This window comes from Burkholderia sp. AW49-1 (assembly GCF_053427845.1).
In genome coordinates this window covers 167,724-225,394 of sequence record NZ_JBSAXF010000009.1, presented here as the reverse complement: position 1 = coordinate 225,394, position 57,671 = coordinate 167,724, and the positions used below count along the sequence as shown (strand labels likewise).

Sequence of the window (57,671 nt, the reverse complement as noted above, 5' to 3'; positions counted from 1 at the left end):
GACGCGCTCCTCGGCCGTATGCTCGCCGAGCGCGCGGCGCTCGAGCGCGATCAGCGCGCCGTACCAGCGGTAGATGCGCGAACGCACGCGCCAGCCGTACAGCGACGGCACCAGCCGCAGCCCGGGGATCAGCACGACGATCAGCGGCACCACGACGACCAGCAGCCGGTCGACGAGACTCGCGACCCAGAACGGCAGCCGCCGGTACAGGAAGGTCTTGCCCGACTTGTAATAGCGCGCCGCGTCGTCGGACAGCGGGAAGCCGCGCGTGACGGCCGACGGGAATTCTCCCGCGTGCTGCAGGATCGTCGCGTGGCCGTGCACTTCGCGCGCGGCCTCGATCAGCAGGTCGGACAACGCGGGGTGCAGCGAATCGCGCGCGACCAGCTCGATCGTCGGCGCGACCGTATGGATGTCGGCGGGCGGCAGGTTGCGGCCGAGATCGTAGACGCCCATCGGCAGCGTGATCGCGGTCAGGTACGGAAAGCGCCGTGCGTACGCCTCGGCCTGCGTGAACGAGTACACGTGCACGCCGGGCGCGCGGAACAGCTTCGCCATGACCGGGATCTGCGTCGAGTCGCCGGACAGGAAGGCGGCGTCGATCCGGCCGTCGAGCAGCGCGGTCGCGGCGTCCTCGCCGGCCGTCGGCAGCAGCTCGGTCGAGCCGCCCGGCACGATGCCGTTCATCTTCAGCAGCGCCAGGCTCAATTCGCGCGCGCCGCTGCCTTCCGCGCCGAGCGCGAGCCGCTTGCCCTTGAAGTCGGACAGCCGCGCGACCACCGGGCCGCGGTACATGATCGCGAGCGGCACGTAGCCGATGCTGCCGAGCGATACCAGGTGCTCGTCGCGCTCCTTCGGGCCGATGCCGCTCTGCACGAAGCCGACGTCGACCGGCGCGTTCGGGTTCGACAGTCGCGCGAGGTTCTGCGCGGATCCTTCGGACGACTGGACGTCGAGCGTGACGCCGTTCTTCGCGAGGATCGCCTTGTATTTCTGCGCGGCGTTCCAGTAGGTGCTGCCCGGCGGGCCGGACGAAATCACGAGCGTGGACGGCGGCGCCGGCTGGATCAGCTTGACCGCGAGCCAGACCGCCGCGACCGCGAGCAGCACGGTGGGGCCGATCGACAGCGCGAGGTCGCGCCACGACACCGCGACGAAGCGGGCGAGGATGCGGCGGGGCGGGCGAGGGCGGGCTGGCTTCATGGAGTGGGCGGATGACACGGGCATGACGCGCTGATGACGGGCGTCACGGACGATGTACGCGATGCAGGTTCTGGCGGCGATGGTACCCGGTTTCGCCCGGCATGCGCGAGTCCGGCGCCGTGGCGCGGCGGCGGACGCGGGCGTGCGAGCCGCCCGCCGCCCGCCGCCCGCCGCAGGGCGGTCGCGCTCAAAAGCTTTGCGCTTCGGCGGGCGCTGGATTACATTGTGCGTCGCAGCCGCGACCGATTCGCGCGCGACCCGGCACGCAATAGACCGGGCGCGTCCGGCCGGCGGCTGTCCGGCCCGGCCGGCCCGCATTCGCGTGCGCCGGTCGCCGGCCCGTGTCGCCTCTCTCGCATCGCCGTGGAAATCATCGGCCGTCCCGCCCGTTCGCGCGCGGGCCGGCTGCCTTTGGGGGTATCCGGCCGTACTGTGCACGGCCGTTCCGAAGTCATAAGGAGATAGCATGAAGTCGATCGTGTTGAGAGCGTTGGGTGTTGCGGCCGTGGCGGCCTGTCTGTCGGGCAGCGTATATGCGCAGTCGAGCGATGCGGCGGCAACCGAGGCGCCGGCTGCGGCAGCGAGCTCGCCGAAGGCCGCGGCCAAGACTGCGAAGAAGGCGAACCGCAAGCTCGGCTACGCGGTGCGCAAGGCAATTACGAAGGCTGGCGGCATCGACGTGGCCAACCTCGTCGTGCGCTCGAAGGGCGGCGCGATCTCGCTGGAGGGCACGGTGCCCGACCAGGCACAGATCGACAAGGCGGAAGAGGCAGCGAAGAGCGTGAAGGGCGTGACGTCGGTCACGAACAAGCTGACGGTCCAGCAGCAATGATGCCGGGCGGCGGCGCGCCAGCGCCGCGCGCCTGCTCGCGGCGGGCCCCGGTGTACCGGGGCCCGTTTGCGCTTTAGAATGCCTCGGGCCTGCCGCTTTGCGCCAGGCCCCCCCGAACGGGCACGCGCAACGGGCTTTCTTCGGGACGGAAAGTGCTGGACGGCCCGGTGTTTTCTTCAGAGGCCGTGAGCCGCGCACGACGCAGCGGCGAACCGATAACGATATCGAGAGGGCGGCTATGACGACGCACGGGTGGGGCAGTCGGATTCTCTTGGGCGCGGCGCTCGTCGCGGTCGCGATGCTCGGCGCCTGCAACGGCGACGATTCGGGCGAGCGCAACCGGCTGCCCGGTTTCGTGTCCGGCAGCGTGCGCACGACCGCCTATGACGGCACGAGCGACGATCTGTTGACGGCCGGCCTCGGCAAGACCGGGCTCGCCACCGCCACCGCACCCGCGTTTGCGAATCCGTCCAGGCCGACGAGCGCCGAGTTGCGCCGGGTCGCGATCTGGTCGAACTACCGCGCGCTCGTCGACATGAGCGTCAATGGCGGCTACGGCCGCTTCTGGGGGCCGAACGTCGACCTCGACGGCAACGACACGCTCGGCGAGGGCAAGATCCCCGGCACCGAATATCTCGCGTATTCCGACGACGGCAGCGGCCGCAAGAACGTGACGCTGCTCGTGCAGGTGCCCGCGAGCTTCGATCCCACGCAGCCATGCATCGTCACCGCGACGTCGTCCGGTTCGCGCGGCGTGTACGGCGCGATTTCGGCGGCCGGCGAGTGGGGCCTCAAGCGCGGCTGCGCGGTCGCATACAACGACAAGGGCGGCGGCAACGGTGCGCACGAGCTCGGCACCGACACGATCACGCTGATCGACGGCACGCTCGCCGACGCCGTGCTCGCCGGCAACGCCAGTCTTTTTACCGCCAACGTCACGAGCGGCGACCTGGCCGCGTTCAACAGCCGCTTCCCGAACCGCTACGCGTTCAAGCACGCGCATTCGCAGCAGAACCCCGAGCAGGACTGGGGGCATGTGACGCTGCAGTCGATCGAATTCGCATACTGGGCGCTCAACGAGCAGTTCGGGCCGCTGCTCGACGGCTCGCATCACGGCGTGCGGTACCGTCCGGGCGACATCACCACGATCGCCGCGTCCGTCAGCAACGGCGGCGGCGCGGCGCTCGCGGCGGCCGAGCAGGACACGCGTCGCTGGATCACCGCGGTCGTGGTCGGCGAGCCGCAGGTCAACGTGCGGATGGCGCCGAACGCGGTCGTGCGCGAGGGTGGCCAGCCGGTACCGTCGTTCGGCCGGCCGCTGGCCGACTACGCGACGATCGCGAACCTGCTGGAGCCCTGCGCGGCCGCATCGGCGTCGCTGGCGGGGGCGCCGTACCTGAGCGCGCTGCCCGCCGCCACCACGCAGTCGATCCGCACGCAGCGCTGCGCGACGCTCGCCGCGGCGGGGCTCGTGTCGGGCGCCGATACGCAAAGCCAGGCCGCCGACGCGCTCGCGCAACTGCATGCGGCCGGCTATCTCGCCGATTCGGACCTGCTGCAGGCGCCGATGTGGGATTCGCAGGCGATTCCGGCGATCGCGGTCACCTATGCGAATGCGTATACGCGTTCGCGCGTGACCGACAATCTGTGCAATTTCAGCTTCGCGACCACCAGTGCGGCGACGGGCACGGTCGCGCCGCCCGCCACGTCGCCGATGCCGGCTGTATTCGGTCTCGGCAACGGCGTCCCGCCGACCGCCGGCGTCAGTCTCGTGTTCAACACCGGCGCGGGTGTCGACCACAGGCTCGCGACGCCCGACGCGAGTTTCGCGGGCGCGCTGTGCCTGCGGCAGCTGTGGACCAACGGGATGCTCGACATGCCGGCGAACGTCGACGCGGTGCGCGTGAACGCGAACCTGCAGGGCAAACCCGCGATCATCGTGCAGGGCCGCAGCGACGCGCTCGTGCCCGTCAATCACGCGTCGCGCGCATACGTCGCGCAGAACGGCATCAGCGAAGGCGGCCGCAGCCAGCTCGTGTTCTACGAGGTGACGAACGGACAGCACTTCGATGCGTTCCTGCCCGTCGCGGGCTTCGACACGCGCTTCGTGCCGGTTCACTACTACAACCTGCAGGCGCTGAACCTGATGTGGCGGCACCTGAAGAGCGGTGCCGCGCTGCCGCCGTCGCAGGTGGTCCGCACGGTGCCGCGCGGCGGCACGCCGGGCGCCGCGCCGGCGTTGACGAGCGCGAACCTGCCGCCGATCTCGGCGTCCCCCGGCGCGAACACGATCACGACCGGTGCTGGCGCGATCGACGTGCCGCTCTGACGGCGCCCGCCACGCCGCAATACGAAAGCCGGACAGTCGTCCGGCTTTTTTCTTTTCAGCGCCTGGAATCCGTCCCCGCACTGGCCTTTATCGGAATGGCACGCGCTGTAACAAATTATTACTTTACGACGGAAAACCCGGAATCTATTATGCGCCGATATTTTAACTTAATTTAATAAATTCCCGTAAAGACAATATTCCTTTCCGTATAGTTAATCGATCCTTTCGATTTTATTAAATCGGCTCGAACTGCGATTGGTCGGCGTTTGGCGATTGATCGGCATTTCGCCGAGGGGGATTGTTCGTCTGTTGGAAGCGAAGGCGCCTTGTCTGGCGGGCTTCGCGGGGAATGCTTTTGCTTGCTGGTTCTCGCGCATGCGGATGATGGGCCTGAATTCGCATTGCCGCGCATTAGTGCTCCATTGTTTGCAATGGAATTGATTCCATTGTGCGGTCGCGGAATATGGGTGGGGTAAATCGTGCCGATCGGTATTTGCCGATCCGGTAAAAAACTCGGAGTGCATCGCAAAACGAATGCGCTCCCGGTGCGGAGCGCCGGCGCAAATGATCCTTTGCGATCGGCGGTATTTATCGTTCTGTTCGAGAGGCAATAATGACGACACTGAAGTCCTTGAAAGACGGTTTCGCGCTATTTGGAACGACACTGAGGGTGCCGCTCGCCGCAGCCGCGGCCGCGGCGCTGCTCGTCACGGGGTGCGGCGGCGACGACGGGTCCGGCCCGACCGCTGCCACCGCGGCGGCAGCGACGACGTCGAACGGCAGCACGGCGGCCACCACCAATGCCACGGCCGCCGTCCCGGCCGACCAGCCGTACGTCGACAACGACGTGTACGGCACCGGGCCGAACGACGCGGTCACGGATTCGACCGAAGGAGCCGCGGTCGTGCACCGCCAGGTCACGATCGGCGGCAAGACCGTCCAGTACACGGCCACCACGGGCCACCTGACCACCATCGATCCGATCACGTCGGCGCCGAACGCGAAGATGTTCTACGTCGCGTACACGCAGGACAACCCGGACCCGTCGAAGCCGCGCCCGGTCACGTTCTTCTACAACGGCGGCCCCGGCTCGTCGTCGGTCTACCTGCTGCTCGGCTCGTACGGGCCGAAGCGCCTGCAGTCGTCGTTCCCGAATTTCACGCCGCCGGCCCCGTACAAGCTGCTCGACAATCCGGACAGCCTGCTCGACCGCACCGACCTCGTGTTCATCAACCCGGTCGGCACCGGCTACTCGGCGGCGATCGCCCCGGCGAAGAACAAGGACTTCTGGGGCACCGACCAGGACGCGCGCTCGATCGATCGCTTCATCCAGCGCTACCTGACCAAGTACTCGCGCTGGAATTCGCCGAAGTTCCTGTATGGCGAGTCGTACGGCACGGCGCGTAGCGCGGTCGTGTCGTGGGTGCTGCACGAGGACGGCATCGACCTGAACGGGATCACGCTGCAATCGTCGATTCTCGACTATGCGAACGCGCTGTCAGCGCCGGGCACCTTCCCGACGCTCGCGGCCGACGCGTTCTACTGGAAGAAGACGACGCTCAACCCGACGCCGACCGATCTCGACGCGTACATGGTGCAGGCCCGCAACTACGCGGACAACACGCTCGCGCCGCTCGCGCAGAAGCCGAATCCGCAGGATGGCGGCTTCGTGAACGTGCGGCTGAACCTGAACCTGCAGACCGCGCAGCAGATGGGCTCGTACATCGGCACGGATCCGACGTCGCTGATCCAGACGTTCGGCAACCCGGCGGCGCTTGGCAACGTGCCGTCGTCGGACGACAACCCGCCGTACACGTTCTTCCTGACGCTCGTGCCGGGCACGCAGATCGGCCAGTACGACGGTCGCGCGAACTTCACGGGCAAGGGCATCGCGCCGTACATCCTGCCGAACTCGGGCAGCAACGATCCGTCGATCACGAACGTCGGCGGCGCGTACACGGTGCTGTGGAACAGCTACATCAACACCGACCTCAAGTACACGTCGACGTCGTCGTTCGTGGACCTGAACGACCAGGTCTTCAACAACTGGGACTTCAGCCATACGGACCCGACCGGCGCGAACAAGGGCGGCGGCAATACGCTGTACACGGCCGGCGACCTGGCGGCGACGATGAGCGTGAACCCGGACCTGAAGGTGCTGTCGGCGAACGGCTATTTCGATGCGGTCACGCCGTTCCACCAGACCGAGCTGACGCTTGCGCAGATGGCGCTCGATCCGACGCTCAAGGCGCAGAACCTGACGATCAAGAACTACCCGTCGGGCCACATGATCTATCTGAACGACGCGTCGCGGACCGCGCTGAAGGGCGACCTCGGCAACTTCTACGACGGGATCCTCGCGAACCGTACCGCGCTGCAGCGCGTGCTGAAGCTGCAGGCGCGCACGCAGCAGCTCAAGCAGCAACAATTGAAGCAGCAGGGGCAGTAAGCATCGCGTTGCGGCCCGCCGGTCCGGCCTTGCGCCGGGCGGTGCGGGTTCGCGAGGCCCCGGATGGACGACAGCCCGATCGGCGCAGGCCGATCGGGCTGTTTTTTTCGAAAGGCGGCGGTGCCGGCAGCCGACGGGCGGGGCGCCCGGCGCAGCCGCTTACGCGAGCACGAGCCGCACGCCGACCGCGACGAGCGTCGCGGCGAGCAGGTTGCGCAGCAGCCGCTCGGGCGCGCGCGCGGACAGCAGGCTGCCGAGCACGATGCCGGGCAGCGAGCCGAGCAGCAGCGACAGCAGCATCGACCAGTCGACCGAGCCGAGCAGCCAGTGACCCATGCCCGCGACGAGCGTGAGCGGCACCGCGTGCGCGATGTCGGAGCCGACGATGCGGGTGGTCGCGAGCGTCGGGTACAGCAGCAGCAGCACGGTGACGCCGATCGCGCCGGCGCCGACCGACGTCATCGACACGAGCACGCCGAGCACGGCGCCCGTCAGCACGGTCGACCACAGCGTGCGCGCGGGGCTCGGTGCGAGCGGGTTGCGTGCGGCGAGCGCGGTCAATTGCGGACGGAAGATCAGCGCGAGCGACGTGAGCAGCAGTGCGACGCCGAGCACCAGCTGGATCAGCCGCGCGGTGCCGGGCGAATTCATCCCGTGCGTGTGCAGCACCCATAGCGTGACGGCCGCGGCCGGGACGCTGCCGGCCGCGAGCCGGCCAGTGATGCGCCAGTCGATCGACCCCTTCAGCCCGTGGACGAGCGTGCCGGTGGCCTTGGTCGCGGCCGCGTACAGCAGGTCGGTGCCGACTGCCGTCGCGGGGTGGACGCCGAACAGCAGCACGAGGATCGGCGTCATCAGCGAACCGCCGCCGACGCCCGTCAGGCCGACGAGAATGCCGACGAACAGGCCGGACAGGGAGTACAGCAGATCGATATGGGGAAGCGACATCGGAAGCAGGCGGTTATGCGGCGTTCGGCGGCGGCGCGCGGCCGCGGCGCGCGCATCAAAGTCCGCCATTGTCGCAAAAGTGGCGCGTCGGTGTACGACTACGTTAAAAATCGGCCGGGAAGGCTCGCTGGACGGGCCGTCGGTGGCGGGTGAAACGGTCGTTTGAATGGAGGCCGGGCCTGACGCGCCCGTGCGCCGGCGGCGGGTGTTTCGTCGATGGTTTGCCATCGGGCATGACGGGGGCGACGCGCGCCCCGGTTCAGGCACGGACGGCCGTCAATGCATTGCGGAGCCGACGCCGGCAACGGCGTCCTGGCGGCGGATGCGCAGCGCGAGGCCGAGCAGCCCGGCCGCGGCCGCAAAAGCCGCGCCGACCGCGAACGCGGCGTGGTAGCCGCCGTTCAGCGCGTCGAGCGGCGTGGCGTGCGCCGCCGCGAGCGCATCGGTGCGCGCGGCCGCGAGGCTCGCCAGCACGGCGAGGCCGAGTGCGCCGCCCATCATGAAAGCGGTGTTGACGATGCCCGACGCGAGCCCCGAATCGGCCGGGTCGACGTCGCTCATCGCGGCGAGCAGCACCGGATTGAACGCGACACCGGCGCCGATGCCGAGCAGCGTCATGCCCGGCAGCACGTGCCAGATGAAGCTGCCGTCCGCCGGCGCGCGCGAGAACAGCGCAAGGCCGCACCCCGCGATCAGCAGGCCGGCCGCGATCGGGCCGCGGATGCCGAAGCGCATCACGATCCGCGCCGACAGCCCGAGCGAGAACGCGGCCATGATCAGATTCGCCGGCAGGAACGCGAGCCCGACCTGCAGCGGCCCGTAGCCGAGCACGCGCTGCATGTACAGCGCGGACAGGAAGAACCACGCGAACATGGCCGCCGCCCACAGCACGCCGATCACGTTCGCGAGTGCGACGTTGCGCGCGGCGAACAGCGTGAGCGGCATCAGCGGATGCGCGACGCGCGCCTCGATCGCGATGAACAGCGCGAGCAGCACGACGGCCGCGCCGATCAGCGAGACGGTCTGCGTCGACAGCCAGCCGGCCTCGTTGCCGCCGACGATCCCGTAGACGGCGAGCATCAGCGATGCGGTCACGGTGATCGCGCCCGCGACGTCGAGCCGCGCGGCGCCGGCCGGCGCGCGCATGCGCGGCAGCAGCGCGACGCACATCGCATAGACCGCGATGCCGATCGGCAGGTTGACGAGGAAGATCCAGTGCCACGACAGCGTGCTCGTCAAGAGCCCGCCGAGCAGCACGCCGATGCTGCCGCCGCCCGCGCAGACGAAGCCGTAGACGCCCATCGCGCGCGCCCGTTCACCCGGTTCGGTGAAGAGATTCATGATCAGCGACAGCGACACGGCCGACACGATCGCGCCGCCGAAACCCTGCACCGCGCGCGCGGCGATCAGCATCGTCTGCGATTGCGCGAGGCCGCAGGCGAGCGATGCGAGCGTGAACACGACGAGGCCGGCGAGGAACATGCGCCGCTGGCCGTACAGGTCGCCGAGCCGGCCGCCGAGCAGCAGGCAGCCGCCGAACGTCAACAGGTATGCGTTGACGACCCACACGAGGGCCGTCTCGGTGAAATGGAGGTCGGTGCTGATCGACGGCAGCGCAACGTTCACGATCGTGCTGTCGAGCACGATCATCAGCACGCCGAGGCAGAGGACGATCAGCGCGTACCAGCGCTTCTCGCCGTGGATCCCGTGGGTCATGGGCTGGCCGCCTTCTCTCTGATAGTTATTTGAAAGGCTGCATTGTAGACGTCATTCGCGCGCGCTTCCTGCCGGTTTATGGCAGGAGCGACGCGTAGCGGCGGCGCGCGTCGCGCGGCGCCGGAGGTTATCCGCGCGGCGGCAGTTCGCAGCCGTCGGGGCCGCACGCGGCGGCGCCGTCGCCGGCGAATTCGACGATGGCGCCGTCGCGCCACGCCTGCTCGAGCGCCTGCGCGAACACGTCGGCCGGCTGGGCGCCCGATACCGCGTAGCGGCCGCCGAACACGAACAGCGGCACGCCGCGCCCGCCGATCTGCGCCGCGCGCGCGATGTCGGCCTCGACTTCGTCACGGTACGCGTCGCTGCGCAGCACGGCTTCGACGGCCGAGCGCTCGAGCCCCGCTTCGACCGCGAAGTCGATCAGCGGCGCGTGGTCGAACAGCGAGCCGTGCTCGCAGAAATACGCGCGGTACAGCCGCTCGGTCAGCGCATGCGCACGGCCGGTGGCCTCCGCGAGCTTCACGAGCCGATGACCGTCGAGCGTGTCGCCGACGAACGTGCCGGGCAGGTCGTAGCGGAGCCCGACGCTCGCGGCCGCATCGGTCACCTGGCGCAGCATCTGGTCGACCTGCGCGGGCGACATCCGGTACTTGCCCGCGAGCATCGCCTCGACCGGTTCGACCGGCTGGCCCGGCATCAGCCGGTACGCGCGCAGCGCGACGTCGACGTGCTCGGCGTGCGCGAACGCGGCGAGCGCCTCGTCGAAGCGGCGCTTGCCGATCCAGCACCATGGGCAGATCAGGTCGGACCAGATTTCGACGGTCAGGATCGGGCGGGCAGTCGGGGCAGGGGTGGTCGTCATGAGCGGTCCGGGGCGGCAAATAAATGTAACCGGGACTATATCATTTTATGCTTCGGTGCTTCGTTGGGGTCTCGCCCGGGCGGAACGGGGCGGCCCGGATGCTTCACGAAGCATAGACACGGACGGTGTGTACCGGCAGCGATTGTCGATGCCGATGGCGGTGACAGTTGTGGCGCCGCCCGCTGCGCGCGCCGCTTACACGTCGCCCTGCGTTTCCTTCAGATGCTTCAGGTGCTTGTAGACGGTCGCGCGTCCCATCCCGAGCACGTTCGCCACGTAGTTCGCGGCGCTCTTGCCGCGGAACGCGCCTTCCGCGTACAGCGCCTCGACGAGCTCGCGCCGGTGCTCGCGCGTGAGCCCGTTCAAGCCGACCTGCCGCTCGCGCAGCCAGCCGTGCAGGAACGTGTTGATGCGCTCCTGCCAGTCGTCGCGGAACAGCTCGTCCGGTTGCGCGACGATGCCCGCGCCCTTGATGAACACGTCGAGCGTCGCGCGGACGTCGTCGAACACCGCGATGTTGAAGTTGATGCACATCATCCCGGCCGGGCGGCCTTCGTCGTCGAACAGCACGTTGCTCACGCAACGCATCCGCCGGCCGTCCCAGTTCAGCTTTTCGTACGGACCGATCACGCGCTCGCGCGCCGAATGATCGATTTCCTCGAGTGCGGAGTCGTCGCCGACCTCGCGCTTCGACAGGTTGTTCGCGAGATACAGCACGGTCTGGTCGTGCAGGTCGTGGATCACGACTTCCGCATACGGGAAGAACAGCGCCGCGATGCCGTCGGCGATCGGTGCATAGCGGGTGAGCAGCAGGTCTTTGACGGGGGATTGCTTCTTGCGCATCGGAATCGCCATCTCGGGTGAGCGGGTGCCGGGCGGTATGTCGGCGCGGCGCGCCGGCGTGCCGTCGACCGGCTGCTCCGTGCGCCCGCGCGCCGCCGCCGCGGCGGTTGCACCATTGTATCGGCCCCGCGTGCGCGCGCCGCTCATGCGCGCGTCAGATGCGTGTACAGCGCATGGGCGATCGCGATGTCCTCGAGCCCGAGGCCGATCGAGCGGAAGAATGCATGACGCGTGCGCGACGGCGCCGCGCAGGTGCCGGCGACGAGCGCGGGCAGGTCGCCGACGATCCGCTCGGGTGTCCAGCCGTGCCCGGCCGCCGCGATCTGCATCTCGCCCGCGCTCGCGGGCGTCGTGTGCCGGTAGTCGCAATACACGTCCATGTCGGGCAGCCACGCGGGCGGGATCTCGTGCGCGCGCGCGACGTTGGTGCTGATCGACGTGACGAGCGCGGGGCGCGTGAGCATGCCGTCGCCGAGCACCGGCGTGCCCGATGACGTGCACAGCATCACGACGTCCGCGTCGCGCACGCACGCCTCGATGCTGGCGGCCGCACGGGCCCGCGGATCGATCCGCGTGAGCGTCGCCTGCAGCGCCGGGTCGCCGGCGAGCGCGGGCGAATGAACGCTGATCGATGCCCAGTCGCGCAATGCCGCCGTGTGGCGCAGATGGGCGAGGCCGACCGCGCCCGTGCCGATCACGGCGAGCCGGCGCGCGTCGCCCGGCGCGAGGCAGTCGACAGCGAGCGCCGTCGTGCCGGCCGTGCGCTCGACCGTCAGCAGCCCCGCGTCGCACCACATCAGCGGCTGGCCGGTGCGCATCGACATCAGCGCGGTCCATGCGGTGACGATGGGTTTGCCGCCGGTCACGACGTACGGCGACAGCTTCGCGCCGAACACCTGTTCGTCGGCGAGCGCGCCGAGATACGTGATGAAATCGCCGGCCTGCTCGGGGAACGGCGTGAGGGTCTGCGGCGGCTGCACCGCGCGGGCCGACGCGAGCGACGCGAACATGCGGCGCAGCGTGCCGAGCACGTCGAGCGACGGCAGCGCCGCGCGCACCGCGGCCTCGTCGACGGTCAGCGGCAGGGTCGGGGCGGGTTGCGTCATGGGACTTCTCCGGTCGGGGCCGGACAGGACAGTCTCGACATGACGCGTCCGGCGGTGTTCATGGTGGACTAAAAGTCTAATATAGACAAGGTAAGTTGAGTGAATTTTTCTTTTAAGAAACGGGGGGAGTCGATTTAGCCGGAAAAAACATCGATAAATCAACGATGTTTAGCATGGGCGACGGCATCTCGCGGGACTACGTGAGCGTTGGATTATCGTATCCCCTATAGTCTATAGTAGACTAACAGTCTATATTTTCGCGTGCAGACCGGTGTGCCGTCGCACGACGACCGGTCTTCATCGCCTCAATCCGGAATCGAAGGACATCCGTCATGAACTGGAAGCTTTCCCTCTGCGCCGTCGCGGCGCTTGCGTGCGCGGCCGTCACGGCCCACGCGGAACAGACCACGCTGCGCTTCGGGATCGAAGCCGCTTATCCGCCGTTCGAGAGCAAGACGCCGGCCGGCCAGCTGCAGGGGTTCGATGTCGACATCGGCAACGCGGTGTGCGCGAAGCTGAACATGAAGTGCGTGTGGGTCGAGAATGCGTTCGACGGGCTGATCCCGGCGCTGCAGGCGCGCAAGTTCGACGCGATCAATTCGGCAATGAACATCACGGCGAAGCGCAAGCAGAGCATCGACTTCACGCCGGCGGTCTACGTGGTGCCGATCGTGATGGTCGCGCACCGCGGCTCGCCACTGCGGCCCGATGCCGCGAGCCTGCGCGGCAAGCACGTCGGCGTGCTGCAGGGCTCGTCACAGGAGGACTTCCTGAAGGCGCACTGGGCGAATGCGGGCGTGACCGTCGTGTCGTATCAGGATCAGGACCAGATCTATGCCGATCTCGTCGCCGGGCGTCTCGATGCGGCCGTGCAGGAGGCGCAGACCGCGCAGGACGGTTTCCTCGACAAGCCGGCCGGCCGCGACTACCAGATCGTCGGCGATGCGCTGAAGGATCCCGCGACGCTCGGCGAAGGCACCGGCTTCGGGATGCGCAAGGGTGACAAGGCGCTGCAGGCGAAGATCGTCGGCGCGCTCGACGCGCTGAAGAAGGACGGCACGCTGAGCGCGCTGTCGCAGAAGTACTTCAAGCGCGACATCGTCGCGAAGTAAGCCTGGCCGCGCGCCGGCCGCGGTGCCGGTGCGCGTCGCACCGAATCTCGACGCAGTACGGGGAAGCATGGATTTCGACGTCATCGTTCTGGGGGCCGGCATCGTCGGCGTGTCGTCGGCGCTGCATCTGCAGGATCGCGGGCTGCGCGTTGCGCTCGTCGACCGGCGCGCGCCCGGCGAGGAAACGAGCCACGGCAATGCCGGGCTGATCGAGCGCTCGTCGGTCGTGCCGTACGCGTTCCCGCGCCGTCTCGGCACGCTGCTGCGCTACGCGCGCAACCGCTCGGTCGATCTCTACTGGGATTACAAGGCGTTGCCCGCGTATGCGGGCTGGCTTGCGCGCTTCTGGCGCGAATCGTCGCCGCAGCGGCTCGCGGCCGCCGCGCGCGACATGCTGCCGCTCGTCGCGGCGAGCGTCGTCGAGCACGACGCGCTGCTCGCGCGCACCGACGCGCAACCGCTCGTGCATGACGGCGGCTGGATCGAGGCGTTCCGTTCGCCCGCGCTGTTCGACGCGGAAACGCGCGCGCAGCAGCGGGTGGCCGACGCGCACGGGTTGCGGATGAGCGTCCTCGACGCGCGCGCGCTGCGCGAACGCGAGCCCGGCATCGGCGACGCATTCTGCGGCGCATTCCACTGGCAGGACCCGAAGACCGTGTCGAACCCCGGGGGCCTCACGAAGGCGTACGCACGGCTGTTCGAGCGCGACGGCGGCACCTTCGTGCACGGCGACGCGACGACGCTCGCGCAGGTAAGCGCCGGCTGGCAGGTCAATACCGAGCATGGGCCGATCGCGGCCCGCTCGGCCGTGGTCGCGCTCGGGCCGTGGTCCGATCACGTGTTCGCGCCGCTCGGCTACCGGATTCCGCTGCGCGCGAAGCGCGGCTATCACATGCATTACCGGCCGACCCGCGCGCCGCTGAACGTGCCCGTGTGCGATACCGAGGCGGGTTTCGTCGTCGCGCCGATGGAGGGCGGTCGCCTGCGGCTCACGACCGGTGTCGAGATTGCGTTGCGCGGCGCGCCGCCGACCGGCGTGCAACTCGCGCGCGCCGAGCCGCTGGCGCGCGACGCGTTCGGCATCGGCGAGCGGCTCGATCCGGCGCCGTGGCTCGGGATGCGGCCGTGCACGCCCGACATGCGTCCGGTGATCGGGCCTGCACCGCGCCATCGTCATTTGTGGTTCGCGTTCGGCCATTGTCACCACGGGCTCACGCTCGGCCCCGCGACCGGGCGTCTGCTCGCCGAGATGATGACGGGCGAGCAGACCTACATCGATCCTCGCCCATACCGACCCGCGCGCTTCGGCTGAGCGCGTTTCGATGCGACGGCCGCCGCGGGTGCGGCCGTCACATTTTTTCATTTTGTTATCCGTATTATCCGCGGTCGCGAAACGGGAATTGTCTGCGTAATTGCCCGGAAAGAAATCGCGAAATAAGAAAATCGGTAAACAAGCGATTTATTGATGCATTTTCATGAAAATGAAATGCGAATCAGGCGATCCGTCCGGGCAATCCGGCGGTGGTTTCGTAACGGACGTTCCGATGTGGCATGGAATGTACCGGAACACGTTACCTCGGGCCTCGCAAACGTTACGTTACATCCCCGCGCCGGGCGTCTTATTCGTCGGATGATTGTGGCTTGTGCGATCCATTTATTTGCCCTGAAATCCATATAAAACCGTTATTGGCTTGCAATAGGCCGACGAATCAATTCGTTTTATCCGGGTGGCACGCTTCATGCAATCCGTCCCCATGCTTTATCAACGTAGTGCCAACCGAGATGGGGTAAAGATGGGACAAAAGCATAAATTGACGGGTGTGGCGCTGTCGGTCGCGACGGTGTTCGGGGTACTGGCTTCCGGTTCGGCTATCGCGGGGACGCTCGATGCGCTGCCGCTTCCGCAGGTAATCGTGAATCCGCCGACGAACAGCGTCTCGGTCGGGCTGGCCGCGACCGGCACGTCGCCGCTGGGTTCGGTCACCGTGGCGGCGGGCGGATCGGGCGCGATCCAGACGTCGCTGGGTAATCCGGCGCAGGCATTGTCTGGCGCGGTCAACACGCTGCAAGGCGCGCTCGGCGGCGCCGGCGGCACGGTGACGCCGCTGGCGCCGGTGCAAGGCGTGGTGAACCAGGTGACGGGGGCGCTTGGTGGTGGGAATCCGGCCGGTGCGTTGACCGGCGCGCTGGGCACGGCGACGGGGACGTTGAGCAATGCGCTCGGCACGGTCACGGGCGCACTGGGCAACGTTGGCGGCGGCACGAATCCGCTGGCGCCGGTTCAAGGCGCCGTCAACCAAGTGACGGGCGCGCTCGGCGGCGGCAATCCGGCGGGTGCGTTGACCGGTGCGCTGGGCACGGTCGTGGGTGCACTGGGTAACGTCGGCGGTGGGGCGAATCCGCTGGCGCCGGTTCAAGGCGCCGTGAATCAAGTGACGGGCGCGCTCGGCAGTGGCAACCCGGCGGGTGCGTTGACTGGCGCGCTGGGCACGGTCACGGGTGCACTGGGTAACGTCGGCGGCGGTGCAAACCCGCTGGCGCCGGTTCAAGGCGCCGTGAATCAAGTGACGGGCGCGCTCGGCGGCGGCAACCCGGCAGGTGCGTTGACCGGCGCGTTGGGCACGGTCACGGGCGCACTGGGTAGCGTTGGCGGCGGCACGAATCCGCTGGCGCCGGTGCAGGGCGTGGTGAATCAAGTGACGGGCGCGCTCGGCGGTGGCAATCCGGCAAGTGCGTTGACCGGTGCTCTCGGCACGGTCACGGGCGCACTCGGCAACGTCGGCGGCACGAACCCGCTGACACCGATCCAGAACGTCGTCGACCAGGTCACGGGCACGGTGGGCAGCGGCAATCCTGCCGGTGCGCTGAGCAACGCGGTCAATACGATCACGGGGACGCTCGGCAACATCGGTGGCGCGTCGAGCCCGCTGGCACCGGTGCAAGGCGCCGTCACGCAACTCGCCGACACGCTTGGCAACGGCAACCCGGCCAGTGCACTGACGGACGCCGTGAACTCGATGACGGGCGCGCTCGGCAACCTCGGCGGCACGAACCCGTTGGCGCCGGTGCAGGGCGTCGTGAACCAGGTCGTCGGCACGTTGTCGGGCGCCGGCGGCAGCCCGATCGCGCCGATCACGAACCTCGTCAGCGGCCTGCAGAATGCACTGCCGACGGGTGGCAATGCGGCTGGCGCACTGACCGGCGCGCTCGGTTCGGTCACGAGCGCGCTCGGCAATCTCGGTGGCACGAACCCGCTGGCTCCGGTTCAAGGTGTCGTGAACCAGGTGGTCGGCACGCTCGGCAGCGGCAACCCGGCAGCCGCACTGAGCAACGCGGTGAATTCGGTGACGGGTGCACTCGGCAATCTCGGTGGCACGAACCCGCTGGCCCCGGTGCAAGGCGTCGTGAACCAGGTGGTCGGCACGCTCGGCGGCAGCAATCCGGCAGGCGCACTGAGCAACGCGGTCAGTTCGGTAACGGGTGCACTCGGCAATCTCGGTGGCACGAACCCGCTGGCGCCGGTGCAGGGCGTCGTGAACCAGGTCGTCGGCACGCTGTCGGGCGCAGGCGGCAGCCCGATCGCGCCGATCACGAACCTCGTCGGCGGTCTGACCGGCGGCAGCAACCCGGCCGGCGCACTGACCGGTGCACTCGGTTCGGTGACGGGCGCCCTTGCGAACGGTCCGGCAGCCCTCGGGCAGGCGGCCGGCGCACTGTCGGGCGCGGCCGGTTCGACGGCTGCGGCGGGCGGCAGCCTGCTCGGCTCCGGCGCGAGCGCGGCCGGCAGTACGGCGGGCGCGACCGGTTCGCTGGTGTCGACGACCGGCAACGCGACGGCAACGGTCGTCAATGCAGTCGGCACGACGCTGGGCACGGCGCTGGGTTCCACGCCGAGCCTGTCCGTCACGCCGCACTCGGGCAACGGCTCCGCGAACAACCCGCTCGCACCGGTGTCGACGCTACTGCAGGCGGTAACTGGCGCATTGCCGAAGTAACCGGCCGGAACGCGCGGCGGCGGTCCATCATCGCCCGCCGCGCGCAACAGGGCGTACAACGCGGCATGACAGCAATGTCATGCCGCGTTTTTCTTTGGGTTGCCGATGCGTTTCCTGTGAGGAGTGGCGCCGATTTGTGGGGTGGCATGGAATAACTGGTCGGATTCGTCCGTTTACATACCGAGTCTCGGCGCCGCCGGACAGCGGGATAATGGTCATCACGAAGTCGACGTCCCGTCCGGCGGCATCGTGCCGCGACGCCATGCCAAGGAGAACGGGAATGAAGACGATGCTGTTCGCCATCGCGCTGACGGCCGCGATCGCGCGGCCTGCGGCCGCCGAGCCGCCGCAGGCCGGTGACGGGAAACTGGTCGACGAAGATCACATGACGCTGTACGTGTTCGATCACGACGCGCCGGGCAAGAGCACCTGCACCGGCACCTGCGCGGCCAACTGGCCGCCGGCGCTCGCCGACGGATACGACAAGGCGTCGGGCGCGCTGAGCCTCGTCACGCGCGACGATGGCAAGAAGCAATGGGCTTACCACGGCCGTCCGCTGTATCGCTGGAAGATGGACCGCAAGGCCGGCGACGCGGGCGGCGACGGAATCGGCGGCATGTGGCACGTCGCGCGTCCCTGAACACCGACCGACGGACTGACGGCGCGGCGATGCGCGAGGCATCCGGATGAGCTACGAATCGGACCTGCTGGTGTGGCTGCCGCATCTCACGCGATATGCGCGCGCGCTGACGGGCGACCGGGCCTGGGCGGACGATCTCGTGCAGGACACGCTCGAACGCGCGCTGAACCGGCCGCCGCGCGACGGCGGCAACCTGCGTGCGTGGCTGCTGACGCTGCTGCGCCACCGCTTCATCGACCAGTTGCGCGCGCGGCACGAGATCGCGGTCGACGATGCGACCGCGCCATGGCAGACGATGGCCGCGCCGACCGACGAGATCGGCGGCCTGCTGTTGCGCGACGTGCAGCGCGCGCTGTACCGGCTGCCCGTCGAGCAGCGCGAGGTGCTGCTGCTGGTCGCGCTCGAGGAACTGAGTTACCGCGACGCCGCGCAGGTGCTCGGCGTGCCGGTGGGGACGGTGATGTCGCGGCTGTCGCGGGCGCGTGAACAGATGCGTGCGCTGCTGTCCGACGAGCCGCCGGCGCGCGGCGCGGCCGCATTACGGGTGATCGGGAAGACATGATGGACGACGATCCGCGCAAACCTTCGAACGCTCGGGACGGCGGAGCCGACGCGTCGGCGCAACTGCTGTCGGCGCTGCTCGACGGCGAGCTGTCCGGGCAGGAGCGCCGCGAGGTGCTCGAACGGCTGGCGTCCGATCCGCGCGAAGCAAACCGGTTCGCGCATTACCGCGCGCAGCGCGACGCGTTGCAAGCACTGTTCCCGCTGCCGGCCGCCGCACCCGCGCTGTTCGTGCAGCGGCGCGTGCCGCGTTGGCGCGGCGTCGCGTATGCATTCGCGGGGCTGGCGGCCGGGCTGGTGATCGGCGTCGCGCTGCACGCAGGCTGGACGACCTTCGGCGCCGAGCCGGCCTTCGCCGCGCGCGCGGACGTCGCGTACGCCGTGTACGCGGCCGATCGCGAACATCCGGTCGAGGTCGACGCACGCGATCCGGCGCGCCTTGCCGCGTGGCTGTCCGCGCGTCTCGGGCGGCCCGTGCGTGCGCCGTCGCTCGACGAATACGGCTATGCATTGCTGGGCGGCCGGCTGCTGCCGGGCGACGCCGGGCCGGCCGCGCAACTGATGTACCAGCGCGCGGACGGCAAGCGCGTCACGCTCTACATGACGGCCTACGATGCGCGGCGCTTCGCGCCCCGGGCGATGTCCGCCGGCGGCCGCGATACGTACTTCTGGTCCGATCGCGGCATGGGTTATGCGCTCTCCGGACGCGCCGGCGAACGACGCCTGCGCGAGCTCGCGATCGAAGCATGCGGCGCGCTCGGCGGACCGACCGACGTATGGAAGGGGTGACGCGCGCGACATCGGCAGGGAGTCAGCGATGAACACGAAGGCGGTGGCGGTGGCGGTGGCGGTGGCGGTGGCGCTCGTGGCGGGCGCCGGGCTCGCGCGGGCGGACGGCGATGCGCCGGTGCGCGTGCCGGTCGACGCCGACGGCGTGCAGCGGGTGGCGATCGTCGGCGGCAGCTATTTCTTTCGGCCGAGCCACGTGGTCGTTCGCGCGCACGTGTCGGTCGAACTCACCGTCTCGGCCGAGCCGGGCGTCGTGCCGCACAGTTTCGAGATCGACGCGCCGCAGGCCGGCATCGCGGTGCATACCGAGCTGGGCACGACGCCGCGCACGTTGCGCTTCACGCCGACGGCGCCTGGCCGCTTCGCCTACTATTGCACGCATCGGCTGCTGTTCCTGCGCAGCCATCGCGAGCGCGGAATGGAAGGCGTGCTCGACGTCGAGGCGGCGCCGTGATCGCCGCGTTGCTGGCCGCGAGCCTGATAGGAGCGAGCATGACAGCCGATCCCGTGACCATCGCGCAGACACATTTCGACCAGGTTCACTCGTACCGCGCGACGATCCGCTCGTCCGCGCGAAGCGGCGAGCATGCCGAGTTCCACTATGCCTATCTGAAACCCGGTTTCGTCCGGATGGACTTCGTATCGCCGCATCACGGCGCGGTGCTCGCGTACGACCCCGGCAACGGCAAGGTGCGACTGCGCCCGTTCGGCGAACATGCGCTGCCCGCGTTGACGCTGTCGCCGTCCAATCCGCTGCTGCGCGACCGCAGCGGCCATCGCGTCGACCGGTCGGACGTCGGCGTGCTGCTGCACAACGTGCATGCGCTGCAGCAGGGCGGTGCGACCGTGACGGAAGGCAAGGAAACCATTGGCGGGCGCACCACGCTGCGCGTATCGGTGACGGGCGCGCCCGCGCACGTGATCGACGGCGTGCATCGCTATCGTCTGTGGCTGGACACCGAGGACGGCTTTCCGCTGAAGGTCGTCAGCTTCGCTGATGACGACGGCGCGCCGCTCGAAACGGTCACGCTCGACGACGTCGAGATCGACGTCGCGTTTCCCGCCCGCTTTTTCTCGCCCTGACCGCGCTTGTGACCCCGATTCTGATTCGCGCCGGAGGCAGCATGGCGGAATACCGGTTTTCGACGACATGGCGCGTGGACGCGCCCCTCGCGGCCGTCTGGGACGCGATCTACCAGGTCGATCGCTGGCCGGACTGGTGGAAGAGCGCCGTGCGGACCGTCGAGATCGAGCGCGGCGACGCGCGCGGCGTCGGCGCACTGCAGCGATATACGTGGAAAGGCGCGTTGCCGTACCGGCTGACTTTCGACATGCGCGTGCTGCGCGTCGAGCGGCCGCATGTGCTCGAAGGCCGCGCGAGCGGCGCGATCGAGGGCGACGGCCGCTGGTCGTTCGCCGGCGACGGCGCGCGCACCGTCGTGCGCTATGACTGGCACATCCGCACGCGCGAGCGCTGGATGAATTGGCTGGAGCCGATCGCGCGCCCGCTGTTCGCGTGGAATCACGACGTCGTGATGCGCGAAGGCGCGAAAGGCCTCGCGCGGCTGCTCGGTGCGATGGTCGAGACCGACGGCCGAACGTTTCAGCCGGTCGCGGGCTGCCCGGACATGTGACGATCGCTTGGCCGCGGTTTGGGCCCCTGTCGCGTCCGGGCAGCCATTTTCACGCGATGCCGGACGACCGCGGGAACTCGGTGCTCGCCCCCTGTCAAATTGGGGCGAGGGTCGGGATATCCCGTATCCCGCCCGCTCCCGGACAGCGGGACTGACACATATGTAGTTGTTTTCAATGGAATTTTTCAGCCAATCCCCGTTTTTTCACCGTTCCGCCCTGCACGAAAAAACCTCCGGTTCCCCTTCTTGAATTTGTCAAAACCCGTCCATATAATTAGCACTCGCTGCACGAGAGTGCTAACAATTCTCTGCCGGGCGACCCGCCGGGCAGATTCCCTAAGCGTTCTTCAATCTCAGTCAAGAGAGGAGTGAATATGAACCTTCGTCCTTTGCACGATCGCGTGATCGTCAAGCGCCTGGATCAGGAAACCAAGACCGCCTCGGGCATCGTGATCCCCGACGCAGCAGCTGAGAAGCCGGATCAAGGCGAAGTCCTGGCCATCGGCCCGGGCAAGCGCGACGACAAGGGCGCGCCGATCGCGCTCGACGTGAAGGTCGGCGATCGCGTGCTGTTCGGCAAGTACGCTGGCCAGACCGTCAAGGTCGACGGCCAGGAACTGCTGGTCATGCGTGAAGAAGACATCATGGCCGTGGTCAACGCCAAGTAAGCGTCCACTGACGGCACATATTCCCAAGAATTCAAGGAGTTAGAAGATGGCAGCTAAAGACGTCGTATTCGGCGATTCCGCCCGTTCGAAGATGGTCGAAGGCGTGAACATTCTCGCCAACGCAGTCAAGGTCACGCTGGGTCCGAAGGGCCGCAACGTCGTGCTCGAGCGCAGCTTCGGCGGCCCGACGGTCACCAAGGACGGTGTGTCGGTCGCGAAGGAAATCGAGCTGAAGGACAAGCTCCAGAACATGGGCGCGCAAATGGTCAAGGAAGTGGCTTCCAAGACCAGCGACAACGCAGGCGACGGCACGACGACGGCAACCGTCCTCGCGCAATCGATCGTTCGCGAAGGCATGAAGTACGTCGCATCGGGCATGAACCCGATGGACCTGAAGCGCGGCATCGACAAGGCAGTCGCAGCGGCTGTCGAAGAGCTGAAGAAGATCAGCAAGCCATGCACGACGAACAAGGAAATCGCACAGGTCGGCTCGATCTCGGCGAACAGCGACACGTCGATCGGCGATCGCATCGCTGAAGCAATGGACAAGGTCGGCAAGGAAGGCGTGATCACCGTCGAAGACGGCAAGTCGCTCGCCGACGAACTCGACGTCGTCGAAGGCATGCAGTTCGACCGCGGCTACCTGTCGCCGTACTTCATCAACAACCCGGACAAGCAAGTCGCCGTCCTCGACAACCCGTTCGTGCTGCTGCACGACAAGAAGGTGTCGAACATCCGTGATCTGCTGCCGGTGCTCGAGCAAGTCGCGAAGGCTGGCCGTCCGCTGCTGATCATCGCTGAAGACGTCGAAGGCGAAGCGCTCGCAACGCTGGTCGTCAACAACATCCGCGGCATCCTGAAGACCGTTGCGGTCAAGGCGCCGGGCTTCGGCGATCGCCGCAAGGCCATGCTGGAAGACATCGCGATCCTGACCGGCGGTCAAGTCGTCGCGGAAGAAACCGGCCTGACGCTCGAGAAGGCAACGCTGGCAGAACTGGGCCAGGCGAAGCGCATCGAAGTGGGCAAGGAAAACACGACGATCATCGACGGCGCAGGCGAAGCCGTGAACATCGAAGCGCGCGTCAAGCAAGTTCGCACGCAAATCGAAGAAGCGACGTCGGACTACGACCGTGAAAAGCTGCAAGAGCGCGTGGCCAAGCTGGCCGGCGGCGTGGCAGTGATCAAGGTCGGTGCTGCGACCGAAGTCGAAATGAAGGAAAAGAAGGCACGTGTCGAAGACGCACTGCACGCAACGCGCGCAGCTGTGGAAGAAGGCATCGTGGCAGGCGGCGGCGTTGCGCTGATCCGCGCTCGCACCGCGATCGCAGGCCTGACCGGCGCGAACGCCGACCAGAACGCCGGCATCAAGATCGTGCTGCGCGCAATGGAAGAGCCGCTGCGCCAGATCGTCACGAACGGTGGCGAAGAAGCGAGCGTCGTGGTGGCGGCAGTTGCTGCAGGCACGGGCAACTACGGCTACAACGCAGCAACGGGCGAGTACGTCGACATGGTTGAAGCCGGCGTCGTCGACCCGACCAAGGTCACGCGCACCGCACTGCAGAACGCAGCGTCGGTTGCAGGCCTGCTGCTGACGACGGACGCAGCTGTCGCAGAACTGCCGAAGGAAGACGCACCGATGCCGGGCGGCATGCCGGGCGGCATGGGCGGCATGGGCATGGACATGTAATCGACTTCGGTCGATGGCGTCCGGGGCGCGCAGCGATGCGCGTTCTACCCAAAGGAAAAGACCCGCAGCGATGCGGGTCTTTTTTTATGCGTTCGATGGTTGCGAGACCCGGCCGGTCAGCGGGCAACTGGAGCATGATTTCGACGCAGGTCAGACACTGCATCGCGCGCAGCCATCTGAGGGCAAGAATCGGTATCCCGGTTCAGTCGGCGGGCCGATTGGAAAAGTGGCACCGGATGGCTCAGGGAGTTGGATGTCGTGGTGTGCTCAGCGGCGGCTGGTTTTTGAGCGATACCGCGGCTCAAACGGACAAGCTCTGCCCATTGCAGCCGCGCTATTCAGTGACAGATCTTGTGCTTGCAGGGCTATTGTCATTCTTATGCTGCTTCTGCTGGCCTATCTTGGTTTGGTGCGCGCTTCCTCACCTTCCAGATATTCGCTGTGGGCATTTCCACGATCCGGTGCAGGACATAGGCAACTCCAACCGCAAACGTGAGAGCGATAGCGGCCGCCTGGTAGTACCTGAAATGGTATGCCATTAAAAGGCGGATGATTGCGTAGCCGGTCACCGCATGCACGAGATAAAGCGGATAGCTGATGTCGGCAAAAAAATCGACAATCTTCAGTGGCCTAAAGCGGTCTCGAAGCAGGAAGCAGAACGAAAAAACCACCAGGGCATAGAAGTAGTTGACCGGTGTCGCCCAAAACTGGCCGGCCAAGGACGTATGCGGCCACGACGCTAGGAACGCAATGAAGATCGCAACGGCCGAGCCAAATAAGGTGGTGGTCGAGATACGCTGATTCAATCGGAAATTGAACAAGGTTCCGATGAACAAGAAGCTGACCATCATGAGTTGGTACTTGAAAAAGACGAGCATTACTGGCGTAGAACCTACATGGACTGTGTCCCACGACTCGGGCCACCACGTGACGAGAGCCATAACGACAAGCGAGAAGTTCACCAATGCAAGGGCCGATGCACGTTTGATGAATGGCCACATGAGCAAGGCCGCGACGTAGAACAGCACCTCGATACACAGTGTCCAATTGACCATATCGATGCTCGGGACGTTCATCTGCTCGTGGAGCAGCAGCAGATTCCACGTTATCTGATTCGGGGTGATGTAGAACTTGCTTCCCCAATGTTCCGTCGACAGATGGATGGCGGCCAATGTGAGCAAGGTGGCCGTCCAGTACGTTGGAAAAATTCTGAACAGCCGCGCTGCAAGAAATTTCATTCTTCCCAGCTTCTCTAGGGAGAATGGGATGACGAAGCCGCTGATCAGGAAAAAGACCGCGACGCCGAACGGACCATAATTGAACGTAGGCGCGACGAAAATATATGGGAAGATACGCGGCGCACCGCCTTCCGCCACCGGTGCACCGATCGTGTGAGCGACAACGTCACGACCGAACCAGTAAACGCCGAGATAGTGAGCGATGACGACTGACATCACGGCCAGGCCTCGTAGCTGGTTCGCAAATACGATTTTTTCGCTTTTCTTTATTAGTGTCATGTTGTTATGGTCGCGGTGCTTTAAAGCGCGAATATACCACTCGCATGAATTTCGATACCCGGAGTCGGCGCTGTAAGCGCGATCCAACCGCATCGCGGTATCGCGAATACATCGCAGCGCGTCGCTAGGCTGAAAACTTAGCCGCAGTTCTGGTGAGCGTGACCCGCTTATACGGTTCTGACTCAGTCAGTGTCCGAGAGGCCCATTGGTGACGATATCCCGTCCCCGAAGCCAATCGATCACGATTGCGACGTATGGGGACAGCCGTGCGCTACGTCAGTCGTCTCAATGTCGGTGCGACGTCCTCGGCGCCGAATCGGCCTTCACGGCCCGCGGCGTGTCCGTTTCATCGTTGCTGCGCGCCCAGAAGAACCGGTCGGGCAGGTACGCGCCCATGCCGGGCCGGAACGCGTCGCGGACGGCCTGGTACAGGTATTCCTGCGCCTCGCGCACCGCTTCGGGCGGCTCCTGACCGTTCGCGAGCAGTGCCGCGATCGCCGCGCCGAGCGTGTCGGTGATGCCCATCAGCCGATGCGGCGAGCGATCCCACATGTCTTCGCGAAGCTGGCCTTCCTCGCCGTACAGCGTGTTGACGAGCCGGTGCGAGCCCGTTTCCGACGACAGGATGTATTCGCAGCCCTGCGACAGCAGGTGCGACACGGCCGCGTCGAGATTCGGCGCCTCGGCATCGCCGTCCGGCTGCGCGAGCGCGATCAGCGTCGCGTGGTCGGCGACCAGCAGCGTCGTCTGCGGCGCGAGCAGGTCGGCGATCGATTCGCGCAGGTCGTCGGCGGCGAGCACGTGCTCGTCGTCGAGCGTGAAGTCCGGTGCGAGCACGAGCGGCACGCCGTCGTAGTCGGCGACCACTTCCGCGATCGCGCTCACGACTTCCGCGCGCGTCGCGGCGCCGATCTTGAACGCGGCGACCGGCATGTCCTCGAGCAGCATGCGCGCCTGGGCGGCGACGACATCGGGATCGAGACCGGTCACTTCGTCGCAGGCGGCGGAGTCGCGCACGGTGTAGCCCGTCAGGACGGACACGCCATGACAGCCCATGCTCGCCAGGGTCATCAGATCGGCTTGGAGGCCGGAGCCGCCGGTGGGATCGGACAGGCCGAAGGTGAGGACGATCGGAGGGGCGTTGCTGGACATGTAAAAATGGGGCAAGAAAAAAACGGGGAAGCGACAGAGCTGCGGACGGCGAGGCGAATCGGGCGTTTGGGCCCCGTGTTGCCCGGCAGGCCGCACTTTTCAGCCATTATGCGGCGGAATCCGGCCCGCACGACGGAATTTTTAGCGCAGCGCAACGTAGTCGTCGGACTCCAGTGCGATTGCTAGGCAGTCCGGCCCCGACACGGTACCATCATGGCTCCCGAATTTACCGACTTTTCCCCGACGCGGCTTAAGATGGAATACAAGAGCTGGATGTGCCTGATTTGTGGCTGGATTTATGACGAAGAAGCCGGGCTGCCCGAAGAGGGCATCGCCCCGGGCACGCGCTGGGAAGACGTCCCGATCAACTGGACGTGCCCCGAATGCGGTGCTCGCAAGGAAGACTTCGAGATGGTCCAGATCTGACCGGACCCTTGGCCCACGGACACACCGCTTCGGCCTCGCGTTTGCCCGGCGCTCGCGCGTCGCGGCTGGCGCGAGCGACTTGACGATGACAGGCGCGCGTGTCCATGACGTCCGATCCGGCGAACGTTTCCCACCCTGACGCACTGCCCAACCCGCGTGGCGGGGCCGTGCGCGCGGCCGACGCGTGGCTCGCGGCGGCCGCCGATGCATTCCAGCAGCGGGACGACGCGGCCGCGCCGCTGTCGGCCGCCGCCGCCGTGCTGGCGGAGGCCGGTTGGCTGCCAGCCGCCCGTTTCGCCGGGCAACTGGCCGCCACGGTGCCGCTGGTCGCCGCCGAACCGGCTTCCGCCGCGTGGCGTCTCGCGCTGAGCGATTTCCGCGCGGCGGTCGAGCGCCACAATCTGCGCGAGCTGGCCTGCTCGCCCATCCTGTTCGAACATTTCCGTGCGCTGCGCGCGCAAAGCGCGGCCGACCTGCACGCGAGCGTGCAGGTCGACGTGCTGGCGCTCGTCGGGCGCGCGATACCGCCGGCGACGCTGCGCGCGCTGCCCGACGCATTCACGAGCCGGGCGCGGGCCCGTTACGAGCAGGCGCTGCTCGGCGTGCTGCGCGCACCGCCCGGCACGCAGGACGCGGCGCTCGACGAACTCGACACGATCCTGACCGCGCTGGCCGACGGCGCGCCGTACGATTTCTGGCGGCTCGCCGCCGCGTGCCTGCGCGCGCTGCGCGCCAGCGCCGCGCCCGAACTGAAGCGTTTCCTCGCACGCACCAACCTGCTGCTCGGCGAGCACGCGCAGGGCAGGCGCAGTGCGCCGCCGGCGCTCGTGCGCGAGACGGTGGCGCTGCTGTGGCGCGATTTCGCGCTGTTCGGCGCGGCCGCGGAAGACGTCGCGCTCGTCGACGTGCTGCACGACTATGGGCTGACCGTGGACTGGCACGTCGCCGGCACGCCCGCGTCCGAGGCGCTGTGGGAGGCCGACGCCGCGCGCGCCGAGCACGACGCCGTCGCGACGGCGCCCACCCGCATGCTGGGCGTCGTCACCGTCAACGCTCATGCGTATGAGGATTTCCTGCAGACCGCCGACGCGTCGATGGCCGATCTGGCCGTCGATCCGGCCGCGGCCGATGCAGGGGCCGCATGGCGCGCATCCGCGGCCGCTTACCGGGTCGGTACGGCCGCATGCGCGCTCGGGCTCGGCCACGCGGCGTTGCTGGCCGACACGCTGGGGCTCGCGTGGCGTCGTGCCGCGCACGGCATGCCGCTCACCGACGGCGGTTTGGACGCACACGCCCGCGCGTCCGACATGCTGCGCGCCGCGCTGCTGAAGATCGCCGCGGGCATGGCACCGCCGGACCTGACCGCGGCGTCCGAAGCGCTCGGCGCGGCGCTCGGCCGGACGTGACGCGCAGCGGGGCGCGACCGCGGCGGCAACCCTTGCCGGGCGGCCCGGTAACACGCTGCCGACAGCACCCGCGCGCGTGTTAGAGTGCCGTGTGATCCGCGCGCGTCGTTGCCAGCGTCGTGCGGCGTTGCTTGTTGATCGCGGCCCGGTCAGGTCGCGGCGTCTTTGCTAAAATTCAAACCATGTCAAAGCCTTCCGATCGCATCAATCTCACCAACCAGTTCCTGATCGCCATGCCGAACATGGCGGATCCGACGTTTTCGGGAACGGTGGTCTATCTTTGCGATCACAGCGAGCGCGGCGCGCTCGGCCTCGTCATCAATCGTCCCACCGACATCGACCTCGAATCGCTGTTCAACCGCATCGACCTGAAGCTCGACATCGAGCCGCTGCTGCACATCCCCGTGTACTTCGGCGGTCCGGTCCAGACCGAGCGCGGCTTCGTGCTGCACGAGCCGGTCGAGGGCGCGAACTACAACTCGTCCATGTCGGTCGAGGGCGGGCTCGAGATGACGACGTCGAAGGATGTGCTCGAGGCGGTCGCGACGGGCACCGGCCCGAAACGCTTCCTGCTGACGCTCGGCCATGCAGGCTGGGGCGCCGGTCAGCTCGAGGAAGAAATTTCCCGCAACGGCTGGCTGACCGTGGCCGCCGATCCCCGCATCGTGTTCGACACGCCGGCCGAGGAGCGCTTCGAAGCCGCGCTTGGCCTGCTCGGCGTCAGCTCGTCGATGCTGTCCGGCGAAGCAGGGCACGCATGAGTGGCGCGAGCGCGCGCGATGCGACGCTCCTGGCGTTCGACTATGGCGAGAAGCGGATCGGCGTCGCGATCGGCAATGCGCTGACGCGTTCGGCCCGCGCCCTCGTCGTGATTCCCAACCTGAACCGCGAGCACCGCTTCAAGGCGGTCGGCGAACTGCTGGCCGAATGGCGGCCGGACGCGCTCGTCGTCGGCCTGCCGATGCATCCGGACGGCACGCCGCACGAGATGACGCAGCAGGCGAAGCGCTTCGGCAACCAGCTGAACGGCCGCTTCGGGTTGCCCGTCACGTGGGTCGACGAACGCTATTCGTCGGTCGAGGCCGAGGCCGGGCTGCGCGAGCGCAACGTGCGCGGGCGCGCGCGTGCCGAGATGCTCGATGCCGAGGCCGCGCGCGTGATCCTTCAACAGTATCTCGATCAATTGTCCGACCATGAGCACCATTGACGCCGACGCGCTCTACCGCGTCCTGCTCGACCAGATCCGCGACGCATACGGCACGGCCTTCGCCGAGCCGGGCGGCCCGCGGCTCGCCGGCATTCACAGCGGCGGCGCCTGGCTCGCCGAGCGCCTCGCGCGCGATCTCGGCGCGCCGGGGTTCGGCGTCGTCAACGTCGCGCTGCATCGCGACGACTACGCGAAGAAGGGGCTGCACAGCCAGGCGAGCCCGACGTCGCTGCCGTTCGAGGTCGACGGCGCGCGCATCGTGCTCGTCGACGACGTGCTGTACACCGGCCGCACCGTGCGCGCCGCGCTCAACGAACTGTTCGACTACGGCCGTCCGGCCGCGGTCGAGCTTGCGGTGCTCGCCGATCGCGGCGGCCGCGAGCTGCCGGTCGCCGCGCGCTTCGCGGGCGGCACGCTCGACGTGCCGGCCGATGCGACGCTCGTGCTCGCGCGCGACGAGGCCGCGCAGCTGACGCTGCGCATCGAGGCGCACGGCGCCTGACCGAACCGCGAAACCGTATCCCGGGCCGCCGGTTCGTACCGCGGCCCGTTTGCATAGTTGGAATCACGCACACCATGACCACCGACACCACTGGCCGCACCGGCAATCCCGCTGCGGCCGCGAGCCCCGAGCGGTTCCGCTACGGTTTCCTGAAGGGCAACCCGCAGCTCACGAAAAACGGCGAGCTGAAACACCTGCTGTCGATCGAGGGGCTGCCGCGCTCGATCGTCAATCACATTCTCGATACGGCCGAGCAGTTCGTCAGCGTGACGGACCGCGAGGTGAAGAAGGTGCCGCTCCTGCGCGGCAAGTCGGTGTTCAACCTGTTCTTCGAGAACTCGACGCGCACACGTACGACCTTCGAGATCGCCGCGACGCGCCTGTCGGCCGACGTGCTGAACCTGAACATCAACGCGTCGTCGACAAGCAAGGGCGAGTCGCTGCTCGACACGATCAACAACCTGTCGGCGATGCATGCCGACCTGTTCGTCGTGCGCCACGCATCGAGCGGCGCACCGTACCTGATCGCCGAGCACTGCGCGCCGCACGTGCACGTGATCAACGCCGGCGACGGCCGACATGCGCACCCGACGCAGGGCCTGCTCGACATGTACACGATCCGTCACTACAAGCGCGACTTCACGAAGCTGCGCGTGGCGATCGTCGGCGACATCCTGCATTCGCGCGTCGCGCGCTCGGACATCCACGCGCTCACCACGCTCGGCGTGCCGGAAGTGCGCGCGATCGGCCCGCGCACGCTGCTGCCGGGCGGTCTCGAGCAGATGGGCGTGAAGGTGTTCCACAACCTCGACGAAGGGCTGAAGGGCGTCGACGTGATCATCATGCTGCGCCTGCAGAACGAGCGGATGAGCGGCGCGCTGCTGCCGTCCGCGCAGGAATACTTCAAGACCTGGGGCCTGACGCCCGAGCGCCTCGCGCTCGCCGCGCCCGACGCGATCGTGATGCACCCGGGCCCGATGAACCGCGGCGTCGAGATCGACTCGCAGGTCGCCGACGGTCCGCAGTCGGTGATCCTCAACCAGGTCACGTTCGGCATCGCCGTGCGGATGGCGGTGATGGGCATCGTCGCCGGCAACAGCGACTGAGCCCGCCTTCGCGCATCCTTATTCACGCAATCAACGCATTCACAGACAGCGCATGAAGATTCATATCCAAGGCGGCACGCTGATCGACCCGGTCGCCGGCACCGAACGGCAGGCCGACGTATTCGTCGCGGACGGCAAGATCGCCGCGCTCGGCACGGCGCCGGCCGGTTTCAACGCGGAGAAGACGATCGACGCGACGGGCCTGATCGTCGCCCCCGGTCTCGTCGACCTGTGCGCGCGACTGCGCGAGCCGGGCTACGAGCACAAGGCGACGCTCGCGTCCGAGATGGCCGCGGCCGTTGCGGGCGGTGTCACGACCCTCGTGTGCCCGCCGGACACCGACCCCGTGCTCGACGAGCCGGGCCTCGTCGAAATGCTCAAGTTCCGCGCCCGCAACCTCCACCAGGCGAACGTCCATCCGCTCGGCGCGCTCACCGTCGGCCTCAAGGGCGAAGTGATCACCGAGATGGTCGCGCTGACCGAGTCGGGCTGCGTCGGCTTCACGCACGCGAACGTGCCGGTGCGCGACACGCAGGTGTTGCTGCGTGCGCTGCAGTACGCGAGCACCTACGGTTACACGACATGGCTGCGTCCGCTCGACGCGTTCATCGGCCGTGGCGGTGTCGCCGCGAGCGGCGCGCTCGCGTCGCGGCTCGGGCTGTCCGGCGTGCCCGTCGCGGCCGAGACGATCGCGCTGCACACGATTTTCGAACTGATGCGCGTGACGGGCGCGCGCGTGCACCTCGCGCGCCTGTCGTCGGCGGCCGGGCTCGCGCTCGTGCGTGCGGCGAAGGCCGAGGGGCTGCCCGTGACGTGCGACGTCGGCGTGAACCACCTGCACCTGATAGACGTCGACATCGGCTACTTCGATTCGCAATTCCGGCTCGACCCGCCGCTGCGCGGCGAGCGCGATCGCGAAGCGATCCGCGCGGCGCTTGTCGACGGCACGATCGACGCGATCTGTTCCGATCACACGCCGGTCGACGACGACGAGAAGCTGCTGCCGTTCGCCGAAGCGACGCCGGGTGCGACGGGGCTCGAACTGCTGCTGTCGCTCACGGTGAAGTGGGCCGATGAAACGAACACGCCGCTCGCGCAGGCGCTGCGCCGCATCACGGCGGCGCCGGCCGACGTGCTGCAGTTGCCGGCAGGCCGTCTGGCCGAGGGCAGTGCGGCCGACCTGTGCGTGTTCGACCCGCGCGCGCACTGGCGCGTCGAGCCGCGCGCGCTGAAGAGCCAGGGTCACAACTCGCCGTTCCTCGGCTACGAACTGCCGGCCTGCGTGCGCACGACGCTCGTGGCGGGGCAGGTCGCGTTCGAGCGCCACTGAACCACGCCGGATCCTCGCCATGACCGCTCTTCGCAAGCTGCGTCTCGTTTTTCACCTGTTGCGCGGCATGGCGATCGTCGCGCTGCGCTTTTCGCATGTCACGCCCGCGCGCCGCGCCGAGATGACGCGCCGCTGGTCGCTCAAGATGCTGCGGATCTGCGGGATGCGCCTCGTCGTCCACAACGACGGCGCGCGGCTCGACGCGAGCGCGCTCGTGGTCGGCAATCACGTGTCGTGGCTCGACATCTACGCGATCAACGCGTGGCGGCCGACGCCGTTCGTGTCGAAGGCCGAGGTGCGGCAGTGGCCGGTCGTCGGCTGGCTCGCCGAGAAGCTCGACACCGTGTTCCTGCAGCGCGAGAAGCGTACCGAGGCGATGCGGATCATGCACGAGATGGCCGAGCGCCTGCGCAACGGCGGGCTGATGTGCGTGTTTCCGGAAGGCACGACGTCGGACGGGCAGTCGCTGCTGCCGTTCCATGCGAACCTGTTCCAGGCGTCGGTATCGGCCGGCTGCTCGGTGCAGCCGATCTGCCTGATGTACGAGGACGCGCAGCGGCGGCAGTCGGTCGCGCCGGCGTATACGGGCGAGCTGTCGCTCGGGATGTCGCTCGACATGGTGCTGCGCGGCGGCCCGCTGGTTGCGCACCTGTACGTGTGCGAGCCGATCGCGCCGGGCGGTGACCGCCGCACGACTTCGGCGGCGGCGCGCGACGCGATCGCGGCCGCGCTCGAAGCGATGCAGGCGAAGGTCGGCAAGCCGTCGCCCGACGCGCTGGCCGAGCTCGAGCGGCACGCGTATCCGGCAATCGAAGTCGGCGGCGGTGCAGCGGGCGATGCGGCTGCCGAGGAGCCGGTGCCGGGGCGCGAGGGCTGATGCTTTATTCCGCCCGCGCGTATCGCGTGCGGGCTACTCGCCGCCCGCCGTGCGGCACGCTTCGCACTGCACCTGCGTGACCGTGCGCTGCGCCGGGTCGGCCGTCAGTCGTACGGCCGACAATTGATTTCCCCATACGCATCCCGAATCGAGCGCGACGACGTTGTCGCGCAGCATCAGGCCGAGCGCGGCCCAGTGGCCGAACACGACCGTCACGTTCTCGGTGCGGCGCGCCGGTACGTCGAACCACGGCAGGTAGCCGGGCGGTGCGGTGTCGGGGCCGCCGTTCGCCTTGAACTCCATCGCGCCGTCGGGCGTGCAGAACCGCAGGCGCGTGAACGCGTTGAATGCGACGCGCATCCGGTCGCGTTTTTTGAGGTTCGGACTCCATTGGTTCGGCTCGTTGCCGTACAGGCCTTGCAGGGTGTCGCGCCAGTCGGGTGCGCGCAGCGCGCGTTGCAGCTCGTCCGCGAGTTCCAGTGCGAGCGTGGCGTCCCATTGCGGCAACACGCCTGCGTGAACAAGCAGCATGTCGTTTTCGAAATGGGCGAACGGGCGGTGGCGGACCCAGTCGAGCAGTGCGTCGGCGTCGGGCGCGTCGAGGATTTCGCCAATCGTGTCGCCCGGGCGTTCCGTGCGGATGCCGGCCGAGACCGCGAGCAGGTGGAGGTCGTGGTTGCCGAGCACGGCGGTCGCGCGCGGGCCGAGGTCGACGACCGCGCGCAATGCGGCGAGGGAGCTCGGGCCGCGGTTGACGACGTCGCCGGCGATCCAGAGCGGGGTGTCGGCGGGGGCTGAAAGCTTTTCGGAGAGCGACTGGAAAGCTGAATGACAGCCTTGGATGTCGCCGATGGCGATGGGGGGAGAGGTCATGGGTTCGTGGACGTTCAGGGTCAAGCGTACGGTAGCAAAAGTCCGGCCGAAATAGGCCTGCCCAGAAAATTGTCATCCGACACTAATCGGGCGACTACGCGGTTGCCTTTTTGCGGTCGATACGCGTTGGGATCGCTGTTTCAAGTTGTTAGCAGCATGGCTTTTGCGTCCGGCCGCTTCTTATAATTGTCGGCTCCCGCGCGAAAATTACCATCAGATGACTCTGGCGGGCATGGCGACCGGGTAAAATGCCGGGCCTGAGGCGACGCGGGTAGATGTTGCCTCTTGCGGATTGCCGCGTGGCAACGTTCGCGGCGTGCTTGTCGTGTGTCCACAGGGACGCCAAATTATCCGAATCGTGTGGTCTTGCCTGACCCAGTTGGCTGCTGCCGTACCGGGGCAGGCGTGGCTCGTTGACATGCCGGGGCGCTCTGACATGCTCGACGATTCTGTACTGCGCCCTTATTCCTTCATTTTTGAAAGCTTGCATGCTGACCCTTTCACTTGCGGACCTAAAGAAAAGCATTACGGCGTGGCGGTTGTGGACCCTGCTCGGCTGGCTTGAAATTCGGCAACGCTATGCGCGTTCGCGCCTGGGGCCGTTCTGGCTCACGATCAGTATGGGTGTAATGATCTCGTCGCTCGGTGTTGTCTACGGCACGTTGTTCGGGCAGAAGATCAACGAATACCTGCCGTTTCTTGCCGCCAGCATCGTGCTGTGGGGCTTGTTTTCGACGACCATCGTGGAAGGCAGCGTCGCGTACATCAGCAGCGCGCCCTATATCCGGCAAATGGCCACGCCGAAACTGATCTATATCCTGCAGGTCGTGTGGCGAAACCTGATCGTCCTTGGCCACAACTTCGTGATCGTCGTCGCGCTACTGGCAATTTACGGCGTGAAGAGTTGGGAGACGTTGCCGGTATTCATTCCGGCACTGCTGGTGTATGTCCTGAACGCCACATGGATCGCGATGGTGGTTGGCCTGCTGTCGGCGCGTTTTCGCGATCTGCCTCAGATCGTCAGCGCATTGCTCCAGGTCGCGTTCTACGTGACACCCATCATTTTCCGCCCCGATGCGCTGAATCGCTTCTCTTTCATTGTCGAGTGGAATCCGCTCGCGTATCTGATCGACCTGGTGCGTGGCCCGTTGATCGGGCAAATGCCCAGCGAATTGACCTGGGGCGTGACGGTTGGCATGGCCGCGATTGGGTGGCCTGTCGCCATGTTGATGACTGGGCGTTATCTGAAGCGCATTCCGTACTGGGTCTGAGAGATACGATATGGCGTTTATCGAATTGCAGAGCGTAACGCTCGATTTGCCGATCTTCGACGTGCAGGGGCGCTCGCTCAAGAAGCAGGTGCTCAACATGGGGCGTCGCAACAGGATCGCCGAGGGCAACGACGGCGTGATCGTCGTTCGCGCGCTCGACGACGTGAGTTTTCGTTTTGAGCGCGGCGATCGCGTCGGCCTGATCGGACACAACGGCGCGGGGAAGTCGACATTGCTTCGTGCGATGGCGGGCATCTATCCGCCGTCGTCGGGCCAGTTGTTGCGTGAAGGAAAAGTGGTGCCGCTCCTCGATATCGGCCTCGGCATGGACGAGAACTCGACCGGCATGCAGAACATTCGGCTCAGAGGGCTGTTGCTCGGCATGTCGGATGCGGAGATCCGTGTGAAGCAGCGCGAAATCGCTGATTTCTGCGAACTCGGCGATTACCTGGACCTGCCGATTCGTACGTACTCGAGCGGCATGAAGGTGCGGCTCGCGTTTGCAGTGTCGACGGCAGTCGATGCCGAAATCCTGTTGCTCGACGAAGTGATGGGTGTCGGCGATGCATCGTTCATGCACAAGGCGGAAGCGCGATTGGCGGATCTTCATAGCCGGGCCGAAATCGTCGTGCTCGCGATGCACTCGAACTCCGAGATCCGCAAAGTGTGCAACAAGGTTCTTTGGATGGAGCGTGGTCGTGTGCGCGCTTTCGGGCCGACGGAGGAAGTCGTGGCGGAGTACGAGGCGACGACAGGCTGAACACGGAGTGCACGCGTGATTACGACTGCACACGACGGAATGATGTCCGGTGACGAGCCAATCCTGGCGGAGTGCGATCGGTTGACTGCGTCTTATCGTGTTTGGCCACTGATGCTGCCCGACACCTGCGTTTAGAACTGCGAATTGCTCGATATCTTAGCGACGTACTTCAGGAGTGCGTGCAAGATCATGGGTTGCGGCAGCACTCCGCTTGCACAAGCCGGCCACGAAGCGATTCCCGAGTCGTCCGCCGGCCTGCGATGTGCCGAAGCCGAGTGCGCGATCGTTGCGCACGCAGCATGTTTCGCCCTATTGATCGTTGATGGCTTGCAGTGCGCGGCTGCCTCATTCAGTCCTTTTTAGATTATTTCGCCCGCGTTGCGGATAACGACCTCTGCGTCACTCGACACCTTGATGTCGGCGGCGCACGGGACAACTGCCGATTCTGCAGAGCGTGCGATCGACACGCGTGCAGCCGAATCGTAGAGTGGTGCGGGCGATGTAATCGGCCACGGTTTGCTAGGCAGCATGCGTGGCTCGATTCATCCCGTCCAGTTCATCCATTCGATGTCCGTCCTCCGCGAGACGGCAGTGCGGAACGAGGTTGTTGCGCGATCGTGATCGATGCGATTGTTGTGAAGCCGTAGGTTCGCATTTTTTATTCTGATAAAGACGCGATAGACGCGTCTGGCATTCGTCACGCCCCCCCCCAATTTCGATGGTGTCTGGGACTCGCGTCTCGTCTATTCGCAGAGCATGTTTTGCCGCCCGGGCGCGTTCCACAAACGGCTCGCGGAGAAGGGGCGGATTTCGTGTCGGCTTCGAAGATTCGTCAGATTACGACGTTGCGTTGCGCTACATCGAGCAGCTCGACGCTGCCGCCATCCGTCAACATTCCACCACTTGCAGTATTGGCAACGCGTGCCAGACGCGAGTGCGGCTTCACTTGCCAACGATCCGTGCGCTGCGCGACGAGCCACCGTTCAATTGTTTCGCACTGACGATGCAGCCATCGAGGGCACCCGACCGAGCATCCCAACGCAGCTCCGTTATGGACACTTCCGCCGTACTGACGCGAATTCGGTGGTTTTGGGGTCGTGACGGGGGGCCTTCTGCTGAGCCGGAAAACGGCTGATAAGGAAGTGCGCTGTGTCTGATCGTCACCTTCGACAATGTGGAAATGCGCCTATTCGTGCGCGAACGAGGCTGCTGAAACTTATGGGCGCAATATAGGAACGTTATCATGACGCGTCCACTGTGCGGTTGCGAGGACAGCCGGGTAGGTCGGCGCGCGTCGTGCCCGAAATTGCCCACATGCACAAGTGCTGAGTTATGCTCGTGGCCGGCGGTCCCGTCCACAGCTTACATCTGTCTTGGAGCGTGACGATTTCCGTCTTCCTCGCCCCGCTGCGTGTTGAGCAATTGTGTTGAAGAATCCACGACGCATCGTACTTGCTGTTGTCTCGTGGGGGAGGGCAGGGTTGTCGGTAGCGTAGTGTCTGTATAATTGTTGAGATTGTAAAGTTTGCTGCATCATGTGCTCTTCCAACGTTGAACTCGATTGCGCTCGCGAAGCGTTTGACGGGAAAGCAAATGGTTAAAATTTGGAGAGTTTAGGAATGGCGGAATCTGAAGAAAGCGTCTTGATTACGGGTGCGGGTGGGGTGATCGGCCACGCATTAAAGCAGGAATTGGCGGACTCGGGCTACTCGAACGTGGTCGCAATTACGAGCAGTGACGTCGATCTTAGAGATCAAAGCGCGACTGAAAAAATGTTCGATGAATTGCGCCCGACTATCGTTTTCCATATGGCGGCACGGGTGTACGGCATCATGGGAAATATGTCCAATCGAGGCATCGCGTATCTGGACAACGTTCGAATCAACACCAACGTAGTTGAGGCGGCACGTCAGACAGGATGCAAGAAGTTTGTCGCCATGGGCTCGACAGCTATTTACTCTGATCAGGTCCGTCTCCCGATGTCGGAAGAGGAAATCTGGGTTGGAGCGCCGCATCATTCTGAGGCTCCGTACGCACACAGCAAGCGCGGTATGCTTGCGCAGCTCGAGGCCTACAAAGACCAATACGGAATGGACTACGCATTTTGCGTATCCACCAATCTCTTTGGTCCGCACGATAAGTTCGATGAGAAATTCGGACATGTCATTCCGTCGCTTGTGTCGAAGTTCTATCGTGCGTCTGTTCTAGGGCAGCCCATTTCGGTCTGGGGGTCTGGGAAGGCTGAACGGGACTTTCTCTTCAGTGGCGACGCCGCGTACGCGCTTCGCCTTATCGCCGAAAATCATACGGGCGCTATCAATCTAGCGACTGGCCAATCGCACACGATTCGGCATACGGTCGACACGCTTTGCCAGATTTCGGGCTTCAGCGGCAGCGTGGAATGGGACGCGACAAAGCCGGATGGTCAAAAACTGCGTGCATACGACATCTCGCGTCTGACGGCGTTGGGCTTCAAGCCACGACTCTCGTTCGACGAAGCGTTGGCGATTACTTACGACTGGTATTGCAAGAACGTCGCGTCCGCCAGAAAGTAATTGCATGGTATTGCCCGGGTGTGCTCGCGTGTGAAGGGGTTGCACACCATTTCTCTAACATGTGGTCATTCGAGTTGTTTGATCGATGAAATTTGTATCGTACGCGCAGAACTATGAAGATGTGATGCTCCGGCGCGCGCTCGCTAAAGTCGATCGCGGATTCTACATAGATGTCGGCGCTGCCGAGCCATATGCAGATTCGGTAACCGCAGCATTCTACGAGCGTGGCTGGCGTGGCATAAACATCGAGCCGATGCCAGGGCCGTTCGATAGATTGGCCCAGGCGCGACCTCAAGACGTCAATCTACAGGTTGCCGTGGAGAACAAACACACGGTCGCCCGGTATTTCGCAGTGGATGGTGGTAACGGGATTTCGACGGGCATTCAAAGGCTTGCCGAGGGGTATAGGAGTGCGAACTGGAACATCAGTGAGGTAACCGTAGCGGTCACGACATTGCGCGATATATGCGAGACGTATGTCGGCGAAAGGCCGGTCCATTTCCTCAAGATTGATGTTGAAGGTAACGAAAGAGAGGTGCTGGCGAGTGCTGATTTCAATACCTTTCGCCCCTGGATCATCCTGGTCGAGGCTACGGAGCCGAATTCTCAGATACCGTCACATGACGGGTGGGAAACCCTTTTGCTGGAAGCGAAATATCATTTCGTCTATTTCGATGGTCTGAATCGCTTCTACGTGTCGGCAGAAAAGATAGATGAATTGAAACACGCCTTTATGGTTCCGCCGAACTGGTTTGACGGATTTATTCGGGCGTCGGAGTCCGACATGATTCGGCGTGCGATGGATCTGGAGCAGCAGCTCATTGAATCGCGGCGGCAGTTGCAAGAGGCTCATGAGGGATGGTCTTTGGAAAAGGGCGCACGAGAAGAATTAGAGGCGCGATTGAACAGCAAATATCGCAACGTGACGAATCAAGCGTATGACGAGCAGGCGTCGCAAGTTGTTTTGGAAGGCTCAAGCCAAGATTGTGTTGTGAAGGATTCCAAGATTTCGCACGAGGAGATCACCCAACTCAAGGCGCGGCTTGCGGCAAGTGAGGGAGATTTCGAGAATCATCGCACCCAATTGGTCGAGTTACGCGCGCGATTGACTGAGAGTGAAAAGTCCGGACAAGTGTTGAGCGCCGAGCGCGACACGGCCTACCAGGAACTGTTCGAGTCATCCAGGCATGCTGCTTGGCTAAGCCAGGAAAGGGTGCGCTTGCAGGAAAGGATCGACGAGTCATCCAGGCATGTTGCTTGGTTGAACCAGGAAAGGGGACGTTTGCAGGGGAAGGTGGACGAACTTGAGCACATGATCGGTCCGCTCCGCTTACAAGACGAGCGTGTGTCGGCCGCGCTGCATGCGGTGCTTCAGAGTACATCGTGGAAATTGACCGGCCCGCTGCGATGTTTAAAGCGCATGATGCAACGCCGATCCTAGTATTAATGGAGCAAATTTTGGTATCGAATTCGATTTGCGTCATTGGTCGCTGCACTTTCGGCACTGGAATCGGCGCTGTGACTTATGCAGCGTGTGAGATGTTGAGCCGATTTTATGCTGTTTCCATTTTTCCGACTGAGCCGCATTTTCGTACTGAGCGCGAAATCGTACTGCCGAACGGAACGGTGGTCCCCGTTTGCACGGATCTTTCCCAGGCGAAGGTTGTCTTCTATGCGGACGTGCTTTGGAACGGTGCGTATGACTTGAATTACACCCTGGTTCCGCCCGGGGCATTGCGATTTGCTCATATCGCTTACGACTCCGATGAGTTACCGTCTCAATGGGTCAAGGTGCTTAACGAGCACTTCGATTTTGCGCTCTTCATGAGCCGGCACTTGGAAGACGTGGCTCGGAAATCAGGCGTCGAGATAGGGATGGGTACACTGCCACTCGCTTTGGACATTGAAGGGCTCTTGAGTCGCCCCTATAGGGCTCCGTCGGATGGTAAGATTAAATTCTGTTCGATTGCGGCATTTCATGCGCGTAAAGGCGTCGAGGCGCTTGTCGAGGGCTTCATTCGTGCTTTCGGTGATCGACAGGACGTGGAGCTCACGATACATTCAAATCTAGCGATCGGCTCAAGTTTCGAACGCGTCAAGAAACTGGTCGACTCCAGAAAGGCAGCAAATATTGTCATCAGTTGTGCTCCTCTGACTGATGAAGAGAAAAATTCGCTGATCGAAGATTGTGACGTTTTCGTGAATTGCTCCCGCGGTGAGGGATATTCCATCGGGCCGCGAGAAGCCTTGGCGTTGGGGAAAGTACTCGCAGTAACAGCTGTAGGCGGTCATAACGATCTGATTTCGACACCTGGCGTCTTTGCTATACCGGCTACTATTGCGATGCCGGCGCGCTACCCCGAAATCGATAATCTCGTCGTCGGCCGGCAATTTGCTGCAAACATCGATGACATTAGCGTAGCGCTCGCGGAAGCTTTTGAATACATTTCATCCGGCATAAGCGCGACTTCGGTGCGTGCGCGACGGCAACTTGCTGCCGAGTTCAGTTTTACTGGTCTGGAGCTGAATTACGGTGAGTTGATTGATACCAAGCTTCGGTCATTTCGGCCTCGGCAATGCGGTTCACGCTTTGCCAGATTGCCGACCGAATTACCGGCGACCGTGGAGCGACTTCTGGGACATCGTTCTGCATCACTTCCTGGCATCGATCGTACCGTTGTGCAGTCCCATGACGGCGGCTTCTTCTCAGTATTCAATGCATTCATGAGCCATTTGGTGTGGGACCAACGTGACAAGCGGTGTCACATGGTCTTGCCAGACTGGAACGTGGATCGCATGATGAAGCGCGTAGGTACGGCTCAATTCATGAGCTTTTGCTATGGGCGCCCGAACGAAGGAAATGTCTGGTCTAAGCTGTTCGAGCCGCTCTACGGCCTCAGCGACGCAGATATGGACGACGAGGACTTCTTGTACGCAAAGGGACGTCCTCCTGTCGCGGTATTCAATCACGAGCGCGAGCCACAGCTTACTTATGTCCACGCGTACAAATTGTATAAGAGCGGTCAGTTTTCTCGCATTCGCTCTCAATACAACAAGGTGTTCAAGGATCATGTGCATTTGCGTCCTCGATACCGATGTGAATTGGATGAATTTCGGGAGCGCTTTGCGGGGAAGTTTATGATCGCGGCGCACGTCAAGCATCCGAGTCACGTGATCGAGCAGCCGAGCGGAAAAATCGCACACATCCAATCGTATATAGACGGGATTAAGCGTCAGCTCGAGGCTCGGGGATTCGAAAAGGATTCGCCGGACTGGGCGGTATTTCTTGCAACGGATCAGGATCGAGTAATCAATGTCTTCAAGGAAGAATTCGGCGATAAGATCTTTTGCTACGAGGACGTTCGTCGAACGACCGAGGCTGAAGATGCACGCTACGACCAGTTGGGGGCAGAGGAGCGCCGTGCAGAAGGCTTTCAGGTGCAACACTTGGTTGCTGCAAATCCGGACAATTGGAACATTAGGATGGCTTGGGAAGTGATTCGCGATGCGATGACCATGGCGCACTGCAATGTGCTTCTCCACATTGTCAGCAACGTCTCGACAGCAGTGTCGTACATGAATCCGGACATTGAACTGGTTTTCTGTTCCGCCGAAGATAGTGAGTCCGTACGTCACTGAATGCTTGGGTTGAGTTTGGTGCGGAGGGGTATGCGTAGCGTGAAGCGCTGGGCGTAGTCGCTGCGCCTGATGGAAGACAAGTGGAGTCGACAAGCAAGTGCCGGTGCGCATGACAAAGCTAGTGGGTCTGCGTGACGAGTGCACCAGACCTTTCGGGTGACTTGTGTATTAAGCGTGCCGCTATATCAGTGCTTACGGTGTCGCGCCGAAGGATGTGTCTGGTCCGTCGAATCGGTGCGGCCTATCGGCAGATTGTCGGTGGTCGCGGGACTTCTGATTCCAACGCGGGCCGGCGACACGAGCGTGGGGCAGGCGACGCAACTCGCCGGACTACGGTCATGACTTCCGCTGTCAGTGTGCCGTCGTGCTGCAGAATGAGGTGGGGGAGGCGCGTCGCTGATTGAATCGACTGTACGAGACCTTTCGTTATCTAGAATGTATATGCGAGTTACAGGAGATAGTGTGTCCACCAACGCTCAGGATTGCCCATCTAGCGAAATTTTGCGTATCGCGGTGGTGAGTTCCCCGCGGAGCGGTAATTCATGGATCAGATCAACGCTTGCTGGCGCACTGTCCATGCAGGAGATCGCTGTTCACAATTATCTCGACGCTCCCGTCGTTTTGCCGCCTAGGTGTTTTCTTCAGATCCATTGGTATCGCGAACCGAACTTTCAAGCTTGGCTTCGCGCGAATCAATTTCGGACATTGACGGTGGCAAGACACCCGCTCGACGTTCTCGTGTCGGTGCTGCACTATATTCGATACGAACCGGGAACGAGCCGATGGCTTGAGGGGAATGTGAAATTGCCGGGGGAATTGGCGAGCGCCAGCCCATCCTCGCCCGAATTTCTTGAGTACGCTCTTAGCATGGGCGCTGAAGATCTGCTTTCGATCACCTATCAATGGTGGAGCGATCCCGAGGTGCTTCGCCTTCGCTACGAAGATGCCGTTGCGAACCCTGAAGTGGTGCTTGGCAATCAGATCGCTGCGTTGGGGGGGCGTGCGCAGGATGTTGTTCCCTGGCTGGCGCACCTCAGTATCGAGAAGATGCGTGCGACGCCGAACCGGCACGGGTGGCAGGGAAGTCCCGGGCTCTGGCGCCGTTTGATAGTCCCTCAAGACGCCATTCGCATCTACAGAAGGCATCGAAGAGTTTTTGATACTTTGGGCTACGTGATTCGACCGTACTTTCTGACGCGTTCGTCGGCCTATCGAAACTGGATGGAGCGACTTTAGGCGGGGAAGCTTGCTGAAAGGTCGTTTTCATAACGTCACGGCTGGTGTCTTTGCCGCGCGAATTCCCGGTGACCCAATAAGCGGAGAGCTATGTGTATCTTCAAGCACTCGGGGCTGACTCGGGGGGTAAATGGTGCTGTTCGCAGCATGGTGGACAGAACATCGCCGCGTCGTCGTGAGAGCGCAACGAGCGCTTGATTGTGACGCTTGCCTGCTGGAATTTGCGGGCGCAGCAAGCCCGCGAGACGGGGGCTGGCAATGCGGAGAAGGGCAGTAAGGGCAAGGCGCTTGAGCACCTTGTTTCCGCGTCCGAATGAATGCTCAACGGGGGTCGACGAACCTGAGCGTCGGATGACGGGAGTGAGGTTGGCGTAGGCGGATGGGCAACTGAAGGCTTGGTGGGCAATCGCGGTCAGGAGTCTGCTGGCGGTCGTGCGCTAGCTCTCGGCATACTTTGGTCGGGCCGCCCAAAGACCGTGAGCAAGTGCCTGAACGATCTCCGTCGCTAGGCGCTTGCCTGCGCCGCAGTTTTTGCGAGTGTGTAAGGGGGGGCTCGATGCAAAGCGGGTGGGTCGGTAGAACAGTGGACGCTATATCGGGTGCGATGTGAATACTATGTCAACCGGTCGTTTCCCGACGATGCACGGGGTGACGTGTATCAATTTGTTACCGGCATGAGTTTTGCTTCTCGCGATTTCCTATAATTGCGCTTTCTCTCGCAAAAATTAGCACTTCGTGACATTGCGATCATGGCGACCGGTTAAAATCCGGGCCTGACGCGGCCCCGGGCGTCGCCGTCCGCAATGTGCCTTGGGGCGAGCGCCCGACTGGGGTGCTGCACATTTATAGAGGAAGTCTCATGATCTTGGTGACGGGCGGTGCGGGTTTTATTGGCGCCAACTTTGTTCTCGATTGGCTGCGCCACAATGATGAGCCCGTGCTCAATGTCGACAAGCTGACCTATGCCGGCAATCTGAGCACGCTGCAGTCGCTGAGTGGCAATCCGAAACATGTGTTTGCGCTTGTCGATATTTGCGATCGTGCTGCGCTCGATACGCTGTTTGCAGAGCACAAGCCGCGCGCCGTCGTGCATTTCGCCGCAGAAAGCCATGTTGATCGTTCGATCCATGGTCCAGCCGATTTCGTGCAGACCAATGTCGTCGGTACGTTTACGTTGCTCGAAGCAGCGCGCGCGCACTGGGGCGTGCTGAGTGATGCCGACAAGGCCGCATTTCGCTTCCTGCACGTGTCGACCGACGAGGTATATGGGTCGTTGTCCCCGACCGATCCTCAATTCTCGGAAACGACACCGTATTCGCCAAACAGCCCGTACTCCGCGACGAAGGCCGGCTCCGATCATCTCGTGCGTGCGTATCACCATACGTATGGCCTGCCGACGCTGACGACGAACTGCTCCAACAACTACGGTCCATATCAGTTTCCCGAGAAGCTGATTCCGCTCATGATCGCCAACGCACTTGCGGGCAAGCAACTGCCGATCTATGGCGACGGGCAGAACGTGCGCGACTGGCTATACGTTGGCGATCATTGCAGCGCTATTCGCGAGGTGCTTGCGCGCGGCACGCCAGGCGAGACGTACAACGTCGGCGGCTGGAACGAGAAGAAGAATCTCGACGTCGTGCATACGCTGTGCGACCTGCTCGACAGCGCGCGTCCGAAAGCAGCGGGCTCCTATCGTGACCAGATTACCTACGTGACGGATCGCCCCGGTCACGACCGCCGCTACGCGATCGACGCGCGTAAGCTCGCGCGCGAACTGGGGTGGAAGCCGCTGGAGACGTTTGAGACGGGGCTGGCGAAGACGGTGCGCTGGTATCTCGACAATCAGGCGTGGGTCGACGACGTCGTGTCCGGCGAATATCGCAAGTGGGTAGAGACGAATTACGCGCAACGCACTTGAGGGCATGGCCGATGGCACGTAAAGGCATCATTCTCGCGGGCGGGTCCGGCACTCGCCTGTATCCGATCACGCATGTCGTATCGAAGCAGCTCCTGCCGGTGTACGACAAGCCGATGATCTACTACCCACTGTCCACGCTGATGGTGGCCGGGATCCGCGACATACTGATCATTTCGACACCGCAGGATACGCCGCGCTTCGAGGCGATGCTTGGCGATGGCAGCCAGTGGGGGATGAATATTCGCTACGCAGTGCAGCCGTCGCCGGACGGGCTCGCGCAGGCGTTCATCATCGGCCGGGATTTCATCGGCAACGATCCGTCGGCGCTGATTCTCGGTGACAACATCTTCTACGGGCACGATCTGGCGAAACAACTCGAGCGTGCGGACGCGAAGGAGTCGGGTGCGACGGTGTTCGCGTATCACGTGCAGGATCCCGAGCGTTATGGCGTCGTCGAATTCGACAAGGAATTTCGCGCGCTGTCGATCGAGGAGAAGCCGGCCATGCCGCGCTCGAACTATGCGGTGACCGGCTTGTACTTCTACGATAACCAGGTGTGTGAAATTGCCGCCGATATCAAGCCATCGGCGCGTGGCGAACTCGAGATCACCGACGTGAATTCCCGCTATCTCGCCGACGGCAAGCTCGACGTGGAGATCATGGGGCGCGGCTACGCGTGGCTTGATACCGGTACGCACGATTCTCTTATCGATGCGGCGACGTTCATCGCAACATTGCAGAAGCGGCAAGGGCTTGTCGTGGCCTGTCCTGAAGAGATCGCTTATCGCAGGCAGTGGATCGACTCGGATCAGTTGCGCAAGCTTGCCGTACCGCTGGCAAAGAACAGCTACGGGCGTTATCTCGAACACCTCCTTTCGGATCAGGTCGCATGGCAATTCAAGTAACGGAAACGGCTCTGCCGCAAGTCAAAATCGTCGAACCGAAGGTGTTCGGCGATGCGCGGGGCTATTTTTATGAAAGCTTCAACGCGCGGGAGTTTGCGGAGCGCGTGACGGCTGGTGTTGAATTCGTTCAGGATAATCATTCGCGTTCCGCAAAAGGGGTGCTGCGCGGTTTGCACTACCAGGTTCGGCGCGCACAGGGGAAGCTTGTGCGTGTCGTGGAGGGTGAGGTATTCGATGTCGTGGTCGACATCCGCAAGAGTTCACCGAATTTTGGCAAGTGGGTCGGAGTCGTGCTGTCGGCCGAGAACCATCGGCAGCTATGGATTCCACCCGGTTTCGCGCATGGCTTCGTCGTGCTGTCCGATGCTGCGCAGTTCCTTTACAAGACGACCGACTACTGGTATCCCGAGCACGAGCGCTGTATCGTGTGGAACGACCCGGAGATCGGGATCGAATGGCCGATCGATACAGAACCGTTGCTGGCAGCCAAAGATGCCGCAGGCGCACGGCTCAGTGAAGCCGAGGTCTACGCTTGAGACAGAATACAGCGCAAGAGCCGACGATTCTCGTAACCGGGGTAACCGGCCAGGTCGGTTTCGAACTGTTGCGATCGCTCCAGGGGCTCGGCCGCGTCGTACCGTGTGACCGGTCGATGCTCGATCTTGCCGATCTTGATCGTGTGCGCGCCTTTGTGAGAGATCTGAAGCCGACCCTGATTGTGAACCCGGCCGCTTATACAGCGGTGGACCAGGCTGAGAGCGAAGTCGACCTCGCGCGACGCCTGAATGTCGACGTGCCGCGCGTATTCGCCGAAGAAGCGGCACGTAGTGGTGGCACGCTGATTCACTACTCGACCGATTATGTGTTCGACGGTACGAAAGGGTGCGCGTATGTGGAAACCGACACACCGAATCCGTTGAACGCATATGGGGCGGCGAAGCTCGAGGGTGAACGGGCGATCACTGCGACCGGATGTGCGCATCTGATCCTGCGGACGAGCTGGGTGTATGGCCGACGCGGTAGGAACTTCCTGCTGACGATGCTGAAGCTCGGTGCAGAGCGTCCCGAATTGCGGGTCGTCGCGGATCAAATTGGCGCCCCGACTTGGGCCGGGACCATCGCCGCCGCGACATCGCACATCCTCGCCCAGGGCATCGCGTCGACCGACGCTGACTGGTGGGCGCACCGGACCGGTGTCTATCACCTTACTTCTGCGGGAGCGACCTCCTGGTGCGGCTTTGCCGAAGCGATATTCGATATCGCCATGGGTTCTCATGCGCCGAGGGTTGTGCCGATTTCCACGGCGGACTATCCGACGCCCGCGAAGCGGCCGGCCAATTCGAGGATGGCGCTGGAAAAGCTGGCAGAAGTCTTTCGCTTGCAGATGCCGGACTGGCGCAATGCATTGGAACTGTGTTTGAGCGAATGAGAGGTCATGGTGACCTCCGTCGGCTGGCCCGTGCGAATGTCCGGGTCGTTCCCGGCGGTTGTTCCGGGCGCCCCCCCCCGGCCGTTTCGGGGGAAAGTAGTTCGCCGGCTATAATTCGCGTTTTGGTCCGGGTTGGCCGGCTAACACCGATGCCGGTGGTGTATTGAGGCACATGGCGAAGGCCTTGTGCCTTGCCAACGGATACTAAATCTCTGGAGTGTATGTGATGTTAATTCCCGTCATCCTGTCCGGTGGTGCTGGCACCCGACTGTGGCCAGTTTCCCGCGAAGGGCATCCCAAACCGTTCATGAAGCTTGCGGATGGCGAAAGCTTGCTCGTTAAAACCTACCGCCGGGCGGCAGCGGCGATCGGCAATGACGGGGAATCCGAGCGCGGAGAGCTGTTGACGGTCACGAATCGCGACTACTACTTCATGAGCAAGGACGAGTTCGGCTATGCCGCGCTCGGCAATCAGCACTCCGGTGTATTCATGCTCGAGCCGACCGGTCGCAACACGGCGCCCGCCGTGGCGATGGCGGCGCATCATGTTGCGGAGAAGTACGGGCGCGACGCGCTGATGCTGGTGCTCGCAGCCGATCATCTCGTGCAGGATCAGCAGGGATTCTCGGCCGCGGTCGCAAGCGCAATCGAACTTGCGAAGCAGGACAAGCTGGTGACGTTCGGCATTGTGCCGACGGGGCCGGACACGGGCTTTGGCTACATCGAGGCTGGGGATCGGGTCGGGAGCGGCCGCGTGGCGCTGCGCTTCGTCGAAAAACCCGACGCGGTGAAGGCTGCCGAATATGTCGCTGCAGGCAATTACCTGTGGAACTCGGGCATGTTCTGTTTCAAGGCCGGTGTGATTCTCGACGAGATGGCTCGCCATGCCCCGGACGTTGCGGCGGCCGCCGATGAATGCTGGGCGTCGATGCAATCCGACAAGGGATTGGCGCAGATGCTCGAGATTCCCGCCGAGTCATTCCAGAAAATGCCCGACATCTCGATCGACTACGCGGTGATGGAGCGTTCGTCCAACGTGGTCGTGGTGCCGTCCAGTTTCGGGTGGAGCGATATCGGCTCATGGGGTGCAGTGCGCGAACTGGTCGCGCCGGACCAGGACCGCAATCGCGCCGTGGGCGAAGCGATCTTCGTCGATAGCCGAAACACGTACGTGCAGAGCCCGGATCGCGTCGTGGCGGCAGTCGGCGTGGCCGACCTGATGATCATCGATACGCCGGACGCGCTGCTGGTCGCGCATCCCGATCGCGCGCAGGACGTGAAGCAGGTGGTAGCCCGCCTGAAGAAGCAGAATCACGATGCATACAAACTGCATCGCACGGTGAGCCGCCCATGGGGCACTTACACGGTGCTGGAGGAAGGCCCGCGCTTCAAGATCAAGCGCATCGAAGTCAAGCCGGGTGCGAGCCTCAGTTTGCAGATGCACCATCATCGCAGCGAGCACTGGATTGTCGTGTGCGGGATGGCCAAGGTCGTCAACGGCGACCAGGAAATTTTCGTTCGAACCAACGAATCCACCTACATTCCCGCCGGTCACAAGCACCGCCTCGAGAATCCCGGCGTGCTGGACCTCGTGATGATCGAAGTGCAGAGCGGCGAATATCTCGGCGAAGATGACATCGTTCGCTTCGAAGACGTATACGGCCGGGCTTGATGTCGGGAATCATGCCGGCCCTCCGAATCTAGCGGGGCTCGTGGTGTGAAGCGCCAAGCGGGAATTCCAGTCCGGATTCGGACATTCCCGGTTTGGCGCGGCTGTGCCGTTCTTGACCGACGATGGCCTGCGCGCGGCGCAGGCGTGTCGAGCGTCTGATGTCGACACATCGTCCACTTGTATGCGGGCAAGTTGCCGTTGAGCATATGCGTGAGAGCACCGGGCCGCGCCCGGAGCGCGTTCACCGATCGTCAACCTGAATCAGGAGTCGCGTTTCTCGCGGTTCTGCTTGCCGGTGGTGGATAATTTCGTCGATGTGGCCTGGCTGCTGGACGATGGTGAGGAGTTTGTCGTAGTGGATAGCTTTTATCGCGCGTTTGAAGATCAGCATCGAGGCTCAAGGGAGCTCATCAAAAGTCGGCTGGCGAAATACCGGCCGTTTATTGCGCCCCTTGCGACGCTCCATCCGGGCGGGAAAGCGTTCGATTTGGGCTGCGGTCGCGGTGAGTGGCTGGAGTTGATGGGCGAATCGGGGTTCGCCGCGGTCGGTATGGACCTCGATGGCGATATGCTGGAAGCCTGTCGGGAGCGCGGTCTGTCGGTATTTCAGGGCGATGCTATCGAGTATCTTGCTACGCTCGATTCCAATAGTCACGCGCTCGTTTCGGCGTTTCACGTGGTCGAGCATGTGCCGTTTGCGCAAGTTCGAAGAATTGTCAGCGAAGCGTTGCGCGTACTGAAGCCGGGTGGTCTATTGATTCTGGAGACGCCGAACCCGGAAAATATCGTCGTCGCGGGCTGCAATTTCTATCTGGATCCCAGCCACGTTCGACCGATTCCTTCCGAACTCCTCAGTTTCGTGGGCGAGCATGCTGGCTTTGCCAGAGTCAAGCGACTTCGACTGCAGGAGTCCCCTGCGTTGCTGGAACAGGGTGCGCGGGCCGGTCTTATGGATGTGCTCGGCGGCGTAAGTCCGGATTACGCCATTGTTGCCCAGAAATCCGGCAGTGAAGCCGACGCAGCACTATTCGACGAAGCGTTCGATGCCGATTACGGGCTGTCGCTGGCCGGGCTTGCCGCGCGTTTCGAGGCAGGAGCCGCCCGGCAGCATGAGCACGCCGCCGAACAGATTCAACGGACTCAGAGCGAAATGGGGCGCCTTCATGGCGAACTGGGCTTGATTCGCGAAGAATTGAACGGCACCCGCAGTGAACTGATGCGAGCCCTTGATGAACTGGGGCAGATCCGCAGCGATCTGAGCCATGTCCGGGGGGGGCTGGGACAAGTAAACGGTGAACTGAGGCGGGTTCAGGACGACGCGCAGCGCGCCGCCGAGCAATTGCAGGCGGTCTACGGCAGCACGTCATGGCGTGTCACTGCGCCCTTGCGAGGCGCCGTCACGTTCGCTCGAGGCGCGAAGGGAACATGCAAATCCGGGTTGAAGCGTGTGCTGTTTCGAAGCGTCGCGTACGTCAATCGCAATCCGCGTCTGCGACGATTGGCGGTGCGAGCGTTGGGCGCGATGCCCGGTGTGAAGCAAAGACTCGTTCGGATCATCGTGGGGGCTCCTGCGCAGTCGATGCAGAGAAAGCCGATCGACGATGACGGTTTGACACCCCGCGCGCGCGAAGCGTACATGGCGCTCAAGTCAGCGCTCGCGCCGGACCAAGGGGATACGGAATAATGCGTATAGTTGTTGACATGCAGGGGGCGCAGAGCCTCAACTCGCGCAATCGCGGCGTGGGCCGCTACACCGAGTCAATCGTCAAGGCGATGATCCGGAATCGCGGCGAACACGAAATCGTACTTGCGTTGAATGGCGCGTTTGACGAGTCTGCGCGCATCCTGCGCGAGCAGTTCGAAGCATTGCTCCCGACGGGGAACATTCACGTCTGGTATGCGGCAGCGCCCGTCGCGCATGCGGATAAAGCCAATCGCTGGCGCCGTCATGCCAGCGAATTGACCTATGAAGCCTTTCTGACGAGCCTGCAGCCGGACTTCATTTATATCGCCAGCTACTTCGAAGGCTTCGGCGATGACTCGATTACCAGCATTCATGCGCTTCAGACGAACGTTCCGGTCGCGGTCACGCTGTACGACCTGATCCCATACCTCTATGCCAAGCCTTATCTGGAGAATCCTCTCTTCAAGGATTGGTACCTGGAGAAAGTCGAACATCTTCGACGCGCGGATCTGTGGTTGGCCATCTCCGAATCGTCTCGCTCGGAAGGGATCGAACATCTCGATCTCTCGCCCGAGTGGTCGGTCAACATGTCCGCCGATGTCGACGCATGGTTCCGTCCCGAGCAGATTGCTGCCGAGCGCGAAACCGCGCTGCGAAGCAAATACGGGCTGACGAAACCGTTCGTGCTCTATACGGGCGGTATCGATCACCGCAAGAACGTCGAAGGCATGATCCGTGCGTTCGCATTGTTGCCGTCCGAGTTGAGGCGGTCGCACCAGTTGGCGATCGTTTGCTCGATTCAACCGGCTAGCCGCGAGGCATTGATGCGCCTGGCCCGGCAAGTCGGCCTGGACGCGGACGATGTCGTATGCACGGGCTTTGTGCCCGACGAGGATTTGCTGTCGCTTTACAACCTGTGCCGCTTGTTCGTCTTTCCTTCGTGGCATGAAGGTTTCGGTTTGCCGGTACTGGAGGCGATGCGTTGCGGCGCACCCGTCATCGGCGCGAATACGTCGAGCGTTCCCGAAGTGATTGGGTGGGAGGAAGCGCTGTTTGATCCCAAATCCGACGACGCGATTGCGCAACACATGCAGCGTGGCCTGACGGACGAGGGTTTTCGTCAGGCACTAATCGAACACGGAACGCGCCAGGCGGGCAAGTTCTCGTGGGATCGCAGCGGGCGGTGTGCGCTCGATGCAATCGAGCGGCGGCATCAGGCTTGGCTCGCCGACGCGCGCAAGCCGGAAGCCCCGTCGCGACGTCCCAAACTGGCTTACGTGTCGCCAATGCCGCCGGCCCGCACAGGGATTGCGGACTACAGCGCCGAATTGCTGCCGGAACTGGCGCGCTTTTACGATATCGACGTAATCGTCGATGCGGACGCAGTGCGCGACATCCAGGCAGACCAGTTCGCGCAAGTCTCGGTCAAAACGCCAGCGTGGCTGCGCAAGCATGCGGCTTCGTACGATCGGGTGCTGTATCACTTCGGGAACTCGTCGTTCCACGAGTATATGTTTCCGCTGCTGGAAGCCGTGCCGGGAGTCGTTGTTCTGCACGATTTCTTTCTCTCGGGCGTGCTTGCCCACATGGCCATTCACGGGAACCGTTCCGACGGGTGGTCCAAGGCACTGTATGACGCACACGGGTACGTCGGCCTGAGGGCACGACATCTGAGCGCGGATATCGCGGACGCGGTCTGGGAGTATCCGTGCAGCTTGGGCGTGGTCCAGAAGGGCCTTGGCGTGATCGTCCATTCTCCCAACTCACTGCGGCTGGCCCGACACTGGTATGGCGGGGACGTAGCAGACTGGACCGTCATTCCGCACATGCGCGATGCGAGTACCGCGTCGCATGGCGGGGACGCACGCGACGCGCTGGGGATCGGCAAGGACGACTTCGTGGTGTGCGCGTTCGGCGGACTCGGGCCGTCCAAGCTGAATGATCGGCTGCTTCGTGCATGGGGCCAGTCGACGCTCGCGCGCGATCGGGCTTGTCATCTGATATTCGTCGGAGAAAATCAGCCGACCGAGTATGGCGAGAAACTCGCGCGCACCATTCGGCAAATGGGCGGTCGGGTCCGCGTCACCGGTTGGGCCGACGCGCAGATGTTTCGCCGGTATCTGGCGGCGGTCGATGTCGGCGTCCAGTTACGTACGCTGTCGCGCGGCGAGACGTCCGGGACGGTGCTGGACTGCATGAACTACGGCAAGGCGACGATCGTCAATGCCAACGGAAGCATGGCAGACCTGGATCGCGAGGCCGTATGGATGTTGCCGGACGAGTTTTCTGACGAGCAACTCGTCGATGCGCTGGAAACGTTGCGCTCGGATCCGGCACGCCGGCAACGGATGGGCGCGCGCGCGCGGGACATCATCGTAACCGCCCATGCGCCCGACGTCTGTGCGCAACAGTATCGCGATACCATCGAGCGGTTCTATGTCCGCGCGAATGCGAATCCGGTCGTATTGTCGCGCGCAATCGCGCGTCGCGCCGGTCAAGCCAGCGACGACCAGTTGCGCACGTGGGCGCTGAGCGCGGCGAGGAGCTTTGTTCCGCGCAACAACAAGCGGCAATTGCTGGTCGACATCTCCGAACTCGTGCAGGTGGATGCCAGAAGCGGGATCCAGCGCGTGGTGCGCAATCTGCTGAAGGAATGGCTGGATTCTCCTCCCGACGGCTTTCGAGTCGAGCCGGTTTATGCCACAACGAAGGATTCCTATCGCTATGCACGTGACTTTACGGCGCGGCTGATGGGGTTCGAGGACGGCTGGCTGCAGGACGAGCCGATCGACTATGCGGCAGGAGATGTATTCGTCGGCCTGGATCTGCAACCGCGAGTCGTTCCGGCGCAGCGGGCTTTTTATCAAAGCATGCGATTGCAGGGTGTGCAGGTCAAGTTTGTCGTCTACGATTTGCTGTGCGTGCTACTCCCCCAGTACTTCGTTCCTGGCGCTGCCGATGGATTTACGGGGTGGCTCGATGTCGTGGCGGAGAACGACGGAGCGTTGTGCATTTCGCAGGCCGTGGCGACGGATCTGTCTTCATGGCTGGCAACGCACGCTCCGGATCGCGCACGCCCCTTCGAGATCGACTGGTTCCATCTCGGGGCGGATATCGAAAATTTCTCGACGTCTTCGGAAATGCCGCCAAACGGAAGCAAGGTGCTTCAACACCTGCGTAATGCCCCGACGTTCCTGATGGTGGGGACGCTGGAACCGCGCAAGGGGCATGCCCAGGTCCTGGATGCGTTCGAGCAGCTGTGGCGCGACAATGAGACCGTCAATCTGGTCGTCGTCGGGCGGCAGGGCTGGATGGTGGAGGACCTGGTCTCCCGCCTGCGAACACACGCGGAGCAGGGGCGCCGCTTGTTCTGGCTGGAAAATGCGTCGGACGTCTATTTGGAGAAAATCTACGGGGCAAGCTCGTGTCTGATCGCGGCGTCCTATGGTGAAGGCTTTGGTTTGCCGCTGATCGAAGCCGCGCAACATGGATTGGCGATCATTGCGCGCGATCTGCCGGTATTTCGTGAAGTGGCTGGCGAGCATGCATTTTATTTTTCCGCGCAAGATGGCCGCGATCTGGCGACCGAGATCAAGGCATGGCTGGAACTCCAAGCGAAGGAGCAGGAGCCTTCGTCTCGCGGCATGCCGTTCCTGACCTGGGCGCAGAGTGCTCGCGGATTGGCAAAAATTCTCATGCGCGATGAAGCGTATTCTTAAAGTAGGATCATTATGTCCAAGAAAACTTCCATCATCACTGGCATCACGGGACAAGACGGTGCTTATCTGGCCGAGTTGCTGCTCGACAAGGGCTACACGGTTTATGGCACCTATCGCCGCACCAGCTCGGTGAACTTCTGGCGCATCGAAGAACTGGGTATCGCCAAGCACCCGAACCTGCATCTGGTCGAATACGACCTGACCGATCTGTCGGCGAGCATTCGCCTGCTCCAGACGACCGGGGCAACGGAGGTGTACAACCTTGCGGCGCAGAGTTTCGTCGGCGTGTCCTTCGACCAGCCGGTCACAACTGCCGAGATCACCGGCATTGGTCCGCTGAACCTCCTCGAGGCGATCCGCATCGTCAATCCGAAGATCCGTTTCTACCAGGCTAGCACGTCGGAAATGTTCGGTAAGGTGCAGGCGATCCCGCAGATCGAGTCGACGCCTTTCTATCCGCGCAGCCCGTACGGCGTGGCGAAGCTGTACGCGCACTGGATCACGGTGAACTATCGCGAGAGCTACGATATCTTCGGCTGCAGCGGGATTCTGTTCAACCACGAGTCGCCGCTGCGCGGCCGCGAATTCGTCACGCGCAAGATCACTGACTCCGTCGCGAAGATCAAGCTCGGCCAGCTCGACGTGCTTGAACTGGGCAACATGGATGCGAAGCGCGACTGGGGCTTCGCGAAGGAATATGTCGAGGGCATGTGGCGCATGCTGCAGGCCGACGAACCGGACACGTACGTGCTGGCCACGAACCGTACCGAAACCGTGCGCGATTTCGTCCGCATGGCGTTCAAGGCGACTGGTGTCGACCTTGAATTCAAGGGTAGTGACGAGCAGGAAATTGCGGTCGATGTCGCCACCGGCAAGACGCTGGTTCGTGTCAATCCGAAGTTCCATCGGCCGGCCGAAGTCGATCTGTTGATCGGGAATCCCGAGAAGGCGAAGCAGAACCTGGGCTGGGAGCCGAAGACGACGCTCGAGGAGCTGTGCGCGATGATGGTCGAAGCGGATTTGCGTCGCAATGAACGCGGCTTCTCGTTCTGACGCCCCGCGTGCCTTGATCACGGGGCTCGGCGGCTTCACCGGCGACTATCTGGCGCAGTCGCTGCGGGCCGCCGGCTATCGCGTGTTCGGCACGACGCACGGGCACGACACGGTCGCGCCCGACACGTATCGGGTCGATCTGTGCGATCGCGCCACGCTCGCGAATGTGATTGCGGAAGTGCAGCCGGATGTCGTCGCACATCTTGCGGCGGTGTCGTTCGTCGCCCACGGCGACGTGGATGCGATCTATCGTACCAACGTCGTCGGTTCACGGAACCTGCTGGAAGCGCTTGCGAATCTGGAGAATCGTCCGCGCGCCGTTTTGCTGGCGAGCAGCGCCAACGTCTATGGCAACACGGCGGTCGAGATCATCGACGAATCGGTCGAGCCTAATCCCGCGAACGATTATGCGGTCAGCAAACTGGCGATGGAATACATGGCGCGCCTGTGGTGCGACAAGCTGCCGATCGTCGTCGCCCGTCCATTCAACTACACGGGTGTCGGGCAGTCGCCGCAGTTCTTGCTGCCGAAGATCGTCGGCCATTTCCAGCGTGGCGAGCGCGTGATCGAACTCGGTAATACCGACGTCGAGCGGGACTTCTCGGACGTGCGGCGCGTGGTGGACGCCTATCGACGCCTTTTGGAGCGGGCGCCGGCCGGCGGCGTATTCAATGTCTGTTCGGGGCGTGCGGTGTCGCTGAAGGCGGTGATCGCGATGATGGAGCGGATTGCCGGCTATGCGATCGAGGTACGCGTCAATCCCGCATTCGTGCGCGCGAACGACGTGCGTCGGTTGCAGGGCGACGACGCGCGGTTGCAGGCTGCCATCGGGCCACTTGATGATATTCCGCTCGAGAGCACGTTGCGCTGGATGTTCGAAGAGGGGCATGGGTGACGGCCCGTCCCGGTACGACTGCATTCGCACAGCACAGTGCGTCCGTTTCGCCGGTTCGGCGTTCGCGGTGTGTCGAACTTGCAGGAAGCGACGAGGCGTCGGGGTCGCGCGGCACGGTTGCGCGATTCTCGTCGCGGAGCGGCTGTCGTCGCGTCGCCTGCGTTTGCAGGGCACGCTTATCGTCTGCGGCGCCGTGCAGGGCGAACTCCGGCGCACGTGAGTCGGTTCGCATGAGGAGTATCGCGTGAAGTTGGGGGTGGATGTCACCTGGATGGTGGGTAACTATCGCGGCATGGGTCGCTTCGCCAGGCAACTGGTGGAACCGGTCAGCGCGTCGATGCTGGGTCTGGCTCCGAGCGGCGTGACAGCCGACGAGTGGCCGTGCGTCAGTCAAGGGCGCGGTTTCTTTCCGTGGTGGGAGCAGGTCGAGTTGCCGCGCTTGTGCCGCGAACAGCAGCTCGACTATCTGCTGTGTCCGTACAACACCGGGCCGCTGCGCTCCACTGGCAACACGCGCGTGCTCGCCGTCGTCCATGATCTGATCTACATGGCGCCGTGGCATGTGCTGCCGCCGGCGCGGTCGTTTTACCAAACCGCCGGTCGCGTCTACCGTCGCCATGTGGTGCCACGACTCGTGCGTCGGGCCGACGTCGTGTTGACCGTCTCGCGATTCACCCAGCAGGAACTGGTCAGGAAGTTCGCGTTGCGCGAGGGGGACGTACGCGTCATCCCGAACACGATTTCCGATGACTGGTTTGCCCCTCCGTTGAGTCGCATGTCGCGCCAACCCTACTTGTTTACCGTGGCCGGTGAGGTGCCGAGCAAGAACGTCGGTCGTCTGCTACAGGCGTTCGCGATCGCGCGGCCGGCACTGGGCGACGACGCGCGGCTCAGGATCGCCGGGATCAAGACCGAGCATCATCCGCATTTTCTCGGGCTCGCGGCGTCGCTCGGCCTCACGAACGTCGTCGAACTGCTCGGTTATGTATCGCATGTCGAACTGCGCGAGCAGTACCGGCAGGCTCGCGCGTTCGTCTTTGCATCGCTGTTCGAAGGCTTTGGGATTCCATTGCTGGAGGCGATGGCGTCCGGGACGCCTGTCGCATGCAGCAATACCACGTCGATGCCCGAGATCGCTGGAGATTGTGCGTTGCAGTTCGAT

At 64.0% G+C, this 57,671-nt stretch carries 47 protein-coding genes and 1 pseudogene (2 of these 48 cut by a window edge); 38 read left to right on the top strand and 10 right to left on the bottom strand.

Features of this window, described 5'->3' with window-relative positions:
* A protein-coding gene (locus ACV22W_RS16850; RefSeq protein WP_448020567.1) for a TAXI family TRAP transporter solute-binding subunit crosses the window boundary here: on the bottom strand, nt 1-1,203 show its 5' portion. Its footprint begins 243 nt before the window's first position; only the first 1,203 of its 1,446 coding nucleotides appear in the window; the start codon lies at nt 1,201-1,203; its stop codon lies beyond the left edge, outside the window.
* A gap of 466 nt (nt 1,204-1,669) precedes the next feature.
* On the opposite strand from ACV22W_RS16850, the gene ACV22W_RS16845 reads away from it, so the two are divergent.
* The 3 genes from ACV22W_RS16845 to ACV22W_RS16835 all read left to right on the top strand — a co-directional run bounded on the left by ACV22W_RS16845 (nt 1,670) and on the right by ACV22W_RS16835 (nt 6,813).
* On the top strand, nt 1,670-2,035 hold the full coding sequence (locus ACV22W_RS16845; protein ID WP_448020565.1) for a BON domain-containing protein: 366 nt from the start codon (nt 1,670-1,672) through the stop codon (nt 2,033-2,035).
* A 238-nt stretch (nt 2,036-2,273) separates the two neighbouring features.
* The gene (locus ACV22W_RS16840) at nt 2,274-4,364 is read left to right on the top strand and encodes a D-(-)-3-hydroxybutyrate oligomer hydrolase (protein WP_448020564.1); all 2,091 of its coding nucleotides are present in this window, start codon (nt 2,274-2,276) and stop codon (nt 4,362-4,364) included.
* Between the two features lie 613 nt (nt 4,365-4,977).
* A complete protein-coding gene (locus ACV22W_RS16835) occupies nt 4,978-6,813 on the top strand; it encodes a S10 family peptidase (RefSeq protein ID WP_448020562.1) in 1,836 nt (611 codons plus the stop codon).
* 159 nt (nt 6,814-6,972) lie between these two features.
* Here ACV22W_RS16835 and ACV22W_RS16830 read toward each other — a convergent pair whose 3' ends face one another.
* From ACV22W_RS16830 to ACV22W_RS16810, 5 genes are all read right to left on the bottom strand, one after another.
* The gene (locus ACV22W_RS16830; protein ID WP_059508869.1) at nt 6,973-7,761 is read right to left on the bottom strand and encodes a sulfite exporter TauE/SafE family protein; all 789 of its coding nucleotides are present in this window, start codon (nt 7,759-7,761) and stop codon (nt 6,973-6,975) included.
* Nucleotides 7,762-8,037: 276 nt separating this feature from the next.
* Nucleotides 8,038-9,477, bottom strand: coding sequence for a DHA2 family efflux MFS transporter permease subunit (locus tag ACV22W_RS16825; RefSeq protein ID WP_448020560.1), 1,440 nt, complete (start codon nt 9,475-9,477; stop codon nt 8,038-8,040).
* 127 nt (nt 9,478-9,604) lie between these two features.
* Nucleotides 9,605-10,339, bottom strand: coding sequence for a DsbA family oxidoreductase (locus ACV22W_RS16820; protein ID WP_448020559.1), 735 nt, complete (start codon nt 10,337-10,339; stop codon nt 9,605-9,607).
* Between the two features lie 195 nt (nt 10,340-10,534).
* A complete protein-coding gene (locus ACV22W_RS16815; protein ID WP_448020558.1) occupies nt 10,535-11,329 on the bottom strand; it encodes a helix-turn-helix transcriptional regulator in 795 nt (264 codons plus the stop codon).
* Nucleotides 11,326-12,288: an ornithine cyclodeaminase family protein gene (locus ACV22W_RS16810; protein ID WP_448020556.1), complete on the bottom strand. Its 963-nt coding sequence runs from the start codon at nt 12,286-12,288 to the stop codon at nt 11,326-11,328. The genes ACV22W_RS16815 and ACV22W_RS16810 overlap by 4 nt, the downstream gene beginning before the upstream one ends.
* A gap of 332 nt (nt 12,289-12,620) precedes the next feature.
* Between ACV22W_RS16810 and ACV22W_RS16805 the strand changes: the two genes are divergently transcribed.
* The 11 genes from ACV22W_RS16805 to groL all read left to right on the top strand — a co-directional run bounded on the left by ACV22W_RS16805 (nt 12,621) and on the right by groL (nt 23,374).
* Nucleotides 12,621-13,400: an ABC transporter substrate-binding protein gene (locus ACV22W_RS16805; protein ID WP_448020554.1), complete on the top strand. Its 780-nt coding sequence runs from the start codon at nt 12,621-12,623 to the stop codon at nt 13,398-13,400.
* Between the two features lie 67 nt (nt 13,401-13,467).
* Nucleotides 13,468-14,712, top strand: a complete 1,245-nt coding sequence (locus ACV22W_RS16800) for an NAD(P)/FAD-dependent oxidoreductase (RefSeq protein WP_448020552.1) — start codon at nt 13,468-13,470, stop codon at nt 14,710-14,712.
* Nucleotides 14,713-15,193: 481 nt separating this feature from the next.
* The gene (locus ACV22W_RS16795) at nt 15,194-17,395 is read left to right on the top strand and encodes a beta strand repeat-containing protein (RefSeq protein WP_448020550.1); all 2,202 of its coding nucleotides are present in this window, start codon (nt 15,194-15,196) and stop codon (nt 17,393-17,395) included.
* 280 nt (nt 17,396-17,675) lie between these two features.
* The gene (locus tag ACV22W_RS16790; RefSeq protein ID WP_059530421.1) at nt 17,676-18,035 is read left to right on the top strand and encodes a COG4315 family predicted lipoprotein; all 360 of its coding nucleotides are present in this window, start codon (nt 17,676-17,678) and stop codon (nt 18,033-18,035) included.
* A gap of 46 nt (nt 18,036-18,081) precedes the next feature.
* Nucleotides 18,082-18,597, top strand: a complete 516-nt coding sequence (locus tag ACV22W_RS16785; RefSeq protein WP_059530417.1) for a sigma-70 family RNA polymerase sigma factor — start codon at nt 18,082-18,084, stop codon at nt 18,595-18,597.
* On the top strand, nt 18,597-19,385 hold the full coding sequence (locus tag ACV22W_RS16780; protein WP_448020548.1) for an anti-sigma factor family protein: 789 nt from the start codon (nt 18,597-18,599) through the stop codon (nt 19,383-19,385). The genes ACV22W_RS16785 and ACV22W_RS16780 overlap by 1 nt, the downstream gene beginning before the upstream one ends.
* Before the next feature lie 28 nt (nt 19,386-19,413).
* Nucleotides 19,414-19,839, top strand: a complete 426-nt coding sequence (locus tag ACV22W_RS16775; RefSeq protein ID WP_448020546.1) for a quinol oxidase — start codon at nt 19,414-19,416, stop codon at nt 19,837-19,839.
* Nucleotides 19,836-20,468 carry a LolA family protein gene (locus tag ACV22W_RS16770; protein WP_448020544.1) on the top strand — a complete coding sequence of 211 codons (633 nt, stop codon included), beginning with the start codon at nt 19,836-19,838 and terminating at the stop codon, nt 20,466-20,468. Before ACV22W_RS16775 ends, ACV22W_RS16770 begins: the two co-directional genes overlap by 4 nt.
* A 41-nt stretch (nt 20,469-20,509) precedes the next feature.
* Nucleotides 20,510-21,019: an SRPBCC family protein gene (locus ACV22W_RS16765; RefSeq protein WP_448020543.1), complete on the top strand. Its 510-nt coding sequence runs from the start codon at nt 20,510-20,512 to the stop codon at nt 21,017-21,019.
* Between the two features lie 374 nt (nt 21,020-21,393).
* A complete protein-coding gene (groES, locus tag ACV22W_RS16760) occupies nt 21,394-21,687 on the top strand; it encodes a co-chaperone GroES (RefSeq protein WP_004186661.1) in 294 nt (97 codons plus the stop codon).
* A 46-nt stretch (nt 21,688-21,733) separates the two neighbouring features.
* Nucleotides 21,734-23,374, top strand: a complete 1,641-nt coding sequence (gene groL, locus ACV22W_RS16755; RefSeq protein ID WP_044846298.1) for a chaperonin GroEL — start codon at nt 21,734-21,736, stop codon at nt 23,372-23,374.
* Nucleotides 23,375-23,751: 377 nt separating this feature from the next.
* On the opposite strand, the gene ACV22W_RS16750 is transcribed toward groL, so the two are convergent.
* Nucleotides 23,752-24,984: an acyltransferase family protein gene (locus ACV22W_RS16750; RefSeq protein WP_448020541.1), complete on the bottom strand. Its 1,233-nt coding sequence runs from the start codon at nt 24,982-24,984 to the stop codon at nt 23,752-23,754.
* A 192-nt stretch (nt 24,985-25,176) separates the two neighbouring features.
* Nucleotides 25,177-26,043 (bottom strand): hydroxymethylpyrimidine/phosphomethylpyrimidine kinase, encoded by an 867-nt coding sequence (locus ACV22W_RS16745; RefSeq protein ID WP_448020539.1) that lies wholly within the window; start codon nt 26,041-26,043, stop codon nt 25,177-25,179.
* Nucleotides 26,044-26,298: 255 nt separating this feature from the next.
* Between ACV22W_RS16745 and ACV22W_RS16740 the strand changes: the two genes are divergently transcribed.
* The 8 genes from ACV22W_RS16740 (at nt 26,299) to ACV22W_RS16705 (ending at nt 32,897) form a co-directional block, all read left to right on the top strand.
* On the top strand, nt 26,299-26,469 hold the full coding sequence (locus tag ACV22W_RS16740; protein WP_004186709.1) for a rubredoxin: 171 nt from the start codon (nt 26,299-26,301) through the stop codon (nt 26,467-26,469).
* A 104-nt stretch (nt 26,470-26,573) separates the two neighbouring features.
* The gene (locus ACV22W_RS16735) at nt 26,574-27,875 is read left to right on the top strand and encodes a hypothetical protein (protein ID WP_448020537.1); all 1,302 of its coding nucleotides are present in this window, start codon (nt 26,574-26,576) and stop codon (nt 27,873-27,875) included.
* 182 nt (nt 27,876-28,057) lie between these two features.
* The gene (locus ACV22W_RS16730) at nt 28,058-28,636 is read left to right on the top strand and encodes a YqgE/AlgH family protein (RefSeq protein ID WP_006751106.1); all 579 of its coding nucleotides are present in this window, start codon (nt 28,058-28,060) and stop codon (nt 28,634-28,636) included.
* On the top strand, nt 28,633-29,082 hold the full coding sequence (ruvX, locus tag ACV22W_RS16725; protein ID WP_059530402.1) for a Holliday junction resolvase RuvX: 450 nt from the start codon (nt 28,633-28,635) through the stop codon (nt 29,080-29,082). Before ACV22W_RS16730 ends, ruvX begins: the two co-directional genes overlap by 4 nt.
* On the top strand, nt 29,069-29,584 hold the full coding sequence (gene pyrR, locus ACV22W_RS16720; protein WP_059538920.1) for a bifunctional pyr operon transcriptional regulator/uracil phosphoribosyltransferase PyrR: 516 nt from the start codon (nt 29,069-29,071) through the stop codon (nt 29,582-29,584). The genes ruvX and pyrR overlap by 14 nt, the downstream gene beginning before the upstream one ends.
* Nucleotides 29,585-29,658: 74 nt before the next feature.
* Nucleotides 29,659-30,690, top strand: a complete 1,032-nt coding sequence (locus ACV22W_RS16715) for an aspartate carbamoyltransferase catalytic subunit (protein WP_044846292.1) — start codon at nt 29,659-29,661, stop codon at nt 30,688-30,690.
* Nucleotides 30,691-30,742: 52 nt separating this feature from the next.
* Nucleotides 30,743-32,020, top strand: a complete 1,278-nt coding sequence (locus ACV22W_RS16710) for a dihydroorotase (RefSeq protein ID WP_448020536.1) — start codon at nt 30,743-30,745, stop codon at nt 32,018-32,020.
* A 19-nt stretch (nt 32,021-32,039) separates the two neighbouring features.
* Nucleotides 32,040-32,897, top strand: coding sequence for a lysophospholipid acyltransferase family protein (locus ACV22W_RS16705; protein ID WP_448020534.1), 858 nt, complete (start codon nt 32,040-32,042; stop codon nt 32,895-32,897).
* Between the two features lie 33 nt (nt 32,898-32,930).
* Here the strand turns inward: ACV22W_RS16705 and ACV22W_RS16700 are convergent, their stop codons facing one another.
* Complete coding sequence (locus ACV22W_RS16700) at nt 32,931-33,770, bottom strand: symmetrical bis(5'-nucleosyl)-tetraphosphatase (RefSeq protein WP_448020532.1); 840 nt, start codon at nt 33,768-33,770, stop codon at nt 32,931-32,933.
* Between the two features lie 488 nt (nt 33,771-34,258).
* On the opposite strand from ACV22W_RS16700, the gene ACV22W_RS16695 reads away from it, so the two are divergent.
* From ACV22W_RS16695 to ACV22W_RS16670, 6 genes are all read left to right on the top strand, one after another.
* On the top strand, nt 34,259-35,041 hold the full coding sequence (locus ACV22W_RS16695; protein ID WP_448020531.1) for an ABC transporter permease: 783 nt from the start codon (nt 34,259-34,261) through the stop codon (nt 35,039-35,041).
* 10 nt (nt 35,042-35,051) lie between these two features.
* Entirely contained in the window at nt 35,052-35,801 is a 750-nt protein-coding gene (locus tag ACV22W_RS16690; RefSeq protein WP_448020529.1) for an ABC transporter ATP-binding protein, read from the top strand.
* A 1,619-nt stretch (nt 35,802-37,420) separates the two neighbouring features.
* Complete coding sequence (locus ACV22W_RS16685; protein ID WP_448020528.1) at nt 37,421-38,356, top strand: GDP-L-fucose synthase family protein; 936 nt, start codon at nt 37,421-37,423, stop codon at nt 38,354-38,356.
* Nucleotides 38,357-38,441: 85 nt separating this feature from the next.
* Nucleotides 38,442-39,797 (top strand): FkbM family methyltransferase, encoded by a 1,356-nt coding sequence (locus tag ACV22W_RS16680; RefSeq protein WP_448020526.1) that lies wholly within the window; start codon nt 38,442-38,444, stop codon nt 39,795-39,797.
* The gene (locus tag ACV22W_RS16675; RefSeq protein WP_448020524.1) at nt 39,740-41,995 is read left to right on the top strand and encodes a glycosyltransferase; all 2,256 of its coding nucleotides are present in this window, start codon (nt 39,740-39,742) and stop codon (nt 41,993-41,995) included. Before ACV22W_RS16680 ends, ACV22W_RS16675 begins: the two co-directional genes overlap by 58 nt.
* Before the next feature lie 462 nt (nt 41,996-42,457).
* Entirely contained in the window at nt 42,458-43,231 is a 774-nt protein-coding gene (locus tag ACV22W_RS16670) for a hypothetical protein (RefSeq protein WP_448020523.1), read from the top strand.
* Between the two features lie 110 nt (nt 43,232-43,341).
* Here ACV22W_RS16670 and ACV22W_RS16665 read toward each other — a convergent pair.
* Nucleotides 43,342-43,662: pseudogene (locus tag ACV22W_RS16665) on the bottom strand (IS110 family transposase); the annotation flags it as partial.
* A 428-nt stretch (nt 43,663-44,090) separates the two neighbouring features.
* On the opposite strand from ACV22W_RS16665, the gene rfbB reads away from it, so the two are divergent.
* From rfbB to ACV22W_RS16615, 10 genes are all read left to right on the top strand, one after another.
* Nucleotides 44,091-45,152 carry a dTDP-glucose 4,6-dehydratase gene (gene rfbB, locus ACV22W_RS16660; protein ID WP_448020522.1) on the top strand — a complete coding sequence of 354 codons (1,062 nt, stop codon included), beginning with the start codon at nt 44,091-44,093 and terminating at the stop codon, nt 45,150-45,152.
* An 11-nt stretch (nt 45,153-45,163) separates the two neighbouring features.
* Nucleotides 45,164-46,057 (top strand): glucose-1-phosphate thymidylyltransferase RfbA, encoded by an 894-nt coding sequence (gene rfbA, locus ACV22W_RS16655; protein ID WP_448020521.1) that lies wholly within the window; start codon nt 45,164-45,166, stop codon nt 46,055-46,057.
* Nucleotides 46,042-46,593 carry a dTDP-4-dehydrorhamnose 3,5-epimerase gene (rfbC, locus tag ACV22W_RS16650; protein ID WP_448020520.1) on the top strand — a complete coding sequence of 184 codons (552 nt, stop codon included), beginning with the start codon at nt 46,042-46,044 and terminating at the stop codon, nt 46,591-46,593. Before rfbA ends, rfbC begins: the two co-directional genes overlap by 16 nt.
* Complete coding sequence (rfbD, locus tag ACV22W_RS16645) at nt 46,590-47,486, top strand: dTDP-4-dehydrorhamnose reductase (protein WP_448020518.1); 897 nt, start codon at nt 46,590-46,592, stop codon at nt 47,484-47,486. The genes rfbC and rfbD overlap by 4 nt, the downstream gene beginning before the upstream one ends.
* A 226-nt stretch (nt 47,487-47,712) precedes the next feature.
* Nucleotides 47,713-49,158: a mannose-1-phosphate guanylyltransferase/mannose-6-phosphate isomerase gene (locus ACV22W_RS16640; protein WP_448020516.1), complete on the top strand. Its 1,446-nt coding sequence runs from the start codon at nt 47,713-47,715 to the stop codon at nt 49,156-49,158.
* Between the two features lie 295 nt (nt 49,159-49,453).
* The gene (locus tag ACV22W_RS16635) at nt 49,454-50,842 is read left to right on the top strand and encodes a methyltransferase domain-containing protein (RefSeq protein ID WP_448020619.1); all 1,389 of its coding nucleotides are present in this window, start codon (nt 49,454-49,456) and stop codon (nt 50,840-50,842) included.
* Nucleotides 50,842-54,561 (top strand): glycosyltransferase, encoded by a 3,720-nt coding sequence (locus ACV22W_RS16630; protein ID WP_448020514.1) that lies wholly within the window; start codon nt 50,842-50,844, stop codon nt 54,559-54,561. Before ACV22W_RS16635 ends, ACV22W_RS16630 begins: the two co-directional genes overlap by 1 nt.
* A 12-nt stretch (nt 54,562-54,573) precedes the next feature.
* Entirely contained in the window at nt 54,574-55,614 is a 1,041-nt protein-coding gene (gene gmd / locus ACV22W_RS16625) for a GDP-mannose 4,6-dehydratase (protein ID WP_448020512.1), read from the top strand.
* Nucleotides 55,592-56,509 (top strand): NAD-dependent epimerase/dehydratase family protein, encoded by a 918-nt coding sequence (locus ACV22W_RS16620; protein WP_448020511.1) that lies wholly within the window; start codon nt 55,592-55,594, stop codon nt 56,507-56,509. Before gmd ends, ACV22W_RS16620 begins: the two co-directional genes overlap by 23 nt.
* Before the next feature lie 244 nt (nt 56,510-56,753).
* Nucleotides 56,754-57,671, top strand: the 5' portion of a protein-coding gene (locus ACV22W_RS16615) for a glycosyltransferase family 4 protein (RefSeq protein WP_448020509.1). The gene runs 159 nt beyond the window's last position; the window shows 918 of its 1,077 coding nt (coding positions 1-918); the start codon lies at nt 56,754-56,756; its stop codon lies beyond the right edge, outside the window.

Bases quoted from the DNA above. Each gene is read 5' to 3' on its own strand.
- ACV22W_RS16845 (WP_448020565.1), top strand. From the start codon at position 1,670: ATGAAGTCGATCGTGTTGAGAGCGTTGGGTGTTGCGGCCGTGGCGGCC.
- ACV22W_RS16840 (WP_448020564.1), top strand. From the start codon at position 2,274: ATGACGACGCACGGGTGGGGCAGTCGGATTCTCTTGGGCGCGGCGCTC.
- ACV22W_RS16835 (WP_448020562.1), top strand. From the start codon at position 4,978: ATGACGACACTGAAGTCCTTGAAAGACGGTTTCGCGCTATTTGGAACG.
- ACV22W_RS16830 (WP_059508869.1), bottom strand. From the start codon at position 7,761: ATGTCGCTTCCCCATATCGATCTGCTGTACTCCCTGTCCGGCCTGTTC.
- ACV22W_RS16825 (WP_448020560.1), bottom strand. From the start codon at position 9,477: ATGACCCACGGGATCCACGGCGAGAAGCGCTGGTACGCGCTGATCGTC.
- ACV22W_RS16820 (WP_448020559.1), bottom strand. From the start codon at position 10,339: ATGACGACCACCCCTGCCCCGACTGCCCGCCCGATCCTGACCGTCGAA.
- ACV22W_RS16815 (WP_448020558.1), bottom strand. From the start codon at position 11,329: ATGAGCGGCGCGCGCACGCGGGGCCGATACAATGGTGCAACCGCCGCG.
- ACV22W_RS16810 (WP_448020556.1), bottom strand. From the start codon at position 12,288: ATGACGCAACCCGCCCCGACCCTGCCGCTGACCGTCGACGAGGCCGCG.
- ACV22W_RS16805 (WP_448020554.1), top strand. From the start codon at position 12,621: ATGAACTGGAAGCTTTCCCTCTGCGCCGTCGCGGCGCTTGCGTGCGCG.
- ACV22W_RS16800 (WP_448020552.1), top strand. From the start codon at position 13,468: ATGGATTTCGACGTCATCGTTCTGGGGGCCGGCATCGTCGGCGTGTCG.
- ACV22W_RS16795 (WP_448020550.1), top strand. From the start codon at position 15,194: ATGGGACAAAAGCATAAATTGACGGGTGTGGCGCTGTCGGTCGCGACG.
- ACV22W_RS16790 (WP_059530421.1), top strand. From the start codon at position 17,676: ATGAAGACGATGCTGTTCGCCATCGCGCTGACGGCCGCGATCGCGCGG.
- ACV22W_RS16785 (WP_059530417.1), top strand. From the start codon at position 18,082: ATGAGCTACGAATCGGACCTGCTGGTGTGGCTGCCGCATCTCACGCGA.
- ACV22W_RS16780 (WP_448020548.1), top strand. From the start codon at position 18,597: ATGGACGACGATCCGCGCAAACCTTCGAACGCTCGGGACGGCGGAGCC.
- ACV22W_RS16775 (WP_448020546.1), top strand. From the start codon at position 19,414: ATGAACACGAAGGCGGTGGCGGTGGCGGTGGCGGTGGCGGTGGCGCTC.
- ACV22W_RS16765 (WP_448020543.1), top strand. From the start codon at position 20,510: ATGGCGGAATACCGGTTTTCGACGACATGGCGCGTGGACGCGCCCCTC.
- groES (WP_004186661.1), top strand. From the start codon at position 21,394: ATGAACCTTCGTCCTTTGCACGATCGCGTGATCGTCAAGCGCCTGGAT.
- groL (WP_044846298.1), top strand. From the start codon at position 21,734: ATGGCAGCTAAAGACGTCGTATTCGGCGATTCCGCCCGTTCGAAGATG.
- ACV22W_RS16750 (WP_448020541.1), bottom strand. From the start codon at position 24,984: ATGCGGTTGGATCGCGCTTACAGCGCCGACTCCGGGTATCGAAATTCA.
- ACV22W_RS16745 (WP_448020539.1), bottom strand. From the start codon at position 26,043: ATGTCCAGCAACGCCCCTCCGATCGTCCTCACCTTCGGCCTGTCCGAT.
- ACV22W_RS16740 (WP_004186709.1), top strand. From the start codon at position 26,299: ATGGAATACAAGAGCTGGATGTGCCTGATTTGTGGCTGGATTTATGAC.
- ACV22W_RS16735 (WP_448020537.1), top strand. From the start codon at position 26,574: ATGACGTCCGATCCGGCGAACGTTTCCCACCCTGACGCACTGCCCAAC.
- ACV22W_RS16730 (WP_006751106.1), top strand. From the start codon at position 28,058: ATGTCAAAGCCTTCCGATCGCATCAATCTCACCAACCAGTTCCTGATC.
- ruvX (WP_059530402.1), top strand. From the start codon at position 28,633: ATGAGTGGCGCGAGCGCGCGCGATGCGACGCTCCTGGCGTTCGACTAT.
- pyrR (WP_059538920.1), top strand. From the start codon at position 29,069: ATGAGCACCATTGACGCCGACGCGCTCTACCGCGTCCTGCTCGACCAG.
- ACV22W_RS16715 (WP_044846292.1), top strand. From the start codon at position 29,659: ATGACCACCGACACCACTGGCCGCACCGGCAATCCCGCTGCGGCCGCG.
- ACV22W_RS16710 (WP_448020536.1), top strand. From the start codon at position 30,743: ATGAAGATTCATATCCAAGGCGGCACGCTGATCGACCCGGTCGCCGGC.
- ACV22W_RS16705 (WP_448020534.1), top strand. From the start codon at position 32,040: ATGACCGCTCTTCGCAAGCTGCGTCTCGTTTTTCACCTGTTGCGCGGC.
- ACV22W_RS16700 (WP_448020532.1), bottom strand. From the start codon at position 33,770: ATGACCTCTCCCCCCATCGCCATCGGCGACATCCAAGGCTGTCATTCA.
- ACV22W_RS16695 (WP_448020531.1), top strand. From the start codon at position 34,259: ATGCTGACCCTTTCACTTGCGGACCTAAAGAAAAGCATTACGGCGTGG.
- ACV22W_RS16690 (WP_448020529.1), top strand. From the start codon at position 35,052: ATGGCGTTTATCGAATTGCAGAGCGTAACGCTCGATTTGCCGATCTTC.
- ACV22W_RS16685 (WP_448020528.1), top strand. From the start codon at position 37,421: ATGGCGGAATCTGAAGAAAGCGTCTTGATTACGGGTGCGGGTGGGGTG.
- ACV22W_RS16680 (WP_448020526.1), top strand. From the start codon at position 38,442: ATGAAATTTGTATCGTACGCGCAGAACTATGAAGATGTGATGCTCCGG.
- rfbB (WP_448020522.1), top strand. From the start codon at position 44,091: ATGATCTTGGTGACGGGCGGTGCGGGTTTTATTGGCGCCAACTTTGTT.
- rfbA (WP_448020521.1), top strand. From the start codon at position 45,164: ATGGCACGTAAAGGCATCATTCTCGCGGGCGGGTCCGGCACTCGCCTG.
- rfbC (WP_448020520.1), top strand. From the start codon at position 46,042: ATGGCAATTCAAGTAACGGAAACGGCTCTGCCGCAAGTCAAAATCGTC.
- ACV22W_RS16640 (WP_448020516.1), top strand. From the start codon at position 47,713: ATGTTAATTCCCGTCATCCTGTCCGGTGGTGCTGGCACCCGACTGTGG.
- ACV22W_RS16630 (WP_448020514.1), top strand. From the start codon at position 50,842: ATGCGTATAGTTGTTGACATGCAGGGGGCGCAGAGCCTCAACTCGCGC.
- gmd (WP_448020512.1), top strand. From the start codon at position 54,574: ATGTCCAAGAAAACTTCCATCATCACTGGCATCACGGGACAAGACGGT.
- ACV22W_RS16620 (WP_448020511.1), top strand. From the start codon at position 55,592: ATGAACGCGGCTTCTCGTTCTGACGCCCCGCGTGCCTTGATCACGGGG.